The organism is Pandoraea sp. E26, from assembly GCF_000681415.1.
Taxonomy (GTDB): Bacteria; Pseudomonadota; Gammaproteobacteria; order Burkholderiales; family Burkholderiaceae; genus Pandoraea; species Pandoraea pnomenusa.
Genome location: NZ_AYXJ01000015.1, coordinates 1 through 56,621 on the forward strand (window position 1 = coordinate 1; position 56,621 = coordinate 56,621).

The window sequence follows — 56,621 nt, forward strand, 5'->3', positions numbered from 1 at the left end:
GGGAGGTGCGACACCTGCCACCGCCACGCCCTGTCCGTGCAGACGTGCGCCTACCCCGCGCAGCGGCGGCGATACAGCGAGTCGGACGGGCGATCGAGCAGTCATGGATCGATGAAGAGGGTTGGCGCCTGTCACTCGACAGGCGTGGACACACTGTACACGGCGCCGACCGGAGCGGCAAGCCATGAATGGTCGGTGACGGCGAGGTCGTGGGACATGCCGGCGTTGGTCACGGAAGTCGAGTTTCCCGTCGCGCAGATCGCGCCGCGACTTGCCTCGGGGCCATCGCCAGGGCGTCAGGCCCGATCAGGCGGTCGGCCAGGCGCCGGTGCGCTCGAGCGTGGGCGAGGTCTCGCCGTCGCGCCACGCCGCCGGCAGTGCGCGTTGCACCCGACGAACTTCACGCACGTGAAGACGCACAAGCCGCTGCGCCCCTTCGAAGCCGCTCTGCATTTCGTCTTGCCAAAGAATTTCCGCGTCGCCCGCCACGTGAAGGAAATCGCCCGAGGCGAAGTCGACGAACAGCAGTCCGGCGCGCGGGTTGGCATACAGGTTGCCGAGCGTGTTGTAGTAAGCGTTGCCGCGGAAATCCGGCCACGTGAGCGTGTTGGCGCCGTCAACCCGCACGAAGCCCGGCTTGCCGCCCCGATGCGAGACGTCGGTGCCGGCGCTGCGTTCGGTCGCGCCATCACCCGCGTAATGCGTGGCGATGAAGAAGGTGTCGGCGCTCGCGATCTGCCACCGGGCGTCGTCGTCGAGCGACGGCCGCGGCAATTCCGCCAACGGCGGCGCCTCATGCCGTTGCGACGTGATCTCGCGCTTGCGAATGTACTGAGGACAGTTGCCGAAGCTCTGTGCGACGCGGATCGCAAAGCCGCCGTCGTCCACGTCGAAGACGCGCCCGTTGACGCGATTGCGCCGTCGCGTCGACGGTTCGATCCCGAGCAGTCCGACCGACGCGGCCGGCGTCACCGCGCGGTGCAGCGGGTCGGTCGTGGGCGGGAGCGCGTTCACGCGCAGCACCGTGGGGTCCGGCGACATGACGAAGCCGGGCGCGCCGCTCAGAAGCGTTGCCCACGGCTGTCCGTGAGCGTCGAGCGCGCCCATCGCCAGAAAGGGCAGTTGCGGGAAGAACTGACGATGCTGCTCCGGCATCGCTGCGCGAATCACGCGCACACCGACCTCGGCCATGGCGTCGCGCGAGCCGGCCAGAGTCTGCACGGCCAGCTCGCCAGCGTGGAACGGTTGCACTGGCGACGCTGCCGGTGTCGCCGGCATCGGGGAAAGCTCGGGCGCGTTCATGTCGTCCTCCCGGGACTCAGGCGGCGTTCAGGCCGCATGCCGAGGCGGCCATCGGCACGAAGCGCGGAAGGGCGGCCACGCGGGCAAGCCAGGCGCGTACGGCCGGATAGGGGGCGAGGTTCACGTTGCCTTCCGGGGCGTGCGCGATGTAGGCGTAACACGCAACGTCCGCGATCGTCGCGGTGTCGCCGGCGAGAAACGAGGTCCCCTGCGGGGCGGCGAGATGCGCTTCCATGCGCGAGAGCAGCAACGCCGCGCGTTCGATCATTGCGCGCGTATCGACATCGCGCTTGAAGACCTCTGCGACCCTGGCCGCGGCAGGACCGAACGCGATATCGCCTGCCGCGACCGACAGCCAGCGCTGCACGCGGGCAGCGGCCACGGGGTCACGCGGCAACCAGACGCCCTGCGTGTCGTAGCGACTCGCAAGGTAGACGAGGATCGCGTTCGAGTCGGCGAACAGTAAGCCGTCGTCGTCGATCGCGGGCACCTGGCCGAATGGACTGATGGCGAGAAACGCCGGCTGCTTGTGCTCCGCGGAAGCGAAATCGATCTCCACGGTCTCGAAGGGCAGCTCGAGCAAACTCAGCATCAACTCCACTCGGTGACAGTGACCGGAGAGCGCGTGCCGGTACAGACGAATCGGCCGGGCGGGCCGTACGGTGCGGGATGTCGTCGCTTCAACGGAATGGGGCATGGCGGATCTCCGATAGTCAGGGGCCGGCGCCGTCTCGCAACGCGAACCGACGACCGATGTAGCGATTCTCTATCTGACCGAATTTCGGATAAATGCCGCGAAGTTGATTTGACTACTCCGATATTCGGAGTAATGATGCGCGGCATGGATAAACTTCGTGCCATGCAGACGTTCGTCGCCATCGTCGATCAGGGCAGCCTGAGCGCCGCGGCGCGCGCGCTCGACGCTTCGCTTCCTGCGGTGGTTCGCACATTGGCGGCGCTCGAGGCGTCGCTGGACGTTCGCCTGCTCAACCGCACCACACGGCGCCTGGCGCTCACCGAAGAAGGGCGCAGCTACCTGGAGACGTGCCGTCAGATCCTGAGCGAGTTGCACGAGGCCGAGGCACGCCTTGCGGCACGGCACGAGGCGCCCAGCGGCACGCTCGTGGTGACCGCGCCCGTGCTATTCGGACAACTGCACGTGGCGCCCGCGCTGCAGCGCTTCCTGCGCGCGCATCCGGCCGTCAAATGCCGTCTGCTGCTCAACGATCGCGTAGTCAACCTGTGGGAAGCGGGTATCGACGTTGGCATTCGCATTTCTCCGCTGGACGACTCGACCCTCGTTGCCCAGGGGATCGGTGCGATTCGTCGTGTCGTCGTGGCGAGTCCGGCGTGCATTGCGGAGCAGGGCGAGGTCACGCATCCGCGCGATCTTGTGAGCAAGAACTGTATCCGCTCGCACGGCGGCGGCTACGGGCAGTGGCGATTCTGGGAGAACGGACGGGAGTATGCGGTGGCCGTCGACGGCAATCTGGAAGTCAATCACGGCCTCACTGCGGTGGAGGCTTGCCTGAGCGGCGTGGGCTACGGATGCTTCCTGTCGTATCAGGTCGCGGCGCCACTGGCCGACGGGCGACTGGTGCGAGTGCTCCAGGCATTCGAAGGGCCGGCTCGGCCGGTCAACATCGTGTACCCGCACGCGCGGTTGTTACCGTCGCGCACGCGGGCGTTCGTCGACTGGATGAAGCGGGAGTTGCGAGACGTGCCGATGATGTGAGCGGCGCGCCGCTCGTCCGGGCTGGCAAGGAAGGGTGCATCAGAGAAAAGAACGCGGAAAGCGACAGGGCCGCTTCCCGCTTAAAAAGCCCGCCGACGCCAACCGGCGGGCCGCTTCGTTCCTCGTGAAATCAGTCGCGGTCGTAGTCGCGGCGCCAGCCACGATGCCAGCCGCGATCGTGACGCTCTTCCCAGCGGCGCTCGCGCCAGTCGTCCCAGCGATCGCGACCGTAGTACACGACCGGGCTGGGCGCTTCATACACGCGAGGCTGCACGTAGACCGGTTGCGGCGGTTCGACATAGACCGGCGTGGCAACGACCGGTGCCGGCACGCCGAGATAGAGGCCGACATCCACGCGGGCCGAGGCGGCCGTCGAGGCGACGGCGGCTGCGGCGCCGAGGGCAGCAATGATGAGAATGCGTTTCATGGTGTCCTCCACCAAAGAGCGCGCTGTCGAGGCAGCGTGCGTGGGCAATGAAGCCGGTAAGTCGGATCGGTTCGCGAAGGGGAGGCGTTGCCGTGGCGAAATCCTGCACACACATCGTCGAACCGTTGATGCCAGTGTATCGACGCGATCGCGTGGGAGGTGCTACGAGTTTGTCTGGGATGTGTCGTTTTGTAACGCGGCTGGACGCGCCGCACGGCGTGTCTGCCCGCGCAACTCGCCATCGATCGGCTCGATCGGCGCGGTCGACACGATGGAAAAGCGGGGCTCGGAAAAAACAAAAGGCGTCACGCGAAAACGCGGGACGCCTTGTGCTTTTGTTCGTTGGTAGGCTCGATTGGACTCGAACCAACGACCCCCACCATGTCAAGGTGGTGCTCTAACCAGCTGAGCTACGAGCCTAGAAAGACCGCGAGTATAGGGTGAATTTCCGAGGCTGGCAAGCGTTTCGCGCGATATTTCTCGAAAAATCTCCCGGGCACGCTCATTCGCCGCGCTTTGCCGTGCCGCGCTTCGGCTTGATTCTCACCCAAAGGCCCTTGTTGCCGCCGGTGCCCGCCCGCTGCTCGACATCGAACAGACCGATGGTCGCGACCAGATCGCTAAGCTTGCCGAAGCCGTAGTTGCGCGAGTCGAATTCCGGGGCCTGTTTGGCGATGTGACTGCCGATGGCGCCGAGGCTTGCCCATCCGTCCTCGTCGGACACCGCGATCACGGCGTTGCGCAGCAGCCGCACGAGCCGCGTGTCGCGCTTGAGCTCCGACGCGCTGCGGCGCTTGCGCGGCGCGGGAGCTTCATCGCCGTCCGGTTCGTCATCCTGGCGCAGCAGCTCCGTGTAGATGAACTTGTCGCAGGCGGTGACGAACGGCTGGGGCGTCTTGCGCTCGCCGAAGCCGTAGACGATCAGTCCCTGTTCGCGAATTCGCGAGGCGAGCCGCGTGAAGTCGCTATCGCTGGAGACGAGGCAGAAGCCGTCGAAGCGCCCCGTATAGAGCAGGTCCATCGCGTCGATGATCATGGCGCTGTCGGTGGCGTTCTTGCCGACGGTATAGCGGAACTGCTGAATCGGCTGGATCGAGAACTCGAGCAGGCACTTCTTCCAGCCGTCGAGATTCGGTTTGGTCCAGTCGCCATAGATGCGCTTCACGCTCGCCACGCCGTACTTGGCAACTTCGGTGAGTAGTCCTTCGACGATGGCGGGGGCCGCGTTGTCGGCGTCGATGAGCACGACGAGCGTGGGGCCCTGGGCGGCCACGGGCGTTGTCACTGGCATGGCGGGGTTCCTTGAATGCGAAAACCTCTCGCGCGGTGTCGCGCGAGAGGTCTCATTATCACCCGGAACGATGGCCGTCATGTCACCGGCGCGGTGTCCCGCGCGGTCAGCGCCCGCGCGCGTCCCCCAGCGGCGCGAACCACAGCACGGCAATGCCCACGAGCAGACTGGCCGCGGCGAACAGCAGGCCGGAGGTGAACGAATGCGTCCAGTCCTTGAGCGCGCCCACGACGATCGGGCTGAGCGCCGAACCGAGATTGCCGACGGCGTTGATGACGGCGAGCCCAAGCGCACGCGTGTGCGGCGCGAGGTTGCGATCGGGCACGGTCCAGAAGATCGCCATGGCCGTGTAGGCGCCTGTCGAGGCCATCGCCACACCCGCGAGTCGCACCGACGGTTCCGGCGCGAAACACGTCACCACCCAGCCGGCGGCGGAGAACAGCATCGGCAGCACGAGGTGCCAGCGCCGTTCCTGGAGGCGGTCCGAGCGGCGGCCCCACCAGATCATGCCGGCGATGGTGCATACGGAGGGAATCGCCGCGAGCAGGCCGATGGTCACGTTGCTGCTGGTCGTGCCGAAGCTCTTCACGATCTGCGGAATCCACAGCGAGGCGAGCGAGAGCGTGTTGACCAGACAGAAATACCCGAGCGCGAATTTCGCCACGCTCGGCGTGAGGATGGCGCGCCACATGCCGGTGTTCTGCCCGCGTGCGTCGTGCCCCCGCGTGGCCACGACGGCGGCGCGATCGCGCGCCAGCATCGCGTCGAGCGCGCGCTTCTCCGTGTGGCTCAGCCAGCGTGCGTCGGCGGGTTTGTCGTCGAGATACCACCAGGTCACCACGCCGAGCAACACCGTCGGCAGTCCTTCGAGCACGAACAGCCACTGCCAGCCGGCAAGGCCGCCCACGCCGTCGAGGCGCAACAGGTAGCCCGACGCCGCCGCGCCGAGCGCCGACGTCACCGGCATGGCGATCATGAACCACGCGTTCGCACGCGCACGGGCGGCCGAAGGGAACCAGTCGCCCATGTACAGCAACATGCCCGGTAGAAAGCCCGCCTCGGTGATGCCGACGATGGCGCGAATGAGATAGAGACTCGTGGCGTCATGCGCGAACATGGTCGCGCTCGACGCCAGTCCCCACGCAATCAGGATCGCCCCGATCCAGCGGCGCGCGCCGAACTTCACGAGCATCAGGTTGCTCGGCACGCCGCAAAGTACGTACGTCAGATAGAACACGGTCGATGCCATGCCGAACATCGTGCTGGTGAGCCCGAGGTCCTGACTCATCGTGAGGGCGGCGAAGCCGACGTTGATGCGATCGAGAAACGAGAACAGGAAAAGCACGAAGAGGAAGCCGAGCAGGCGACGCGAGATCTTGCGAACCACCTGGCGCTCGAGATCCATGTCGTGCACGGCATGCGAGGCGGTTGTGGCGCCATCCTGGGCGCCGGGCAGCGATGCCGAAGGGGCAGATACGGCGATGCCGCCGCCGGACTGGGCGGCAGGGGTGATACGACTCATGATGGGTGTCTTCTCCAACGCTCCCCGCCTTGGTTGTGAGATGGCGGTGTTATGAAAACGGGCCCGCCGTCGAGGGCGGGCGCCGAAGGGAACGATGCGGGTATGGGCGGGGGCGAGTCGCTCAGTGCTGTGTGCTGCGCGCGGCCTGCTCGATGAGATGCAGCACGCGAGGCGCGTCCTGGATCTCGTTGGCCAGCAGCAGGGCGACCTTGGCGAGCAAGCGCTCGCGCCCGTCGTCGGGCGCGTCGTCGATGGCCAGGGCAAGCGCGTCGTAGATCGCTTCGAGACCCGCGATGTCGGTGTGTGGGGTGGTCATGATCAAGCTTCCTTGAGTATCGTGGCGGCTCACGCGCGTGCCGTCGCCTGAGCGAGGGCGGTGGCGAGGCGCGCGGCGTCCAGGCGCAGCCAGCGGGCACAAATGTGGTGATCGGGACGCACGAGGTACGCCGTGCCGTCGGCCGCGCCATATTTGGCGGCGGCGTGCCCGTTCGCATCGCGCAACGTGAGGTCGGCGCCGGCCACGGCGTGGAGCGAGCCGGAAAGTGCGATGACCGTGATCGGTACGCCGCGTTCGCGCCAGGTGGCGACTTCATGGCGCAGCACGTCGTCGAGCGGCGCGTCGCCGAACGTCAGCAGATGGAAGGCGGCGCCAAGGTGGTCATACAGGTAGTCGTTTTCGCCGAGCCGCAGATTCGGCGCCGGGGCACCCACGCCTGGGCCGCCAGGCATCGTGGCGTTGTCGTCGTCGGGACTGTTGAGCGGCGAGTCGCGGTAGTCATGCGCGCGCGACGTGCGCCAGTGAAACAGGGGGCGGACGAATTCGTGCGCCAGCGAGAGATCGAGCACGGCGTCGCGCAGCAGACGAAAGCCATGCGACGGCGGCGTCATGAAGCGCGTGCTCTTGCCCGCTTCCGAGATGATCTCGCGCGCGGCGCCCACGCGATCGTGCGTGTACGACGCCAGGAGTTCGGCCGGGGCGGCGCCTCGCGCCACGGCGGCGAGCTTCCACGACAGATCGATGGCGTCCTGAAACCCGGTGTTGGCGCCGCGTACGCCGAAGATCGGCAGCAGGTGCGCCGCATCGCCCGCAAACAGCACGCGGCCATGCACGTAGTCGGGCAGCGTGAGCGCGCGAGCCGAATACACCGAGCACCAGTCGAGCTCCCAGGGCGTGCCGCCCAGTCCCATCATGTCGAGTTGTGCGTTGATGCGCTCGCGGATGGTCTCGGGCTCGAGCGCGTGCTCCGACGTCTCGGACGCCGGCAACTGGTAGTCCACGCGCCAGATGCCGTCGGGCTCGCGATGCATGAGCACCGTATTGCCCGGGTTCCAGTCCGGCGCGAAGTAGGCCAGGCGCTCGGTCGGCAGATCGAGGTCGATGCGAATGTCGGCAATGACGAAACGGCCTTCGTAGCTCGCCCCTTCGAAGCGCAGGCCCAGTGCCGTGCGCACGGTCGAGCGCGCACCGTCGGCAGCCACCAGCCAGCCGGTGCGCTGCGTATATTCGCCCTCGGGCGTGTCGATCCGCAGCGCGACGCCGTTCGCGTCCTGCGTGAGTCCGACGAGCTTGTTGCCCCAGCGCATCTCGACGAGCGGTTCGCGCTCGATGGCGTCGACCAGGTAGCTCTCGAGCACGTTCTGTTGGAGGTTGATGAGCGGCGCGAAACGGTCGTCCTCGTCGACTGGCGATTCCATGCGGAACACGCGCTGGCCGCGATAGTACGAATTGCCGCTGGTCCACGGCAGTCCCTTGGCCACCACGGCGTCGGCCACGCCCACCGCCTGCAGAATCTCCTGCGAGCGGCGCGTGAAGACGATGGCGCGGCTGCCTTCCGAGACTTGCTGCTCGGCCTGCAACACGACGCAGCGCACGCCGTGACGTGCAAGCGCGAGTGCCGTGACCATGCCGATCGGGCCGCCGCCGACGATCGTGACGGGGACAGTACCGTTCCCGTCGGTGTCGGCCGCTGCGGCGTTGCCCGTCGCGAGGGACGCCGGAGCATAGTGGGGATAGACGCGATACGTGTGATAAAGCGACGCGCGCGGGGTGGTCTCTGGTCGATGCATGGTCCGGCACCTGAAAAGCCGCTCGGCGCGCGGGGCGTGGCGTCTCGTGTCAGCGGGGAGACAGCAGCCGCACCTTGCGCAAATGACGCGGATCGTCATCGAGCATTTAGTTGCTAACACAACCATTCTAGTGTGCTAAGGTTGCGTTCGCAACCAAATATCGACCCCTTTCGACTAGGGGAAAACACTGAAATGCGGCCAGTCCACAAAACGCTCGACCAGTTCCTGACGTACAAGATGCACCGTCTGATGAAGCAGCACGACAAGCGCATTGCACAGTCGTACGCGGAGGCCGCGCAGCTCAGCCTGGCCGAGTCGCGGGTGCTCGCGGCAGTGGGCACGGCGGGCGCGTTGTCGAATTCCGAGCTGGCGCGCCGCGCGAATCTGGACAAGAGCCAGGCCAGTCGCGGTGCGGACGGATTGGTTTCGCGCGGACTGGTCCGGCGCTCGCCTGACGAGCACGACGGTCGCGCGGTCAAGGTCACGCTCACGCCGGACGGCGAGCGCGTCTGGCGCGTGGTGATCGATGCGGCGCGCACGCACTACGAGCGCTTGTTCGAAGCGCTCACGGACGAGGAGATGCTCGCCTACGAAACGCTGCTCGACAAATTGCTTGTGCGCTCCGACGAACTCGACGATCAGGCGTAAGCCGCCACAGCGACGATGCACAAAGGGCGCCCTCGGGCGCCCTTCTTCATTGCCGGCGACGTGTGCCGGCGCGCGCTGCGCATGCGCTTCGCCCGACGATCAGGCGAACGACAACGTCTTCGTCAGGTCGCCCGGCGGCATGGCGCCGCGAGCGGCGAACGCCGCATTGCGATGCGCGATGCCTTCGAGCGTGGGCAGATCGTGCAGGCGCGTGACGAAGCGCAGGATCGACGTGGTGTCGTAGAACGTGTGATCGACGTTGCCGCGCCTGGCGAACGGCGAGACCACGATGGCGGGGATGCGCGAGCCCGGGCCCCAGCGGTCGCCCTTCGGCGGCGCAACGTGGTCCCACCAGCCGCCGTTCTCGTCGTACGTGATCACGACCATCATGTTCTGCCATTGCGGCGACTTCATCAGGTGCGCGAGCACATTGCCCACGTGCTGATCGCCCGACGCCACATCCGAGTAGCCGGCATGCTGGTTCAGGTTGCCCTGCGGCTTGTAGAACGTCACGGCCGGCAGCTTGCCCGCGACCACATCGGCAAGGAATCTGTTCGAGATCGGGCTGTCGCCTTCGCCGCCGTCACGCAGGTGTTCCGTACGGGCGGCCGTGCCCGGCGCGAACTGTGCGAAGTAGTTGAACGGCTGGTGGTGATACTGGAAGTTCGGCCTGTCCGCTCCCCCCTTGTGATCGAGCGCCGACTGCCAGGCGCCGGCGTACCAGGCCCATGACACCCCCTTCGACGAGAGCAGATCGCCGATGGTGGCGAAGTTCTGCGGCGGCAGCGTGGCAGGATTCGACGGATCGGCAAAGCGCTTGTCGCCCGAGGCGGCGGGCTTGACCGGAGACGGCTGATACGCGGGCATCATCGTGTTCACGGCAAACCCGTCGGGCGTGATCGCACCGTCGCGCACGAACTTCGGCTTGCCGTCGGCGGCCGAGGCGGGCGACTCCGCGGACACGGCCAGACGCACGCCCTGGGGGCCGTCGGCGAGCACGGCGATCTTGTCCCTGGCCGGACTGCTCGCGGCATTCGGATAGACGGGCGGACGTGCCGAGACCAGGAACTGGTGATTGAGGAACGACCCGCCGAAGGCGGCCATGAAGAAGTTGTCGCACATCGTGTACTGCTGCGCGATCTTGTACAGGTCAAGCGTCTTTGCCGTCTCGCCGTAGTAACCCATGACCAGGCCGCCCGAGTCGGCCCATGCAGCGAACTGATTGTTCGCGCCGCCGTTGATCTGCATCTGGTTCTGCCAGAACAGGTGCCACAGATCGCGCGTGATGACCGACTCCGGCAGCAGCTTGCCCTCGGCGTCCTTGAGCATGTACGGCGCGTTCGGCTGGCGGGGAATGTCCTTCTCGCCGATGTGATACTTCTTGCCGCCGAGCATTTGCGGGCGCGGCACCAGACCGTCGAAGACCGGCGGCAGCAGTGACATCGGCGTCTTGCCGTCGCGATCGAGCTGCGTGTACGCCGACGCGGGCACTTTCGACAGCGGCTTCTCCACGCCGGGGAAGTCACCGAAGAGATTGTTGAAGCTGCGATTCTCCAGGTAGATCACGACCACCGTCTTGATGTTTGCCTTGAGCTGCGCGTCAAACGTGCCGCCCGGTGCGACGGCCGTCGGGGCGCCTGCACCGGCGTCGGTGGCGCAGCCGGCCAGCGCGGTGGTGGCGCCCGCCGCACCGGCCGCGCCGATGGCGGCCAGACCCTGGAGCAGGCGGCGGCGCGACGGGTCCGACGGGTTGTCGTCGTTCGGACCGGCGGCGGAATCGTGGGGCGTGGTGTCTTGCGTCATGGTGTCCTTGGGTGTCCTGGTTTGGCGTGTCGCGCAATGCGGCGCGTGCGCGCGGGCGCGACCGGTCGGCAAGGACGGACGTACGAGAGACCTTGTGCCGTCGGCCGGCCCGGGCGGGTGAGGCAGACGACGTTTTTACGCGGGGACTGTGACAAATGGGTGACATCGCCGGGATGTCACCGCACGCGTGCCGGCCGCGACCGGGGTGCGACGCCGGGTGTCAGGCCGGAGGTGCTGCAGGGGCGGGCGGTGCCAGCGGTGCCAGCGGTTTGGAACGCGAGGGAAGGCGCCCGGGATAGCCGGTGTCCTCGAACAGACCGGTGCGGAACTGTTCGACCAGATCGTCGAGCAGCGCGCGCAGGGCGCTGGGCATTTGCTTGCGCGAGATGTATACGCCGTAGATCGTCATCTCGCGCGGCACGTAGTCGGGCAGCAGGGCGCGCAGGGTGCCGTCGCGCAGATACGGCAGCGCCGAATAAACGGGCTGGAGGGAAATGCCCGCGCCGGCGAGCGTGGCGGCGAAGACCGCGCTGACCTCGTTGGCCGACAGATTGCCTCCCACGGGCACGCCCAGCGGCGCACCGTTGTGCGTGAACTGCCAGAGGCTCTTGCCGAAATACGTGTAGGTCAGGCAGTTGTGAAGCGCGAGGTCTTCCGCTCGTTCGGGCGTGCCGTGACGCTGAAGGTAGGCGGGCGCGGCGCAGACCACGGAATGGCAGGTCGCCAGCCGTCTTGCGATGAGACCGGGCGACGGCTCGCTCGTGACCCGAATGGCCAGGTCGATGCGTTCGTCCACCAGGTCGATGGTCCGATCGGCCACCACGAGATCGATCGCCACGCCGGGGTGTCGCACGATGAACCGAGTGACAGCGGCCGCCAGGAACGCCTGCGCGAGCGAGGTGCTGCAAGCCACACGCAGCAGACCGCGCGGCGTGCTGTCGGCCTGCGAGGCGCAGGCGAGATCGTCCGCGATCCCGAGCATTTCCCGGCAGCGCGGCAGCGCGTCGTTGCCGGCGTCGGTCAGGCTCACTGCGCGGGTCGTTCGGTGCAGCAGCCGGGTACCCAGCCATGCCTCCAACTCCGCCAGATAGCGCGAAACCATCGCTCTCGACATGTCCAGCCGCTGTGCCGCCGCGGTGAGAGAGCCGCGTTCGGCCACCTCCGTGAAGACGCGCATCGCCGTAAGACGGTCCATGATTTGCTCGATCGATGCAACAAAGAGATCGTCATTATGGGCTTTTTTTGCGCGACTGGCGCGACTACGATGGCATGCATCACAAGCGCCCTACGACGGCTACGACGGCCATGACGGCGCGACACGACACAGGACAATCGAGATGACCTACGCGACCTTGCATTACATCGCCGATCCGCTTTGCGGCTGGTGCTACGCGGCGGCGCCCCTCGTGCGCGCGGCGCGTGACGTGGCCGGCCTTGACGTGGCGCTGCATGGCGGTGGCATGATGGCCGGCCCGAACGCGCAGCCGGTCACGCCGCAACTGCGCAGCTACGTCATGCCGCACGACCACCGTATCGCGGAGCTGACCGGTCAGCCGTTCGGCGACGCCTACTTCGACGGATTGCTGCGCGACGGCACCGCGGTCTTCGACTCCGCACCGCCGACGGCCGCCGCGCTGGCTGCCGAGGCGCTGGCCGGGCGCGGACTGGACATGTTCGCCGCCATGCAGCGCGCGCACTACGTCGACGGCAAGCGCATCGCCGAGCGCGACGTGCTCGTCGACATCGCCGCCGATCTCGGGCTGGACCGCGCTGCGTTCGCGAAGGCGCTCGACGCCGTCGATGCAAACGCGCTCATGGCGCATTTTCGCGAAAGCCGTGCGTGGCTCGCGCGCGTGGGCGGCAGCGGTTTTCCGACCTTTGCGCTGGAAATCGACGGCCGCCTGGAGCGTCTCGAACCGGGGCGCTATCTCGGCCAGCCCGACGCATGGCGCGACGCGTTGCGCGAGCGTCTGATGGCCGCGCAGGCCACGTCCGCCGCCGCGGGCGACGCCGCCGCGTTGCCGCAGTGCGGGCCCGACGGCTGCACGATCTGAACGTGCGTCGCCTCTCTCCGAATTCCCCCTCAACTGCAGGAGTCGTCTGATGAAAGTCGCATTGATTGGTATTACCGGTCGCGTGGGCACGCGCGTTGCCGAGGAACTGCGCCAACGTGGCCACACGGTCACCGGCATCGCCCGAAATCCCGAGCGCGTCGAAGCGCAGTCGGGTCTGAGCGTGGTCAAGGGCGATGCGTCCGATCCGGCGTCGCTCGCGCCGTTGCTCGCCGGTCACGATGCCGTGATCAGCGCGGGCCGCTTCGTCTCGATGGATGCCGCGAAACTCGTCGATGCCGTCAAGCGCGCCCACGTGCCGCGTCTGCTGGTGGTAGGCGGCGCAGGAAGCCTCGAAATCGCGCCGGGCAAGGCACTCATCGATACGCCGGACTTCCCGCAGGCCTACAAGCCGGAAGCCGCCGCCGGACGGGACTTCCTCCAGGTGCTGCGCGCCGAGCCGAAGGATTCGGCGCTGAACTGGACGTTCCTGTCGCCGTCGGCATTGTTCGAGCCGGGTGAGCGCACCGGCAAGTTCCGTCTTGGCGACGACACCCTGCTCGTCGACGGCAACGGCAAGAGCTGGATCTCGATGGAGGACTACGCCATCGCGCTGGTCGATGAACTCGAGAAGAACGCCCATCCGCGCGCGCGTTTCACGGTCGGCTACTGACCGACCGGGCCCTCGCACGACGGCGGCGCGCGCGTCGCCGGGCGATCAGCGCGCCTGCCGGAAGGTAAGGTTGTAGCGCACGGCCTGCGCGTCGAAGCTGCCTTCGACGCCTGCAATGCCGTGATAGACCAGCCGCGACGGGCCGCCCCACACCACGACGTCGCCAGGTTCGAGGCGCACGCGCCGGGTTCGGTCGCTGCGATGCAGGCCGCCCCACAGGAAGGTCGCCGGCAAGCCGAGCGAGACGGATACGATGGGCGCGTCCAGGTCGCGCTCGTCGCGATCCTGATGCAGTGTGAGCCGGGCGTCGGGCGAGTAGCGATTGATGAGGCAGGCGTCCGGCGCGAAGCCGCGATAGCCGGCCGCTTCGGCCGCCTCGCGCGCGAGTGCGGTGAACGACGCCGGCATCGACGGCCACCGTTGCTTCGAGAGCGGATCGTGTGAGCCGTACCGATAGCCGGCGCGATCGCTGATCCAGCCGACGTCGCCGCAATTGGTCATGGCGACCGACATGCGTTTTCCGCCGGGCGTGAGCCAATGCCTCAGCGGCGCCAGTGCGACGACCGCGTCGATATCCCCCTGCAACACCGAAAGGCGCGAGCGCGCGAAGCCGCGCAGCAGGAAGGCGCCGGGGCCGAGGACGTCCGCCGGTGCCTGCCCGGTGTCGGTGTCGTCGTGGGCTGTGGCGAAGAGGTCGAGTGTCATGTGGCGTCGTGCAGGATCACGCCCAGCGTGTGCCGATGGCCGCTGCGCACCCGGCTCACGCCGTGCCGCATGTTCACCCGATACACGCCGCGCGTGCCGTTCACCGGGCGATGACGTACCGGGAAGACGACCGCGTCGCCACGCATGAGCGGCACGACTTCGGCACGCGATTGCATGCGCGGGCGCTGTTCCGTGAGCACGAACTCGCCGCCGGTGAAATCCTCGCCCGGCTGCGAGAGCAGGATGGCCACCTGCAACGGGAAGACATGATCTCCATAAAGATCCTGATGCAGGCAATTGTAGTCGCCGGCTTCGTATTGCAGCAGCAGTGGCGTGGGTCGGCGCTGACCGGCCGCATGACATTGCGCGAGGTAGGCGCGATGCGTCGGCGCAAAGCGTGTGTCGATGCCCATCGCGGCATGCCAGCGATGCGCGATGTCGCGCAAGGGCGCGTAGAACGCCTCGCGCAATTCGGCAACGAGCGGCGGCAACGGATAGGCGAAGTATTGGTACTCCCCCTGGCCGAAGCCGTGACGCGCCATCACGACGCGGCTGCGAAAGCGTGGCGAAGTGGGCGTCACGCTCATGCGCCCGTGCGTCGGGCCGTACATGTCGCGCAGCGTGGCACACGCCTGCGCGTCGAGCAATTGCGCGATGCGCGCGGCACCGTGGGCGTTGAGTTCGTCTTCCAGCGCGGCCCAGTCGAGTGATTTGACGCGATCGCTCACCGCTTTCCCCCGTTGATAACCGGTACGCACGAAGCATGCGCGTCGGGTGCGATTTCCCCGTCGCCCGTCTCACCTTCGGCACGTTCGTTCGCGAGCAACGCGCGCTTGCGCTCGACACCCCAGCGATAGCCCGAGAGCGCGCCGTCGTTGCGCACGATGCGATGGCAGGGGATCGCCACCGCGAGCCGGTTGGAAGCGCATGCCTGTGCCACTGCCCGCACGGCGCGCGGGGCGCCGATGCGCTCGGCGATCTGCGCGTAGCTGGCGGTCTCGCCCGCCGGTACTTCGCGCAACGCCTGCCAGACGCGCTGCTGGAACGCCGTGCCGCGCACGTCGAGCGGCAGTGACAGGCCGAGGCGCGGCGACTCCACGAATCCCACGACCTGCGCGATCCAGCGTTCGAATTCGGCATCCGCGCCGACCAGTTCCGCCTTGGGGAAACGATCCTGGAGATCGTGCAAGAGCGTGTCGGGGTCGTCGCCGAGCGAAATGGCGCACAGGCCGCGCGAGGTGGCGGCAACGAGCAATGCCCCCAGTGAGCACTGGGCCACCGCGAAGCGGATCGACTCGGCCTGCCCGCCTGCGCGGAACGTGGCGGGTTTCATGCCGAGCAGGGCGTCGGCGCTTGCATAGAAGCGGCCGTTGGAGTTGAACCCCGCGTCATAGAAAGCGGATGTGACGCTGCCCGAGGCGGGCAGCGCGTCGCGTACGCGTTCGGCGCGCCGGCCGTTCGCGTACGCGCGAGGCGTCACACCCGTCACCGCCCGAAACAGCCGGTGAAAATAATGCGGGCTAAGGCCGGCTTCGGCCGCGAGCACGTCCAGACGGGGCGGGACTTCGGCCGTCTCGATGCGTCGACACGCGGCGGTGATCAGGGCTGCGTGTCGCGCATCGAGGCCGCCCTGATCCGGTTTGCATCGCTTGCACGGTCGAAAGCCCGCACGTTCGGCAGCGGCAATGTCTGCATGAAAGGCGACATTCTCGCGCCGAGCGAGGCGGGCGCCGCACGACGGGCGGCAAAACACGCCGGTCGTGCGCACAGAGTAGAAGAATTCACCGTCCGCCTGCTTGTCGCGTGCGACAACGGCGGCCCATTTGGCGTCGTCGGTCGCATAGCGCGCGCCGGACGTGCGGTTCGCGCTATCGGTGGCGGTGTCGCTTGAACGCGGCGCGCGTTGGGTGGTCATGGACTGGGTACGCATCACGATAGTCTCCCATGGACTGAGGCTGTGTCTTCAGTGTAGGGAGCGGGTCTCGTGGCGGCGCTCCGTTTCTTGCTATCGAATTCCACCCGCTATCGAATTTGCCGCTTTCGACGGGGCGGCGCGTCGCGTCACACGCCGGGCGGCATGGTCGTGCCGAGCTTGGCGGCCAGGCTCATCACCATCACCAGCACGAGCGCCTCGATGCCAACCACCCGCGCGAATGCCGTGGTGTCGAGCGGCGTCTCGCCGGTGTCGAGGACGAGGCGAGGCAGGAAGTGCCAGCGGTTCCACGCACCCAGCAAGGCGGCGCAGCCCACGAGCACCAGTTTCGTCACCAGCCACGCGAGATACGGCGCGTTCTGATCGGCGAACCACAGCGACGGCGTTTCGCCGAGCGTGCGCCACGCATTGAAGGCCCCTGTCACGAGTGCGACGAACATCGCCAACGTCGCCACCGACGACAGGCGTTCGCCATACGCCGCGCGGGCACCGACAGGCCAGTGGCGCCAGCCGGGGATGGCACATCCCGCCACGAGCAGCACGCCGGTCCACGCAGCGGCTGCCGCGACGTGCAAGGTGTGAATGCCGACAGCGAGCGACGGCATCGATGCATCCGCCGCATGTCCGGTTCCGGCGCGCGCGAGCGCGAGCACCACGGCGCCGACGGCGTAGATCGCACGCGCATGACGTTCCTGGCGATGCTCGCGACGATGGTGTCGGTCGCGCGGATCATCGGCGATGGGCAATACCTGCCGCAATCGGCGCCGTGCGTCGTACCAGGCCCAGGCGCCCCCGCACAGCAGGGCGGCGCCCAGACCGGCCACCCACTGCATTCGGCCGTAATGTGTTTGCGTCAACACCAGCGACACGTCGCCGAGCATGGCCGACGCGCTTTCCCATTCGCCACCGGTCATGGCCTCTGTGCTGGCCACGACATACGCGACCCAGGCCAGCAACGCGAGCCCGGCCGCGAAGGCGGGCAGCACGCGCAAGGTAAGTCCGCGCTTCACGGCGTGAGGGCTGCGCAACAACAGTACGCCGGCCGCCAGCGCGAGGGCCAGATCGAGCAATCCGGCGGTGGCGGGCTGCCACGTGCCGGCGGCCATTTCCGCCGTCATCACTTGACGGCGAAGCGGAAATTGCCTTGCGTGCGATGGCCGTCGCTCGCCACGGCGACCCAGTTCGCCTGGTAGTCGCCGGCGGCGAGCGCGGGTAGCGCGAGGGTGAGCGTCTTGCGCGCGGCGTCGAGTGTCGGCTTGGCCGTTGTGACGGGTTGGCCCTTGGCGTCGACGACGCTGAGTTTCGACAGGGCGCCCTCGAGTGCCGAGTCGAACGTCACGCGCACCGACGTCGGGGCTTCGACGCTCGCCTGTGCGGCGGGCGCGCTCGAGACCACGTGGGCATGGGCCCATGCGCCTTGCGAGAGGCCGGCGAACGCAATGGCGGTCGCCAGGGCGATACCTTGCGCGGCGCGGCGCAGTCCATGGGCGTGGCAAGAGGCGTTGGCGCGGATCTTTGAATTACGCATAGGGGGGCAATCAGAATGAAAAAGGGGCTCCTGAAGCTTGGGCCAACGCTGCATCGACGAAGATCGGCACTGAAAAAGGCCGACGTCGGCAGACGGCCCGCGCCAGCGAGTGAATGGCCGGGGCATGACGCGTCGCAAGGCGTCTCGCGATGCGTATGCGGACACGCGAATCCATGACGGATAACGCAGTCTGCGCTGCTTGCGCAGTATCGCAGACCTTGAAGACTGGCGCAGCCGGCAAGGCAGGACAGGCATGATATTTTTGCAACTCAGTTGCAAATGTGTGGCCGCCCCCGTATCATCGCATCTTATTGCAACCAAGTTGCATTAGTGGGGTGCGGACGGTCGACCGTCCACGCGCCGCCCGCCGCCCGCCGATTACAGGACATCGTTGCCATGACTCCCCCCCTCGCGAAATCCGGCGACGTCGATCGTCGCCTGCCCGTCACCGTCCTTTCCGGGTTTCTGGGCGCGGGCAAGACCACGCTGCTCAACCATGTGCTGCGCAACCGCGATGGGTTGCGTGTGGCCGTAGTCGTCAATGACATGAGCGAGGTGAACATCGACGCGTCGTTCGTGGCGCGCGACGCCGCCAACGCGGGGGCGGCACTATCGCGCACACAGGAGCGTCTGGTCGAAATGAGCAACGGCTGCATTTGCTGCACGCTGCGCGAAGACCTGCTGATCGCCGTGCGCGAACTCGCTCAGGAGGGACGTTTCGACTATCTGCTGATCGAGTCGACCGGCATTGCCGAGCCGATGCCGGTGGCGGCGACGTTCGAGTTTCGCGATGACGAGGGACAGTCGCTCGCCGACATCGCGCGCCTGGACACCATGGTGACGGTCGTCGACGCGTTGCACGTGCTGGAGGATTTCCACGGCTTCGACACACTCGCACAACGCGGCGAAGTCGCCGGCGACGAAGACGAGCGCCGTCTCGCGGAGTTGCTCACCGAGCAGATCGAATTCGCCGACGTGGTGATCGTGAGCAAGGTCGACTGCGTGGATGCGGCACGGCTCGATGCCGTCAAGGCGCTGATCGCGGGACTCAACCCTTCGGCGCGCATCGTGCTCGGCGAGCGCGGCCGGGTACCGCTGGCCGACGTGCTCGGCACCGGGCGCTTCGACCCGGCGCGCGCCGGCCAGATGGCCGGCTGGGCACAGGCACTGGCGGGCGGGCACGCGTCGGAGGCCGACACTTACGGCGTGACGAGTTTCGTCGTGCGCCGGCGCGAGCCGCTGCATCCGGGGCGCTTTGCCGCGTTCATGTCGATGCCTTTCGATGGCCTGATGCGTGCAAAGGGCTATGTCTGGTCCGCGAGCCGACCCGCGTGGGCGCTGGCCTACTCGCGGGCAGGCAATACGGCCACGCTCGAGCCGGTGGGGCAATGGTGGGCGGCAGTCGATCCGGACCAGTGGCCGCCGCTGGACGATCCGCAGCGCGCGGCGATCGAGGCGGGCTGGGAAGCCCCGTGGGGCGATCGCATCAACGAAGTCGTGTTCATCGGTCGCGACATGGACCGCCGCGCTATCGAGGCTGCGTTCGATGCCTGCCGTCTGAGCGCGGTCGAGCTTTCGCAGGGCGAGCGCGCCTGGCGCGATCACGCTCACGCGTTGCCGCTGGCGATGGAAAGCGAAGACGCATGAGTGCGGAGCGCCAGGACGTGCGGGCGCGGTTCGGGCTGCCACGCAATTGGCAACGCGCCTGAGCGGGCGCCGTCGCCCACGTTGGCGGCGGTGTCGCGCGGAGGCGTTGGGGAAAACGCGGCCGGCACCTTGAGGTACCGGCCGCGCGGGCGCCGAGGGAAGGCGGCGCCCATGACCGGCATACGCAGGGAGGCAAGCGTATGCCGGGTCAACCTGCCTGACGTCAGAAGTCGGGCGTTTCCACCGGGCGCAGATCGAACACGAGGACCTCGGCGTCGCTGCCCTTCGAGAGGGTGAGCGCCGTTTCGTCGCGCACCCGCACCCCGTCGCCTTCCCCCAGCGCCACACCGTTGAGTGTCACGCTGCCGCGCGCCACGTGCACGTAGGCATAACGGTTCGGCGCCAGCGTGAGCGTGGCCGACTCGTCACCGTCGAACAGCCCGGCGTACACACGTGCGTCCTGATGGATGCGCAGCGAGGCGTCCTGGCCGTCCGGCGAAATGATCAGCCGCAGGCGACCGCGCTTTTCTTCCGGCGTGAACCGTTGCTGCTGATATTCCGGAGCGATGCCCGCCTGGTTCGGCACGATCCAGATTTGCAGGAAGTGCACCGGCGAGGTGTGCGAATGGTTGAACTCGCTGTGCGCCACGCCCCGCCCCGCGCTCATCAACTGCACGTCGCCCGGCTCGATCACCGACCCCGTGCCCATGGTGTCCTTGTGCTCGAGCGCGCCTTCGAGCACGTACGAGAAGATCTCCATGTCGCGGTGCGGGTGCTTGCCGAAGCCCTGCGCCGGTGCCACGCGGTCGTCGTTGATCACCAGCAGATCGGAAAAGCCGACTTGCTTCGGATCGTAATAGTTGGCAAACGAGAAGGTATGGCGCGAGTTGAGCCAGCCGTGATTTGCAACGCCCCGGTCCGCAGCCTTTCTGATGTCCAGCATGATGTGCTCCTGTCTTGTCTGTTTCGTTGGGAGGCTGTGTGTGCCTCGATGAATGTCATTTTAGAGTCCTGAGCGATAACCACAATCCGTCTGAATTGTGAATTATTGTCATCTGAAACGAGACAATTGGGCGGTTCAGTGCGATCCAGGCCGGTGGAGGGATCGGACGATTCCGGTGGCTCGCGGACAATCGTCCGAAAGCGGGAGCTGTCGTGCGCATGCCGGGGCGCGATGTGCGAGACTACGGGCCTTCCTTTGCAAGGCCCGCGGGCCGGTCGCCAGTTCCGACCGGATTCGGGAGCCGCGCCGCCAACGACCTACCCCCACCGGAGATTCGTCATGAGCCGCACCTACGCATTTCGCATCGTCAATGTGTTCGCCGAAACCACGTTCGGCGGCAACCCGCTGTGCGTGTTCGAAGACGCGCGCGGTCTGAGCGACGATGAAATGCGCGCGCTGGCGCGTCAGTTCAATCTGTCCGAGACGACCTTCATCCTGCCCTCCGAGACGGCCGACGCCCATGTGCGGATCTTCACGCCCGGCTACGAAATGCGGTTTGCCGGACATCCCACGCTGGGTACGGCGCATGTGCTGCGCGCCATGCGTGGTCTGGGTGATCAGATCACGCTGCAATTCGCCGCGGGCCGGGTTCCGGTTGAAGCGTCGGGCGATCACTGGACGTTGACGGCGCCGTCGTCTGGCGAGCCGAAGATCTCCAAGGCCAGCGAGGCGGACGCCGACATCGCCGCGCTCGTGCGGCTCGGCCGGGACGATCTCGCGCAATCGCCGCAGTGGGTCGATACCGGCGCCGATCAGTTGCTCATTCCGCTGCGCAATGCCGAGACTGTCGCGCGAGCGCAACCGGACAGCGCACGGCTCGAGCGCTGGCCGCTCTCGAGTCTCGGGCGCAAGACGGGCTACGTTTTTTCCATCGATGGCGAGAGGGGCGGCGAGCTGGACGTGACGGCGCGCTACTTCTTCACCACCCAGGGTGGCGGCGTGAGCGAAGACCCGGGCACGGGCTCGGCTTGCGCCAATCTCGGCGGCTGGCTGATCGGGCAGGGATACCCGCTGCCGGTGCGTGCCCGCGTGTCGCAGGGCGACGCCGTGGAGCGCGCGTGCCGTCTGACGCTCGAAGTCACGGCGGATCGGCAGATCCGGGTCGGCGGCAACGTCATCGAACTCGCGCGCGGCGAGGTGCGCCTGTAAGGCGCCGGGAGACGACAGCCGTATGTACGCATTGGCAGCGCCGGTCGAGACCGAGCTGGAAATCAGGAAGAGCCGGTTCATCGGCATCGTCATGCCGGCGGCGTCGCGCGAGGCGGCCATGCGCGAACTCGACGCACTGCGCGTGCGCTACCCGAACGCCACGCATTACTGCTGGGTGTTGCTGTGCGACGGAGCGTCGGGCTTCGACGACGATGGCGAACCGGGGGGCACCGCCGCCAAGCCCATGTACAACGTGCTCATGCACAAGGGCCTGACGAATGTCTTTGCGGTGGTGGTGCGTTATTACGGCGGCATCAAGCTTGGCGCGGGCGGACTGACCCGCGCGTACGGTCAGGCGGTGAGCGAAGCCCTCAAGCTGGCCACGCTCACCGCAGTCGAGCCGATGGCGAAGATGCGTTACCGCTGTGCGTTCGCCCACGAAGCGATGCTGCGCCGGCTGGCGGAGCGTCATGCCGCGCAAGTGCTCGATGTTGCCTACGACGACGCGGTGACGTTGCAACTGTGCCTGCGAGCGCGCGACGTCGCTGCGTTCGAGGCCGACGCGACAGAGGCATTGAGCGGCGGCCTCGAACGTTGCGGCGCGGCCTGAGGCGACCGGCCGGGCGAGCCCGGTCGGTCCGGCCAGTCCTGCCTACCGCACATTGACCACGCCGCGCATGCCGGCCTCGAAGTGCCCCGGTTCGAGACACGCGAATTCCACGGTGCCGGGCTGCGTGAAGTGCCACACGAGGGTCTTGCGCTGACCGGGATCGACCGTCACCGCGTTGGCCTCGGCGTGCTTCATGTCCGGCATCTGCTGCATCATCTTCGCGTGCTCGGCCAGCGCCGATGCCGTGCCCAGGGTCATCTCGTGACGCACCTTGCCGTTGTTCGTCACGACAAAACGCACCGTGTCGCCACGGCGCACGGTGATCGTGGCGGGCGAGAAGCGCATGGTGTCGCGCATGTCGACGTCCACGGTGCGGGTGGCCTGCGCGTCGTCGCCGGCCTCGCCGATGGCCGTCGCCGCCGCGTTGCCCTGGCCGTGCTGCATGTGCATGGCATGCATGTCGTCGGCGAGGGCCGGCACGGCGAGTGCCAGGACGAGTGTGCCGAGCGCGAGTTGCGCGGGCGCGGTGCGATGAAGAAACGAACGCATCATGATTTGCCTCCGGTTTTGCCTGCCTTGCCCGGTGCAACGGTGTGACCGGAGTGGGCGGGTTGACGATGAGAAGAGGGTAACGCGGAACTGCTGCCTTGCCACGGGCTCGCCACCGAGCCGCGCGGTGCGCGATACCAGCCGGGATCGCGATAACTGTCGCGTGGCAGGTCATGCCGGACTTTCAACGTGGTGAACATGCCGCCCATCTCGATGGGACCGTACGGGCCCGTGCCGGTCATCATCGGTAACGTATTTTCCGGCAATGGCATTTCCATGCCGTTCATGGAGCCGCCGGTCTCGCCCATTGCCATGTAGTCGGGAATGATGCGCGAAATTTTTTCGGCGATCTCGCGCTGGTTCACGCCGAGCATGGTCGGCACCTCGTGGCCCATCGGGTTCATCGTGTGATGCGACTTGTGACAGTGAAACGCCCAGTCGCCGGGTTCCGTTGCGTCGAACTCGATGGCGCGCATCTGTCCGACCGCGACGTCGGTGGTGACTTGGGGCCATTGGGCGCCCGGAGGAATCCAGCCGCCATCGGTGCCCGTCACGTTGAATTCGTGGCCGTGAAGGTGGATCGGGTGGTTGGTCATCGTGAGATTGCCGATGCGGATGCGCACCCGATCGCCCTGGCGTGCGACCAGCGGATCGATGCCGGGAAACGCGCGGCTGTTCCACGTCCACAGATTGAAGTCCGTCATCTCGTTGACACGGGGCGTGCGCGTGCCGGGGTCGATGGCGTAGGCGTTGATGAGGAACACGTAATCGCGATCGACCGGCATGAACGACGGATCTTTCGGATGCGTGACCCAGAAGCCCATGAGGCCCATGGCCATCTGCATCATTTCGTCGGCGTGCGGGTGATACATGAAGGTGCCGGGCCGCTTCGCCTCGAATTCGTACACGTAGGTCTGCCCCGGCGCGATGGCGCGCTGGTTGAGGCCCGCCACGCCGTCCATGCCATTGGGCAGTCGCTGCCCATGCCAGTGCACGCTGGTCGGCTCGGGCAGACGATTTGTCACGTAAAGGCGAACGCGGTCGCCTTCGACGACCTCGATGGTCGGACCGGGACTCTGGCCGTTGTAGCCCCACAGATTCGCCTGCATGCCGGGGGCGATCTCCCGCACCACGGGCTCGGCGACCAGGTGGAACTCCTTGACGCCATTGCGCATACGCCACGGCAAGGTCCAGCCGTTGAGCGTCACGACGGGCCGGTATGGCCGCCCGGTGGGCGGGGCGAGGGGTTTGGCGGTACTTGCATCGCTGCGGGTTGCCGCGTCGGGCAGCGCGGCGAGGCTGGCCCGCTCGACGGCGGCGGCGCCCATGACGGCGAGACCGGCGTCACGCAGGAATCGTCGGCGCGAAGTCATGCGCCACCTCCGTGTGTGTGAGATGAGGACGGTTCGGCCCCGCCCACGCTCTCGCGCAGTGCGGCGTCCGCCAGCCAGAAATCGGCCGTGGCGTCGATGTAGGCGAGCACCGTATCGCGCTGTTCGCGTGCATCGGACAGCAGATCGAAGACGCTGGCGAGCATGCCGTTGTAACGCAGCAGCCATTCGTCGGAGACGCGCTGGCGCATCGGCAGGATCGTGGTGCGGTAGTGCTCCGCGATGTCCCAGGCGGCGATTGTCTGCGCACGGCGAGTGCGCACTTCGGCGCGCGCGGCCACTGCCGTGTCGGCCAGCCGGTCCAGGCTCTGGCGGTAGCGCGCCTCGGCGCCGGCCACTCGCGCGCTACCCCAGTCGAATAGCGGGACCTCCAGCGAAATTTCGTAGCCGCGTTCGTTGGGCGAGCCCGTGGCGCTATTGTCGCGATAGGCCGTGTCGAGCACATTCACGAATCGGGTCACGCGCGTGAGCCCCAGATCGCTCGACATGCTCTCGAGGCCTGCGCGAGCGGCGCGAATGTCGGCGCGCTCGCGCATGGCTTGCGCCTCTGCGTCGGGCCAGGACGGGCGCTTGCGCGGAAGCGCCGGCAGGCGCTCGGGGAGCTGGAAAGTCAATTGCTGCCCCCACAGCCCCATCTGCCGCGCCAACTGCTCGCGCGCGGTTTGGGACTGTTCGCGCGCGCGCGCCAGACGTGCCGCCGTGTCGGCATGCACGAGGTTCTCCTGCGTGCGACGCATCGCACTGAAGTTGCCGGCACGCGCCATGCCATCGGCCAGTTCGCTGGCGGCCTGTGTGGCGACACTGGTCTGCTCGAGAATCCTCACGCGCTCCTGGGCGGCGACGGCTTCGATCCACGCTCGCCGCGTGGCGGTCGCCTGCTCGACGACGGCCTGCGTGACCTGCGCCTGCACTTGCGCGAAGCGTCGGGCTTCGACGCGCGAGGCGAGCGGCATCGTCAGCACGCGAACGAAGTCGAGGCCCCACGTGCGTTCGATGCTGACGTCGCCGCCGCCCTGCACACGCTGAAACGAGAAGCGAGGATTCGGCAGGCGCCCGGCCTGCACGAGCGACGCTTCCGCGATGCCGAGCTCCGCATACGTGGCCTGCAAGCCGCGATGGTTGATCAGCGTAAGTCGCACCGCCGAGTCGACGTCGAGCGGGCGCGAGAGCAAGACCTCGCGTTCCTTGGCGAGCGCCTGCGTCGTGGCGCCGTCGCGAGCCCAGACCGCGCGCGTGCCCAGGCGCTGTTGCGTCGCGTCGGCGACCGGGCCGAAGCCACCGTCCTCGCTGAACGTCGCACACCCCGACAGGATGAGCATGGCAATGGCGGCGGTGGCGATCGCGGTTCCGCGTTGCACCCCGGATGAGGACGCACGCCGACGTTCTGGTGCCACAGCCCCGGCGCGCAAGACGAAAGTTGGCGAGGTCATCATTTCGGCGCTCCCGGCATGCGATGCGCTGCGTGAGGATCGGAGGCGCTGCCCGGCGCGGGCACGGCCGGCATGGGGTGTCCCATCGCCGCGTGATCCGGCGCGGTGGCGGCCGATGGCGGCGCCGACATTGTCATGCCGTGCATCTCATGCTCGCCGCCGGGGGCGGGCATGGCCGACGTGGAAACGTTGCCCGTTCGCATCGGCATGGTGTGAGCGGCATGTCCTGCGGGGGGCGTGGACGGCATGTCGCCCATGTCGTGGCCGCCACCGCCCATCCCGCTCATGCCATTCATGCCGGCAACACCGGCATTGATCTGGCGCCAGTCGCCGGTTGCCACCGACAGCGCGGGGCGCGAGTAGTCTTGCAGAACCCCTTGAGGTGGCGGGCCGGCGGGCGCGTCCGGGGCCGACGGATCGGCAAGGCCGGCGCTTGCCGGCGCCGGTTCGGCGCTCGCGGCGTGTGACGACCACAGCCCGGAGAGCGAAAGCATCAGCGGCACGACCCATGCGTGCCGTCGCAAAGAAGAAGACGTCATGAAAAGACTCGTCAGTCGGGCGACGCCGGACGTGCCGGCGGCGCGTAATTCGGGCGGACGGACCGGCGGCGCGGGCGATGGGCGAGTGAGGGCCGGTCGCGCGATGCGGCGTCAGGTCAGTCCGACGAGAAACGGAGACGGCACGCCGCCAGACGGGGAACGCGCGACAGCGATTCCCGCGAACGATGGACGACCGTCAGGCGACGAGAGATTTGGGGGGACGTTCGGGCACACCGACAACGGCACTGCTCGCCGAGGTGCGCAGGAAGGGAATGGGGGTGGACGGCTGAGCGTCCGGCGTACGCAGGACCATGCTCGCCGGCAATGCTGTACAGACGACGCAAGCCGCGCACGCCGAGCAACTCGCATGCAATGTGTGGCCGGCCGGCGAAGCCTTGTGGATGGACGGCTCCGATGTGGTCGAGTCCAGTTGCGCCACGTCATGCATGCCTTGCGCCATGCCATGCGCCATCTCATGTGACGCGTGCATCGTGTGTCGCCCTGTGTCCTCGGCCGCCGCCGGCATCATGCCGTGATGCCGGGCTGTCGAGTTGCCGTCTCCCGGCATGGCGGACGACGCCATCGTCGATCCGACGAGTGCGCTCGCGCCCGGCGATCCCGGCGCGCAATGCGTGCGCAGTGCGGCCATCGCCTGAAAGGGCATGGTGACGCACAACAGCCACAGCACGAGGAGTCTTCGCCAGCGAATCATGCCGCGCAGTCTAGCATCGCGGAGGTGACGCCCGCAAATGAACGTCGGCGGCGCAGCGGTGCGCCGCACAGCGTCGGCGTCGTCGCACGCGGTTCAATGCTCGAAAAGATGAAACGCCTCGAAGTGCGTTCGACGTCGCGAGAGGACAACGAGATTGACGATGCACACGATCGCGACCAGCGCGAAAAGCGAGGCCGAGACTTCGACGGTGTGGTCGCCGAGCAGCGAAACCGCGATCGCCGCGACCATCAACGCGAGCAACACCCGGTGAAGCCAGGACGCGAGCCGAAGGTGGCGCTCCGATTGCGTGACGAGCACGACCAGCGACACGTAGAACGGCGCCGCGAGCATGGCCAGCACGCATAGCGCGAGCAACACACCGAGTACGCTGGCAAGCAGCGCGTGGCCGTCGGCGGCGCTCGATTGCACACCAACGACAGTGGCGGCGGCAAGGTAAAGCAGCATCAGGCCGTCCAGAACGATCGCGAGTCGGTTCATGACATCTCTCCGGCAAGTTGGGGCGGAGGTGACATTGCCCCGCGGCGGCGGGGTCCGGTACAGCGGGGACAATCCAGGCAAGGGCGGGCGAGGGCCACGCTCGAGGCCGGCGTCGCGGTGCGACGGCGTCAGCGTGGCGGCTTCGGGGTGGTCGGTGCCCCGGGAATCTCACCACGCGCCTGGGTGGGCGAGTGCGCCGCCGGACCCGCGAGTCCAAGCCAGGCGGCAGCGACGTCGATGCCCACGGTGTCCGGCACGGCCTGCACGCGGTAGATCGACACGTTGCCGCCGTCGTCCGCGCAGAACAGGTCGCGCTCAAGGTCGGTCAGAACGTCGAGATGCTGCTGCAAACGGTAGAAGCCCGATGGTGTCAGGTCCTGCACGAGCGCGGCGAGTGTTTCCGGATAGAGGTAAAGGCGGCTGGGCCAGTGGCCGTGCCGAAATCGAAAGGTGCCGAGCGCGCCAAGCACATGCGCGAGCGTGCCGCCGTGACCGCGAACCGATTCGATCAACTGCGGCCACGCCGTGGGTGATCCTTGCTCAGGATTGGCGGGGCGCAGGCCTCGAGGCGGTGTTGGGTATCCCATGGATCACCCCGAGCAACGCGCGAACAGGCAGGCGCGCGGTGTGCCGCGCGCTGCGGGAGACTGAAAAGTTTCCACAAACCCTCCGCTGACTTCCGAAGGTGAGTGCCCGAGCGATATTGGTCTTGTGATTCGATAGTTGCAGAGCGCCGACGCGGGCGAAATCCGCACTTTCGCCTAGTCCATCGGCATGAGGTCGCCACGAGGCGCCTTGGCTGACGCGAGACGGGGGAAAGACGGGGGGAGAGACGCTTGGCGACGCCCCAATGAAAACCGGCGGCCTAGCCGCCGGTTGAGGCCCCATCAGGGCATCGCCAGCCGCGTGTACCGGCGCGGCATGGTAAGGGCCAAGAAGACTTGGCACCGAGGGGCATTGCCGTGCTGCGTCGAACCACCATCGGTTCCCGGCCGCGCCCATGCAGTCTGACTGCGCTTTGAGTATAGGTCGACCGCCGTCGAATGGAATCGGCTTTTCGGATGAGAGACCGCCGCGTGCGAACTATCGCGAAACCGTTGACTCGAATTGGCGCACGATTCCCCCTGTGTCGATGGTTTCGTCCGCGCCCAGTTTGCGTTCTAATGGCAGCATTCATGGCGATGGATGGCGATCCCGGAAGGAAAAGTGCTCCGGCCCGGGCATCGCGCCGCCGTATACCCGTCAAACATTCCAACGATGGCAAAACATTCTCTACAACAATGGGCCCTGCTTGCCTGCCTGTGCGCCGCGCAGTCGGCCTTCGCCGCCGACCAGTGCGAGGGCATCCTGCTGCTGGCCAAGAGCGCGCAGGGCGGTTTCGAAGATATCACCGGCCCGCTCGCGGCCAAGAACGAGCGCGGCGAAAGCTATCAGGCCACCTACTCGGTGCCGGGCGGGGACTGCAAGGTGTTCCGGGCCACGGGCCTCGCGCCGACCTATGAATGCGTGTGGGACTACCAGAAGATCTCCGCGATGGACCTGCGTCAACAGGCGCAAAGCTTTGCGACGCAGGTCTCGCGTTGCACTCGCGGCGTGACCACGCTACGGACAACGACCACGAATGCGGCAGGTCTGCCCGCCGAATGGCAGAGCGCGAGCCGGAAGTACGCGCGTCCGGTGAATTTCACCATCACGGCGCAGGACCTGGTCACCCAGCGCGGCGAGCGTCTGCGCGAGATCTCGCTGTCGGTCGAGAAGCAGGTCGAGAAGTAAGTGGCCTCGCCGGACGGAACGCCGCGTGATCTGGCGAGGCGTGCGGACCTGTGCGGCGCCGGTCCGGCGCGGTGGTTACAAACGGTTGCAGACCGCGCCACGCATTAACATCTTTTCAGTCGACGCTCGTTCGACCGACCCGGTACAGTCATTCATGGGGTGTATGGCGCATCTGCCACCCGCAGATGCTGACAGCGCCCCGTGCGAACCGGCCCCACCTTCGGGCCGGGGCTGTGGCTGAACCGAAATGAGTACCCGACTTCGTTATTGCTTCCTGTTGATACTCGTATGCGCCTACCCCGCTTGGGCGGGAGGTGGGCGCGGACGCGACATGCTCGACGTGAACAAGGCGTCGCTGCGTGAGGACATCAGCCGGTTCAGTGCCGACCGCGGTCGGGGGCAGGCGGCCTATCCGAATTGGGCCGCCCCGGCCGAGCCGCGCGAGCGGCAGTACACCCCGCAAGGGGAGCCGCGCGGACCTCGCGGTGGCGGCGGCGGTCGCCGCGGTCGCTGATTTCATCTCGCTGTTCCCCCGCGCCCCGCATGCGATTCGCCGTTCCCGGCGCATGATCGAGGCGCGGGGCGTATCCCCCTCTCCAGCCTCGCCCATGCACCGGATGTTGCACATGTGCAACATTGGATGCGCCGCGTCATCCCCATCCGCGTCTTCAATTCGGGCATGTTCATGGCCCGCCATTCTCGCTAATTTCCGCGAATGTGAGCGTTTGCTAACCTGCTGACGCAAGCACCATATCGATTTCGTTATACCGGGATTAATTGTGGCGCGGGTGTTCGGCCGATTTTTGTCTCCCCACCATTTCCCAGCCATCGCATACGGCAGATTTTTCGGTGCGGTTCCGGCCTTTCTGCGCATGGCGGGGCTGTGCGAGAATCACGGCCGTTTATCAGGGAGGCGCTTCTCGACGGGCGCCAGCAGGTCCCGCGTCGGGCGGGCAAACCGGCACACAAAAGACATAAACCAAGGAGAAGTCAATGAAGCGGAGCATGGCCAAGGGCATCGGTGGGGCACTCGTATTGGGCGCGTGTGTGAGCGCACCGGCATTCGCACAATCGAACGTCACGCTGTACGGTCAGGTCGACGCCTGGATGGGGGCGGTCAAGAATCCGGGCGGCGATCGTGCCTGGACGCAGGGCGGGGGCGGCATGTCGACCTCGTACTGGGGCATGAAGGGCAGTGAGGACCTGGGCGGCGGCCTCAAGGCGGTATTCGTGCTGGAAGACTTCTTCCGTCCGCAGAACGGCCAGTACGGCCGCTTCCAGGGCGATACGATGTTCTCGCGCAACGCCTACGTTGGCCTGTCGTCGGACACCGCCGGTACGGTCACGATGGGGCGCCTGACCACCTCGTATTTCGTGTCGACGATTCTGTTCAACCCGTTCGTCGATTCGTACACCTTCAGCCCGATGGTGTTCCACACGTTCATCGGCCAGGCTGGTCAGGGTATCGTTGGCGATTCCGGCTGGAGCAACGCCGTGATGTACACCACGCCGAACTTCAAGGGCCTGTCGGGCAGCGTGTCGTATGCGTTCGGCAACAAGGCCGGCGAAACCGGACAGAACAAGTGGAGCGCCTCGGCGCTGTACTTCAACGGTCCGTTCGCGGCGACGGTGGCCTACCAGCAGGTGAAGTTCGATTCGCAGCCGGACGACATGGCCGGCATGGCGGGCTTCCGAAGCCAGCAGGCCGTGCAACTCGGCGCGACCTATGACCTGCAGGTCGTGAAGTTCTTCGGTCAGTACCAGTACATCCGAAACAACATCACCGGCGGCGGCGTGTCGGAGAACGGCGGTCAGCTTGGCGTGTCGGTACCGCTGGGCAACGGCAAGGTGCTCGCCTCGTATGCGTACACGAAGAGCTCGGGCGCGAGCAACGTGAACCGCAAGACGTGGGCGCTCGGCTACGACTACAACCTGTCCAAGCGTACCGACATCTACGCTGCGTACATGAACGACAAGGTAAGCTCGCTCTCGGGCGGCGACACCTTCGGTGGTGGCGTGCGCATGAAGTTCTGAGGCCACGCGGCGCGCCTGTCCGACAGGCGCGCCGTCGAACCGATCCGGAGGGGGCAAACGCCGCGCGCGTCTGCCCCCTTTGTTTTGGGGCGTCAATTCCGCGCGTCGCATCGTGGACGATCCGTGCCCGTCGTTTCGCACAGCGGTTCCATGTGTCACCGATCCGGCGTCTGCGCGCTATGATTTGTGCACCGCGCAAAGACGGTATTTTCGCCACCTTCCCGCACAACCGGAGCAGAGACGACATGACGATTCAACACGTAGGCATCATCGGTGCAGGCACCATGGGCAACGGCATCGCACAGGCCTGTGCGGTGGCCGGGCTGCCGGTGACGATGGTCGACATCAGCGACGCCGCGGTCCAGAAGGGCATGACGACGATTGCCGGCAGCCTCGAGCGCCTGATCAAGAAGGACAAGATCACCGCCGCCGACAAGGACGCCGCGCTCGCCCGCATTACCCCGTCGACCGACTACGCGTCGCTGGCCGATGCCGACATCCTGATCGAGGCCGCTACCGAAAATTTCGACTTGAAGGTCAAGATTCTCAAGCAGCTCGACGGCATCGCGAAGGAAGGCGCGATCCTCGCCTCGAACACGTCGTCGATCTCGATCACCCAGCTTGCCGCCGTGCTCGCACGGCCCGAGTCGTTCATCGGGATGCACTTCTTCAACCCGGTGCCGCTCATGGCGCTGGTGGAAATCATTCGCGGCCTGCAGACGAGCGACGACACGCACGCCCGCGTCGATGCGCTCGCGCGTGCCCTCGGCAAGTCGCCGATCACGGTGAAGAACGCGCCGGGCTTCGTGGTGAACCGGATTCTCGTGCCGATGATCAACGAGGCTTTCTTCGTGCTGGCCGAGAACCTGGCCTCGCCCGAGGAAATCGACGAGGGCATGAAGCTCGGCTGCAACCACCCGATCGGCCCGCTGGCACTGGCCGACATGATCGGGCTCGACGTCTGTCTGTCGGTGATGAACGTCTACTACGAGCAGTTCGCCGATTCGAAGTATCGTCCCTGCCCCCTGCTCAAGGAGATGGTGGCGGCGGGCTATCTGGGCCGCAAGACCGGGCGCGGTGTCTACACGTACTGACTGTCCTCGCGGTTCCGGTTGAAACGTACCGCCGACGTGCGGGTCCGGCGCGCATATTGCCGCGCCGGACCCGCGTGTTCGCGATCTCCGCGCGCAGCGTTAGCCTGCGGATGAAGCTTCGGCGACAGGCGATAGCGGCCGCGCGGCGTCGGGTGATCGTCGCACATGAGAGGCATGCGGCGTGTGGCGTGCGCTCGACGGTGCAAACGCATTGAATGCTGCGGACGCACCCGATGCGCCCCATGCACCCGACGCACCGGATCCGCCGGTGCTGCCGGATGCGCCTGACCAGCGTCTTTCACCTTTCTCCGGTTTCGCGCTGTTCGAACTGCGCGCGCTTGCCGCACTGCCGAGGCTGGTGCTGCTGCTCGTCTGCCCGATCACCGCGTGACGCCGCGCCGCGAGCGGCCGGGTGACCGACACGGTGTACGGGTATCCGGTGCGGTGTCCGATCTCGGCGAATGCGCTGTCGAGAATATCGACTGCGTCCTGCGGCGTGTCGGCACGCGCAAACGAAATCGCTTTGTACCGGCTCCAGGGGTCAAGCAGTACGGTGGTGTCGCGCGCCAGATAGGCGCCCCAGGCGAACTGCGACGACGTGACGCCATCTTCACGCAGCGGCGCTTTGGGCTGCGGCGTCGACCGGTCGAGGATGTCGATGAACTCCCGTGACTCCGAGTAGAGCACCATGACGTGCGGCGCCCGACCTTTTGGCTGCACGGTGATCATGCGCAGATTGTCCTGATCGACGCCGTCCTGAAGCAGGAAATAAAACAGGACTTCCGCGTTCTCCTGGCAGAACGCCTCCGCGAACGGCCGTGAGTAGTAATACATCGCGGTGGCTTCCGCGGCCTGGCGCTGTTGCTTTCTTAACGACGCACCGCGGTTGATGTCCTTCATCGCAACGCTCAGCGCGGCCCGGTGGTCGACGATCGAGTTGTCGCGCAAGTCGCGAAGATCTTCGCGATTCGAGCGCAACAGGCGCAACCGACCGACGTCGGCGAACGCATTCTGGATCGCCTCCTGCGCGGACTCGTCGGGCAGGTGCCGCGTGGCGGCGAAGATGTCTTCGTAGCTGCTTGTGATGCTGTCGGGCGTCATCGGACGGCTCGGGCCGCATCCGCCGCCACATAGCCGCAGGGGGGCGTGTGCCTGCCACCGCCCGGTGGCAGGGTCGAACGTCACCGGCACCTGCGCCTGGTTTCGGCGAGGCGCGTCGACGAGCCAGTGATCGTCGCTGAATCCGCGTGTGATGCGGTAATCCCCGGCCTCGCCCCGAAGGTAGTGGTGGCCACCCGCGACGAAGAGTCGAGCCGTTTCGTCCTTGGGCCGCCAACGTTCGGGCAAGGTTTGTGCATAGCCTGAGAGGTGTCGCCGCTCATCCTGAATGAATCGGGGGCTCGCGGGCTCATCATGCAATGCGATGTCGAGGCCGGAGACTTCCGCAAAGCTGTCTGGCGCGGTGTCGTAGCCGGCGCGATCGCGCTCGGGCGCGGCGCGCGATTCGGTGAGGCGGCCCGGTGCGGCATCGCTTGCGATGGCAGCGTCGAACGCCGGAGATCCGGGGGCGTCGCGATCCGGCAATACAGGCGCATCGCGCCACTCAGGTACGTCATGCATGGCCTGCCCACGTGGCGAGGCGAATTGCAGCACGCCGCTCAGACGGCTCGTGTCGAGCGCGCGGCCCTTGATCCGGTCGGCGGCGATGTCGGCGATCTCGGCGGGCATTCGCAATGCCTGAACGTCGGGAACGATGCCCGTGGCGGTATCGAGCGTGCCCGTCAGCGCGCGCAGCATGCGGCGAAAATCCGGGGCAACCGGCTGCCCGCTGGCGATTTCGTACACGTCGGCGAGCGATTCGCCGGTGTTCAGGAACGGCGAGCGCGCCGCGGCGACTGCCTTGAGTATGTCGAGCATCGCGTAGCCGGATTTGATGGCAGTGCGCGTCACCGGCCGCACGATGACCTGATCAGGCAATGGCATCGCCGTGAGGTTCGATGTCGGCGCTGACGTGCCTAGCCGCATCGTCGCAGTGCCATGCCCGTAGTCCTCGTTGTTGTCGTGCCGGACACGACGATCACTCGGTGGCAATGCGGACGTCGCCGGTGTCGCGAGGTTGGCAGCCAGCAGCACCGAGAATGCGACAGGCCAGAACGCATCGCGCGCGGCGGGCCGGCTTCGATGCGTGTCGTTGATGTCCCGTGCGGCGTGCGCTGCACGCGCGTGCCGGAAGGTACCGCGAAATTCGAAGGCGGTGGGTGTCCGATGGTGGGCGAACCGCGCGTCGTAGCGGGGCGCTGGGGCGATGGCACGAGCGTGTGTGGTCGAATGCATTTGGCGATCCGTCTCCGATGAAATCGATGGGGGAGTCAGGGAGTCAGTGAGTCAGGGCATGGCGGGAGCGTCAAGGGAGAATGGCGCCCTCCCTGCCGCTGTCTCGCGCCGCCGGGGCTGACGAGCCTCCGGAGAGGCTGCTCCCACTTCCCGAGCTGCCTGAGCCGTCCGGATGGCCGGATCTCCTGTCGCTTTCCAGGCTGTCCCAACTGCCCTGCGTCTCCCGGTTGTCGCCACCCGACAAGCTGACGACGCTTGCCCGGGGCGTCCCTAGCGGGCGTGTGATCGAAACGGTGTAATCGCTGCCCGGGCGATGACCGATGTCGACGAATGCCGCATCGAGTGTCTCGACGAGGCTGATCGCGTGATTGGCGTGGAAGAACGAGGTCGCGCGTGCGTGACTCCAGGGATCCAGCAACAAGGTGGTGTCGCGCGATTCGTAGATTTCCCGCGCAAAGACGCCGTCCCGAATGCCGTCAGGACGAGCGCCGACGGGAGGCTGCGGCGTCGCCGCATCGAGCAGTGGAATCAACGTTTCGGATTCCGTATAAAGCACGAGAACATGCGGCGGGCGATTCTTGGGTTGAATCGTGATCATGCGAATTCGATCGATGGGGACATCGTTGACGAGCAGGTAGTGAAAGAGGATTTCGGCGTTCTCCTGGCAGAAGGCTTCCGCGTCGGGATGCCAGTAGTAATGCATCGCGGTAATCAGGGAGGCTGCCTGCTGCTGCCTGACCAGCGATGCGCCGGGCTTGATGTGCTTCATTGCCGCGCGCAAGGCCGCACGGTGATCGACGATCGAGTTGTCTCGCATCATGTGCAGGTCGGGCCGGTTGCTGCGGGTGAGATGCAACAGGCTCAGGTCGGCAAAGGCGCGCTGAATGCCCTCGCGTATGATTTCGTCCGGGAGATGGGCGAGGGCGGATGCGACGCGATCATGGTCGAGCGCGATGCTGTCGGGCGTGGCTTCGCGGCTCGGCGCGCAGCCACCGCCGCACAGTCGCAGTGGTGCTTCGGCGCGCCACTGTCCGGTGTCGGCGTCGTAGTGCACGGGGACGGGGGCGCGGCGGTCCGCGCCTCTGGGGGCTTCGACAAGCCAATGGTCGGCGCTGCGTCCTCGTGTAGCGTGGTAGTAGCCTGCTTCGCCTGCGAGGTAGTAGCGTCCGGCCGCGAGTATCAGACGCTGGCGCGGGGTGCCCGGTGCAACACCGGGGGGAAGCGCTTGCGCGTAGCCGCTCAGATGCTCGTGTTCGCCCGCGATGCGAAAGGGCGTGTCCGCATCGACGCCGGGTGTGTTCCCGACGTGCGGCCGCGCGTCTCGTGTTGCGCCGACTGCGTCACGCCGCTCCGCCGGCGCGGCCCGCACCACATCCGATCGCGAATCCGGGAGCGCGTCCGGGCGTGCCGCAACACGGTGGGGGGCGGGCAGGGCGCCGCGCCCTGTCTGTCGGGACGCGCCCGCGCTCATCGCACGGGGATCGGCAACCTGGACGATCCCTGTAATGCCATCGGTGTCGACGTGGTTGTGTTCGACGGCGTCGGCACTGACATCCGCGACCTGTGCGCCGACGCGCATACGTTGTACCGCCGGAACGAGCCCGGTCGCAAGATCCATGAATGCGCCCACCTGCATGATCGTCTGTCGTGTACGTGGCGCCACATCGTTGCCGCTCAGCACCGCATAAGCGTCGCCGAGCGTTTTCCCGAGATTTCGAAACGGCGCGTCTGCGGAAGCCAGCGCGCGCAGCACATCGGATACGGGATAGTCGGTCTTGATGACAGGGGCGTGGATCGGCGCGACGTCGATGTCGATGTGTCCGAAGGCATTGGCCCTTGCCGGAAGGACGTCGTCGCTCGCGCGTTCGCCGAGCGCCGGACGGTCAATGCCGGCGGGCACAGCGGGGGTGGCGCGGGCGGAAGCGGCGGCGAGATTGGCGACCAGCGCTACGGCGAATATCGTGGATGCGGCGCAAACCGCGGTTGGCCTTTGCGTACGAGCAAGAGGGGGTATGGCTGCGGCGGCATCACGTGACGGAGCGTCGAATGTCAGGTTGCGGCGTCCGACGCGTGCGGCGCGAAACCGGCGAGGGAATTGGTGGGTGAGGTGAGGATTGCGGGTGCCTCGAGTATCGAGCCGTGGCGGTGCATAGCTCGGTGCGCAACGGATTGCGCGTCGATGCGAGGAAAGCGCCATGGGATTGCCTCCAGAGAACGGGGCGGGACATCAGCAGGCGTGGTTGACACGCAGGCGTCCCGTAGCCCGGAAGGAGGGAGATTGCCATTGACGCCCGTGGCGGCGCTTGCGCTTTGGCAGTGGACGTTGTCGCTTTTGCCGGAGCCGTTCACCCGGGCGCGGAGCACACCCGCAGCGCGCGTCGGCCGCGGGCGGCCCTTCGACGGCTCGTCCGGGAGATCCTCGCGAATCGTCAGAGAGACAGGCGCTTGCGCGTGTCGTTGTACTCCTGCTTCAGACGCGCGACGATCTCGGCCGCGGGCCGAACGTCGTCCATCAGCCCGACGCCCTGACCGGCACCCCAGATGTCCTTCCATGCCTTCGCCTTCGAGAAGTTCATCGTGCTCTTGTCGGCCGTGGGCAGGTTCTCCGGATCGAGGCCGGCGTTCACAATGCTCTGCCGGATGTAGTTGCCCGAGACACCCGTGAAAAGGTTCGAATAGATGATGTCGTTCGCGCTGGCGTCGACGATGGCCTGTTTGTAGGCGTCGCTCGCATTGGCTTCGGACGAGGCGATGAAGCGCGTGCCAATGTAGGCGAGGTCGGCACCCATGGCCTGCGCGGCGAGGATCGAACCGCCGTTGGCGATCGAGCCCGACAGCACGATCGGTCCGTCGAAGATCTTGCGTACTTCTCCGACGAGCGCGAATGGCGAGAGCGTGCCCGCATGCCCGCCCGCGCCGGCGGCGACGAGGATCAGCCCGTCCACGCCCGCCTCGAGCGCCTTGTTCGCATGACGCAGATTGATCACGTCATGCAGCACGATGCCGCCGTAGCTGTGGACCGCATCGAGCACTTCCTTGGGCGGCGCGCGCAGACTGGTGATGAAGATCGGCACGCGATGCTCAACGCACACGCGCACATCATGTTCGAGCCGCTGGTTCGACTGATGCACGATCTGGTTGACGGCCAGCGGTCCGACCACGGCATCCGGGTTCGCGGCCTTGAACGACGCCAACTCCTCGCCAATGCGCGAGAGCCAGTCCTCGAGAATCTGCGGCTCGCGCGCATTGAGCGCGGGGAACGAGCCGACGATGCCGGCCTTGCACTGCGCCAGCACGAGCTCCGGGTAGCTGACGATGAACATCGGCGACGCCACGACGGGCAACGCCAGGTTTTGCAGAATCTCGGGAAGGGCCATGAAGTCTCCTTGAGCAGAACGCCCGTACCGGCGGCCGTGGCGCTGTTGCGCCGTGTCCGAACGTCGGTCACGTGTCGAATTCGCGAATTTGCGATCTCGCGATTTCGCGAACGATCGTTCGATTATAGGGGGAATTGCCGGCTGCCCGGTTGACGCGCAATTGAGGAAAGCTTCGGTTCCGCATCGGGTTCGCGAGGTGCCACTGGCCGCATCAGGGAAAGTCCCCTTGAGCCCGAACCCGCGGGCCGAGTAGGATGAAATTGCGTGTCGGGCGTCCTTGGCAGCAGGAGGTCGCAAGGCGAACGCGGCGTTAGCGACCGCAGCGTTCGTCCGGCACGTCACGTCCTCAAACGCCGCTTGTCGACTCAGGCAAGCGGCGTTGTTTTTTGCATGACGCGCCAGGTCCCGTCAGACGGCGAACAGCGTGTCGGTCTCGGCGTCGAAGCGCACGGCCCCGGCCTTCGCAAGGTCGGCCACGAGCGTATCGAGCAGCGCCGGCCAGCCCGATGGCGGCGCGAGCATTGCCGCCGCGTTGCGCCAGGCGCTTGCCGTATCCATTGTTGCCTTGAGCGTGGCGCCCGCCATGCTGCCGTCGGCCATCAGCCGGAACACGATCAGCACCTTGAGCGCGTTGCGTGCGTTGCGCGCCGGGTCGGCCTGAAGATACGCAAGGCGTGCGCGCGACGCGGCCAGTGCGCCGTCGATATCGGCAAACGGCTTGCCGTGTCCGGGAATCACAATGGAAACGTCGAGTTGCTCGATGAGATCGAGTACCGCCGCCTGTTCGGCAAAGCCCGACGCTCCGTCGAGTTCCGGAAAGATCACGCCGAAGCCGCGCTCCCAGAGAGCATCGCCCGAAATCAGAATGCCGTGCGCGGCGTTATAGAGCATCAGCGCGTGGGGGTCGTGCCCCGGCGCGCCGAGTACCAGCCATTCGTGGTCGCCTAGCGTGATGGCGTCACCCGGCGAGAGCGTCTCGTCGAAGGTGAAGCGCGTGCATTGCTGGCCGGTGGCTTCGAACGACAGTCGGCGCTCGTCCCAATGGCGGACCGGATCGGCTTCGGCGGCAGGTACCCAGGTGCGGCATCCGTAGTGCGCCTGGAGCGCGGCATTCCCGCCGCAATGGTCCGAATGCAGATGCGTGTTGACGAGCCGCGCGAGCGGCTGTCCCTCGGGCAGCGCGTGGGCCACGAGCGCCACCGTTTGCGCCGCGTGCGATACGTAGCCGCTGTCGACGAGCGTCGGTTCGTCGCCAAGGAACAGGACATTGTTCGATGAGAGCCAGCCGCGCTCGAACACGCGCATCCCGGCGGGCAGGGCAAGCGAGGTCATGGGCGTATCTCGTGAGTTGACAAGGCGGTGCGACCGGGGAGCGTGCGTGCGCTGTACCGGCGATTCACGTCGGCCTGGCGGACACGAGGATCTTGGCCGTGGCCGCGATCACGGTCTCGCCGCGCTGATTGACGGCCTCGCCCTCGAGCGACACGATGTCGCCCGCCAGTTTCTCCTTCCACAGGCTGTCGGTGACGGTCCAGCGCACCGTGACGTCGTCGCCCGCGTGCACGGCACGGCGCAGCTTCATGTCGAATTCCAGTCCGAGCGGCTGAGCCGTCCTGGAGTAGTGCGTGGCGAGCAACGCGGCGAGGTACGACATCTGCTGCGTGCCCGACGAGATCAACCCGCCGAAACGCGGATCGGCCGCGGCGTAATCGGCATCGTGGTGCAGCGGATTGAGGTCGCACGCCAGCGTGGAAAACTCGCGGATCGAATCGGGCGAGAAATGATGGGTGGCGGAGAAGGTCTCGCCAACGGCAACGATTTTTCCCATATGCGGTAATGAAAAAGTGGTGCGTCGGAGCGCGTCAGGTGCTGCCCGCGCCGGGGTCGTCCGCGATCACGCGACGATGTTGCACCGGCGGCTCCTCGTGCTCGGCGCGTCGCGAGGGCAGCAGCGACCAGACGTGGCGTTTGTCATCGTCGGCCATGGTGGACCACGCGGCGATTTCCGCGAGCGTGCGCCAGCAACCCGAGCACCAGCCCGTCGCCGGGTTCATCCGGCAGATGTTGGTGCAGGGCGATGGAACGGGCGAGGCGAGTGGGAGCATGACGTGACAGGCAGAAGGTGACTACACGGAAAGGCCGAGCCGCGCGGCTTTTTCGCGCAGCTTGCCCTGGAAGCGTGCCTCGTCGACGATCACGCGCTCGTGGGTGCCGGCGCTGACCTTGTCGAGCCCGTCCCACGCTTCGACTTCGAAGCGCAGCGTGCGCCCGGCGACATCGACGAGCGTGCCCCGGATGCGCAACGTATCGCCCGCGGGCGTGGCCGCCAGGTGCGTGAACGAGACCAGCGTGCCGAGCGACTGTTCGCGCGGCCAGTCGAGGTACGGTCGAATCGCCTGCAGGCAGGCGCATTCGAGAATGCCCGCGAGATACCCCGTGGCGAGCACTGCGGGCATGTCGCGGCAGAGTTCGACGTCGTCGTACAGTTCGGGCACGACGGCCTTGCGCGGCACGCGATACGTCCATTCGAACGTCAGGCCCGGAACCAGTTCGGGACTCGGCATGGCGTGTCTCCTCGTTAAGGTTTGGGGTGCCGGCGCATGCGTGACCGAAGGCAACGACACGCATGCGCGCCACCCGGTGCCGTATTCACTTTCGCTGGCGCGAACGGTTCAACTGCGCAGCGCCACGTCCACGACCGGCGCGCCCGTCATCGCCACGAGCTGCTGCGGCGTGAGGTTGAACACGGCGTGCGGGTGACCGGCGGCGGCCCAGAGGCTGGCGAGCTTGAGCAGGTCTTCGTCGATCAGCGTGACCGGTGCGACCACGTGCCCGATCGGGCTCACCCCGCCGATCGAATAGCCGGTTTTCTCCTTGACGAAGCGCGCGTCGGCGCGGGCGAGCTCGCCCACCTGTGCCGCGACTTTCTTCTCGTCCACGCGATTGATGCCGCTGGCGATGACCAGCACCGGCGTGTCGTCGGCGGCACGGCGAAAGATGATCGACTTGGCGATCTGCGCCACTTCGCAGCCCAGGCCGGCGGCGGCTTCGGCCGACGTCTTGCCGGTCTCGGGCAGCAGCACGATGGGTTGATCGTGGCCCATGCCGGCGAGCAGTCGCGCCACGTGACGCGCGCCTTCGGGCAGGGTCTGTTCCTGGGCGGGTTCGGGAATGCGGGGGGTGTCGCTCATGGTCGTGTTCATGTCGTTACGCCACTCTCGCGGCGATGGGCGCCTGGTGCGATGCTTCAGGCGGCGGCGGTGTCCTGCATCTTCGCCAGAAGTGCGCGACCCACACGCGAAGCGTTCGGCCGTCCGATCGCCTGCGAGATGAAGTCGCCGGTGCGCACCACGGCGTCGAGGTCGATCCCCGTGGCGATGCCCAGGCCATGCAGCAGGTACAGCACGTCCTCGGTCGCCACGTTGCCCGTCGCTCCCTTGGCATACGGACAGCCGCCCAGTCCGGCCACGGACGAGTGGAAGATCGAGATGCCGGAGAGCAGCGCGGCGTAGATGTTGGCCGTCGCCTGACCGTAGGTGTCGTGGAAGTGCCCGGAGAGGCGCTCGATCGGGAAGACTCGGGCGCAGGCCTCCATGACTTCGCGAGTGCGTGACGGCGTGCCCACGCCGATGGTGTCGGCAATGTCGATCTCGTCGCAGCCGAGCGCGGCGAGGCGTTTGACCACGTCGACCACGCTCGCGACCGGGACCTCGCCCTGATAGGGGCAGCCAAGCGCGCACGAGATGCTGCCGCGCAGACGCAGTCCGGCGTCTTTCGCCGCGCGTGCAACCGGTTCGAAGCGCGCGATGCTCTCCTCGATGGAGCAGTTGATGTTGCGTTGCGAGAACGCTTCGCTCGCCGCCGCAAAGATCACCACTTCATCGGCCTTTGCCGCCACGGCGCCTTCGAACCCCCGCATGTTCGGCGTGAGCACGGAATAGATCGTGCCCGGACGCCGCGCGATGCCCGCCATGACCTCGGCGCCGTCGGCCATCTGCGGCACCCATTTCGGCGAGACGAATGAGGTGGCCTCGATATTGGCGAAGCCGGCGGCCGAGAGTCGATCGATGAGGGCGATCTTGACGTCGGTCGGTACGGGCTGCTTTTCGTTCTGCAGACCGTCGCGGGGGCCGACTTCGACCACTTTCACACGCTGCGGCAAAGGGGATGCGGACATGAGTTGTCTCCTCGGAGGATGTCGGGTGACGATGCTGGCGGGCAGTGGCTCAGTAGCCACGCGTCAGATCGACGATGCCGGTGATGGCCTCGCCGCGCTCGAGCGCAGCGATCTTGCCGGCGATTTGTGCGACGGTCTCGTCGCGCAACGTCATCGCTGAAATATGCGGTGTGATCGTCACGCGCGGCGTGCGCCAGAACGGATGGTCGGCGGGCAACGGTTCGGTGCGGAACACGTCGAGCGTGGCCGCGGCAATCTGTCCGCTCGCCAGCGCGGCCAGCAGGTCGGCTTCGACCAGATGTGCGCCGCGCGCCACGTTGATCAGGAAGGCGCCCGGCGCGAGTTTCGCGAACAGGGCGGCATTGAGCACGTCGACGGTCTGCGGTGTGAGCGGCAGCAGGTTGACGAGGATGCGCGCGCCGCTCACGCAGGCGTCGAAACCCGCGTCGCCATGGTGCAGCGCGACGCCGCCGTCATCGCTTCGCGGACTGCGGCTCCACGCGCGCACCGGGAAGCCGAATTGCTTGAGCGCTCGCGCGACGTGGGCGCCAAGCGTGCCATAGCCGAGCACCGCGACCGGAAAATCGGCGAGGCGGTTGGGCTTCTGAAATTTCCATTGCCCCTGCGCCTGCTGGGCGTCGAATTCATCGAGACGGCGGAAGTAGCGCAGCGCGGCGGCACCGACGTATTGCGCCATCTGGTCGGCCATGCCCGCGTCCTCCAGGCGCACGAGCGGCACACCCGGCGGCAGGCGGTGCGCGCCTTCGCCACGCGTGCCGAGCACGCCATCCACGCCCGCGCCCATGTTGAAGATCGCCTTCAGGCGCTCGCGAGGCTGCAGTACCTCGGCATTCGGCTTCCAGAGCACCACGTAATCGGCCGGCGCCGTGTCGCCAGACTGCCAGGCGCGAATCGTCGCCCGGGGAAGGTGCTCGGCGAGGCCGGTCTCGTAGGCGGCGGTCTTGCCGTCCGGGGAGAAAACAAGAATATCCATGAGTTGCGGGCAGACGCTGATAGGGACGAGGCGTCGCGAAGCCGGAAGACGCACAACGCAAAACCCGCCGCGTACGAACGAATACGGTCGTATGCGGACGGGCGCGGCGGGCGGACCGGCGAAGTCGCGTTTACTCGATTTACGTTAACGTCAAGTGTAACGCAGCTTGTGGGCCGGCGGGCATTGGCGCAGGGCGGCGCGCCACGGTTGGGGGCGACGGATCCGGCGCACACCGAAGTGCACGGGCCGGGTACCGGAACGATCGGACGCCGCGCCTTGTACGACTTCCATACCCGCGCCGGGGAAGCGGGATTGCGGCAAGCGCCGTGTCGGCACCCGCCAGCGGGCCGCAGGCGGGCTCAGTCGTTCGCCGCCGAACGCAAGGTGCTGAGATTGACCGCGAAGTTGTGGTTGTCGTCCGCGATCCAGACTTCGCCGTCCTGGATCGTGCATTGAAGGCGCATCGTGCGCGAGGCGAGTGCCGTGAGCGCTTGTGCCGAGGCGTCGTCGAGCATCCGCACCGTGAGGTTCGACAGGCGGTGGATTTCCTTTTCGGTGGCCTGCCACCAGATCGCGGCGGGTTTGCCGCCATAGGTGATCACGTCGACATGTTCGGCGCGGCCGGCGGCCTTGACGAGGCGGCGTGCGTCCGGCTGACCGACGTCGATCCAGCGCACGATATCGTTGCCGAAATCGTGCTCCCAGAGGTCGGGTTCGTCGGCCGTGGAGATTCCCTTGCCGAACGAGAGGCGCTCGCCGGCATAGAGCATGAAGGCGAGCACGCGTACCATCATGCGCTCATCGGTCTCGGACGGATGACGGGCGATCGTCAGGCTGTGGGAAGCGTAGTAGTGTCGGTCGAGGTCGGTGATTTGCACCTCGGCCTTATAGATGGTGGCTTTGAGTGCCATACCGGGAAAACCGCAGGAATGAAGAGAGTCGCAAGCATACACCAGGCGGGTGCGGCGCTCCGGCGGGAGTGCCGGCCCCGGGAACCGTGATCGGGACGTGTCGTCCGCTCTGGCGCGTTGCAGCAAGGCGCAGGCAAGCTCGGTATACTGGCGACCCGTCTCACTGATGTGTCCCCCATGCCGGTTCCCGCACCGCAAACGATCGACGTCAACGGCTATCCGATGGCGTACGTTGAATCGCCCGCTCCTGCCGACGCCGTCGGCGCACCCCTCGTGCTGGTGCACGGATCGCTGTGCGATTGTCGCTACTTCAAACCGAACATGGCGCCGCTCGGACAGCGGCGACGCGTCATCTCGGTGAGCCTGCGCCATTACTGGCCCGAGGCCTGGGACGGCCATGAGGGCATCTTTTCCGGCGAGCAACACGCGGAGGATCTTGCGGCGTTCATTACGGCGCTGGGCGTTGGTCCGGTCCACGTGCTCGGCCATTCGCGCGGCGGCTACGTCGCGCTGCGAACTGCGCTCCTGGCGCCGGATACCGTGCGCTCGCTGATTCTGGCCGATCCGGGTGTTGAGATCAGCGGCGGCCCGGTGCAGGTATCCCTCGACAGTGAACGTGGCAACTTCCGCGAGCGGGCGCTGGCGGCGATCGAGAACGGCGATGTCGACGCAGGGCTGGCAATCTTCATCGACGCCGTGAGCGGCCCCGACACCTGGCGCCGCATGGTGCCCTGGTTCAAGCAGATGGTGCGCGACAACGCGCGCACGCTGATCGGTCAGGTCGCCGAGCCACGCACGCCGCTGCCCATCGACGCGCTGGGCGCGCTGCATGTGCCGGTATTGCTCATGGCCGGCGCGCACAGTCCCGCGCCGTATCCCGAGGTGCTCAACGCGCTTGCGGCCGCCATGCCGGAGGCGCGCCGCATGGTGATTCAGGACGCCTCACACGGCATGAACCTCGCCAACCCCATTTCCTTTCACCGCGCCGTCGACGCCTTCCTCGGCAACGACTGACGCCCGCTGCGCGCCGCCTGTGCGCCGACGCGGATGCGTGATATCGCCGACATCGCCGACGTCGCGCCCGACGGCCGCTCTCGCGTCATTCATCGCGCAACATGCCGTGGCCCAGTCGCAGGCTCAGCGTGCGCACCAGATCGGCCATCCACGCCTGGTCGCGATCCGACAGCTTCTGCATGGCCCGATTCAGCGACGGATACGGATCGCATGGGACGGACAAGCCGGCGGCGCCCGCATCGGCCGCCACGCCGTTCGACGTGTCGAAGGCCAGCAACTCATGCGGAGGCAGTCCCAGGGTGTCGGCCAGAATGCAGATGTTGCGCAGCGAGATATTCCGCTTGCCACGCTCGACGCCGCTCAGATAGGAGCGCGCCAGACCGCTTTCGAGTGCGAGCTTGTCCTGCGCCCAGTTGTATTTCTTGCGCAAGCCGGCGAGGTGCCTGCCGAATCGGAATAAGTTGGTGTCCATAAAAAAGTTTTCCTTGTTAGGGACGAGAAGATTGAAACAAAAATCCGGCATTGGGGGAGGTGCCTCGGGTATCCCGCGTTTGCGAGGCACGAACTACCGGGGCGGTCACATGGATAATTCGTGGACTTTCGGAGAAGACTCAACGAAAGGGGACTCGCCAACGGTATCGGCGACGCCAGCTCGCGTATCTACATCCCGTGGTTAAGGAGACGATGCCGAGCCGGACGTTGCCGCATGCCGGTCAACCGGAGCCGCGCAGTGTGACACCGGACGCGCCGGATGACGTAGAGCCGGGATTCTGAAAGGTTGCGCGCTGGGATGTCACTTGATGTCGACTGAGCGAGCGGGAAGTGATGTCGGAACGCGAAGATTTGCGGTAGACGGCAACCTGCCGGGTTTCCTGTGCCGTCTGGGCGTATCCGTCACCGGGGCGATGCGCGGCGGTATCGCGGCGCGCCGCCCCCGACGGGCTTCAACGGTCAGATTTGATAGGTCGGTTGGTTACTCTTACTAGACGGACCACCGCGCAAACCCGTGCGAGAAATGTCGCGGACTTTGCGCGATGTCCTAAGAATCAATTCCGTGAAGTTCGCTCACTCGTCGTCGCTGATGGGAAAATGCCGCGAGTCTTCATGGGCGCCAGGGGCCTTCGGCGCGGTGCCGGATGCTGCAAATTGCGGTGTGACGGGCGAGCGAGCATCGAATCCCGGATCGACGGCCGCGCAGCGCACGTCGTGGCCGGGTATCGGGCGGCGTGTCTCGGGAGATGGATATTCCGGCCGCTCGGGGTTGTCTACCGCCATATCTGTCTCAGCGACATCGGGCACATCGGGCACATCGGCTACATCGGGCACTTCAACCGCTTCAGTCTCTCCGACCTCTCCAGTCATCTCGGCCGCCCTGATGCCACAGGCGTCTTCGGCACTCGTTCGAATGCCGGCTCGATGGTCGTTTTGGAGGCTCGCGCCGGCCGGCCCAACCGAAGGCTGTGCGATGGCGGAGTGCGCCCCAATGTCAGGGGCCGGGCTTGCATGGCTGAGCCGGGAGCTCAGGCTTCGAATGATTTCGGCGAGCCAGATTTGGTCTCGGTTCTCGAGTTTGCACAGCGAACGGCTGATTTGCGGCAGCGGCGTGCGCTCGGATGTCGCGGCAGCGTCTTGCGTCGTGGCGCTGGCCTGCGCGAAACGCAGCATTTCCGAGGTGGGCACACCGAGCGTGTCTGCCAGCACGCATATGTTGACGAGCGCGACGTTGCGTCGGCCTCGCTCGATACCGCTGACGTACGAGCGTGCCAGACCGCTCTCGAGCGCCAGTTTCTCCTGCGACCAACCGCGCGCCTTGCGCAAGCGGGCCAAATGGTCTCCGAACAGCGCGAGAGGATTCGTTTGCATGGCGGGACTCCGTTGACGAGTCACACAGCGTAATCAATCCCCCCGTGCGTTGCGACGTTATATCGCTCTCCTTCCCATGCGTTACAGGCGGGCCTCTATAAAGAGTGGGCGACGCCAAATGCGCAGAAGTTATCGGACACTTCCCAATTCATCCTGCATCGCCGGCAGCGGTTCGCGGGCTTTGCGAATTGGCAGATGCCAGTTTTCGCCGATCGCGACGCCCGTCAGAATGAGTGCGCCACCGAGGAGGTGGTAGGCCGCCAGATGTTCGCCGAGGCCGAATGCCGCGATCAGCGCGGTGAGAATCGGGACCAGGTTGATGACGGCGGTGGCGCGTCGCGGACCAATGCGGGCCACGCCGATCATCCAGATGAAGGGAGCGGCAATCGAGACGGGAATCGTGGCAAAAGCCAGTTGTGGGAGGTTGTCCATCGACACCCCGGCCTTCTCCGAAACGAGGTAGAAGGGTAGAAGCGCCACGATGGCGAAGAGAATCTGCGCGTACAGCGAGGGCAACGGTGCCAGCGGGAGCTGCCACCTGCGCAGGAGCACGCAGTAGATCGCATAGGCGAACATGGCCCCGAACATCATGACGTCCCCGATGCCGATACCCTGATCGGCGAGATGCATGAGGGAGCCGTGTCCCACGACGAGCAGCACACCAACGATCGAAAGCAGGCCGCCCGCGAGCGCGCCGGCGGTGAGGGCGTCGCCAAGCACCATCACGGCGAGCGCCAGCGTGGTGAGCGGCAGCAGCGCGAGGATGATTCCCATGTTGGTGGCACTGGTGTAATGCGCCGCGGAATAGGCGAGTCCCTGGTAGATGGCCATGCCGAGCACGCCGAGCGTGGCGTACTGCGCCATATGCCGTGCAAACTGGCCGCGCGCGCGCCAGAGTCCCGGCAAGGCGAGTGGCGTGAGGAGGAGTCCGGCTGCGAGCCAGCGCAGAAAGGCAATCTCGGCGGGGAAGATGTGGCCGACGGACAGCTTGTTGACGATGACGTTGGCCGACCAGATCAGTACGGCGGTCAACGGCAGGATGAAATTGAACATGGATCGGATTGGTGTACCGGTCGATCGGACGACCGGCGATTCAGAGGGGCGACGTGTTCGGGGCGTTCGACACGCCGGCGAGCCGCGGACAAGTTCCGGAGCCGCCCTCACGTGTCGTTTCCGGCTGGCGCGTGAACCCGCGGCCGATTCGAAGGGCGTGGGGAATCACTCGGTGAACCGGACCGCGACGCGAACCTGGGCATCGTCTTACCGTCGTCAGCCGTTGCCATGGCGTTCCTGGCGGGCGCGCTTCCATGGGCCTGAAGGGGATTCGACAAGCGAGTCGGTTCGTTCAGTCCTTCTCGTCTTGCATCGAATTGTCCGTCCGATCGGGAGATGTCGTATAGCGAATTTCGGACAAACGATAAGGAATTTCGGACTCGACGTCGATGCCGGCGGCGCTTAGCGAGCGCACAGACGATTGAGTGCGCCGCGCAAAGCGGCAGGTAGTGCGGCAGCGAAGCCGAAGGGACGAGCCAGGGCGGCGAGGCCCTCACCGTTGAGCACACGGGCACCTTCGAGGTGCGTGGCGAGCACACAGAAATCTTCCCGGTTCATGCCCACGCGCTGGCAGGCGTTGTCGAGCTGTTTCAGGTCGTTCGGGTGCAAGGTGAGAGTGACGGTGATGCGCTCTGGGTCGGTATTCATGTCTGGAAGTCTTCTCTTTGTTCAACGCATCGGGTCTGTCGCGCGGGTGACGCGCACGCCAAGCACCCACGCGATAACGCAGGCGAGCGTGATCCGATAGCGCGATACGTGAGCGGCATCGGAGTTTTGGGGTAACGCGTGGGCAATACGAGGCTGTGGGCGCGCGATCCGCCGCCTGACAAGCGGGCGGCGGTACGGCTCTGACGCGTGAGAGCGATGCCTCGTAACAGCAGGGAGGGATGACTCTCCATCCGGCCATCTGACCAGCGCCGGAATACAGCATGAGTACTGCGAACAGCAACTACGAACAGCAACTACGAACAGCAACTACGAACAGCAACTACGAACAGCAACTACGAACAGCAACGATGAACAACTGCCAACTGCAGGGGATGTTTGGATTCACTTCGACAACCGACGTTATCCGACTTCAATAACGTGACTTCTATGTTGCGGTGATGCAAGACCTTTGAAACTCAGGGCTGCCGGTGATGCGCGTACAGCGATGCAGACCTGGAACGACGGAAACTGCGACTTGCTGAACTGCGATTGCGGATGAAGCGGAGCTGCGACTTCTACTGCGAGACGACCTCGACCTACGCGGCGTCCTTGAACTGGACGCGGGGGCACGGCGTGCGGCGGTGACTGCGGCGATAGCGCAAGACCCGGTCAACGTGGCTTGCCGCCGCCGTGCGCGTTGCCCGACGATGCAGGTACCGTACCCTTGCCGCCGAAATACCGATGGCGACGATAGCGACACACAACCAACTAACGAGAATCACGGACCTTCTCCCCTGAATGGCGGCTGCGCAACCTCCCGTCGGCGCGCATCGAATTCGGAGGGAAATCAAAAGGCGTGAATGCCGCTGGTTGCGTCTGCAACGAACTTCAATGGAAACGAATTCTAATAAGAATCCCTAATGGGGTAAACCCTTAAATTGAAGATTGGTGTCTTTTTTTAGACGAAACGTCCTCAAGATTCCAAACGTTCGTTTGAAACATAGATCTTCCAAAGCACGAAAAAATCGACCCGAACCCGCATGGATTCACGCATTCGGGCCGACTTCGTCGATGACTCGGTGGGATCAGAACGTGTGCTTCAGTCCCATGCCCAGGAGCAACTGAGTGCGCGCACCCGCGTCGATCCCATACGAACCGACCGACGCATTCGCCTCCACCGTTCGTCCCTGACGGAGCGTCGTGCCGACCGCCTGTTGATAGCCGCCGATGACGTACGTCGATGTACGCTTGGACAGGGCGTACGTCACCCCTGCGTTGAACTGGTTGTAGTGGGCGCCCACGCCATCCGCGCGCATGCGCGTGTAGCTATAGCCGATGCCGGTGTTGAGCGCGGGCGTCAACGCATACGTGGCGAAGGCGTTGACGGTATCGAACTTCGCCACGCCACGGAACGTGGAAAGCGCGTCGCTCGAATACTGGGCGTTGGACAGCGAGACGCCGAAGATTGCCGGACCGACGGCATACTTCGCCCCGGCGCGCGCGATGCGTACCTTGCTGGCCGTGCGGAAACCATCGTTGATCGGCGAGTTGAACAACGAGCCGGCGCTGCCCGCCCACTCACGAGGCCCGGTCGCCGGCGCATCCGGCGCATCGCCGGCCAACCGTTCACGCTGATAGCCGCCATCCGCGAAGAAGTAACCTGCCGCGAGGGCAACCGGCCCATTGCTGTAGGCACCCGCGAGGCCGAACGAGCGCCCCGCGCCTGTCTTCCCCGCGACACCTCCCGTCGCATACATGCCTTCGAACTGCAGGCCGCCGAAATTCGGCGTGGCATATCGGATCGAATTGTTGATGCGCGCACCGTTGTCGTAGTTGTCGACGTCCCCCGGCGTGGCGAAGAAGCCGCCGAAGTAGCCATCGGCGGTCAGGCCCTGCACGAGATTGACCACGGGGTCGTATTGCCGGCCGATCGTGACTTCGCCCCATTCGTTGCCGCGCAAGCCGATGATCGCCTTGCGGCCGAATGCCAGGCCACCGTTGCCGAGTGCGCCGTTGACCCCGTTGAACCCGCTCTCGATCTGCCACAGTGCGGTGAGGCCGCGACCCAGCGACTCCGTGCCGCGCAGACCCCAGCGACTGCCGCCGATGATGTTGCTGGTGATCCCGGAGAGCGGTTGCGCGCCATTGTCGGTCGCCGTGTGATTGGCGTGCACGAATCCGGAATCGATCGTGCCATAGAGCGTGACGTTGCTTTGCGCGTTGGCGCCGGCCGGCAGGCCGAGCGCCGTGAGTGCCGCGGCGAGCGCAAGGGCGCGCAGGCCGGTGTTCGAGTGTGGACGTTGGTTCATGATGTCGAGCGCTTTGCCGCGCATGGTTGAAATCGACACCGAGAATATTTCCGATCACCTATTCGGATTCCTTATGAAAATTCCGAAAGCGGTGAAATCCACATGACAGCGACCGTCCTCCGAGGTCGCTGTCGAATTTTCTAGGAACCGTCCTCGCTCATTTCGGCAGAACGCCGCAATTCGCGGCGCCGCTGACAAAGGAGGGCGTCCAACGTCAATCCGTCGCTTTCACGTGGCCCGCGCGCCGCGCGGCCACACGCGACAGGGCCGCCCAGTCGAGATGCCCTTCGCCATGCGCCAGGCTGTCCAGATGGTTGTCGCGCAACACGCTGCCGAATGGCATCGGCACGTTTGCCGCCTCGCCAGCGAGCAGCGCCAGACGCACGTCCTTGGCGCCGAGCGAAAGCTTGAAGCCGGCCGGTTCGAAGACCTGTCGGGCGATGGCGCCACCGTAGCCGGTGTATGCGGGAGTCGCGAAGACCGTGCTCGTGATCATGTCGAGGAAATCGGCGCCGGACACCCCATGACCCTCGGCGAGCGCGGCCGCTTCGCTCATGGCTTCGATGGCGCTCGCGATCATGAAATTCGCACCGAGCTTCACGACGTTGGCCTGCTCAGGCACGTCGCCGAACCGCCAGGTGCGTTGTCCGAGCACATCGAATATCGGCTGCACACCCTCGAGCGCGGCGGCGTCGCCCGCCGCCAGGATGTTGAGCTTGCCGGCCTCGGCGACGTTCACGCGGCCGAGCACGGGCGCGGCGACGTAGCGCAAGCCGAGCGACTCGCACGTCGAACGCATTTCGCGCGCGAAATCGAGCGATACGGTAGCCATGTTCACCACGATGGCATTGCGTGTCAGGACATTCAGCGCACCGCCGTCGAGCAGCACGGTGCGCGTGGTGTCGTCGTCGGCCAGCATGGCGATGAGCACGTCGACGCCGTGCGCGGCCTGCGCGGCACTCGACGCCGGCGTGGCGCCCTCGGCGCTCAGGGCGTCGACGGGGCCGTGCGAGCGGTTCCACACACGCACGGAGAAGCCCGCCCTGACCAGATTGCGAGCCATGGGGGCGCCCATGGTGCCAAGCCCCAGAAATCCGATGTTCATCAATGCTCCCGATGTCAAAAGTGTCGTTGCCGCGCCGGAGAAGGACGTTGCGCAAGAGGAGCGCCCGTCCTGAGTTGGCTGCGTGAGCGACAGCATGACACCGAACGCGCGTTGCCGCAGAGAAGACAATGGGAGGTGAATTTCGTGATAGGCGGCGGGCGTCGATTCTGTGCAGGTATCGACCCGCCATCGTGCGGTGTCGCCCCCGGCGCAGCCGACGCCTTCGCGTGTCCCTGGCATGCCGGCGGGGCGGCGGTAAGATGCGGGCTATGGCGTGTCGCGAGGCGCGGCGCGCGACGCACGCGTGTCGTCCGCGCTTGCCGGGGGCCTGCCGCCGGCAGGCCTCGATTGTGCGAACTGTGCCGATCGTGCCAATTGCCGCCGCGAGCGCCGCGAATGTGCCGAGCTCGCGGAATTTTTCCAATCTACATCGCTCCGACCCCGTCATGACCGTTCGCAACAACTGGCCGAGCTTCAAGACGTTGCCATATCCGGTTTACTTCCGCTACGACGAGTTCGCGGCGCAAACGGCGTGGGTGCCGCATCGCCACGATTGGGGCCAATTGAATTACGTTGCCAACGGCGTGATGCAGTTGGAGATCGAGGGCGCGCGCTTTCTGTCGCCGCCGCAATACGCGGTTTGGATTCCGCCGAAGGCGGCACACGCCAGCTTCAACGCGCACGCGGTGGTTTATCGCTCCGTCTATATCGACGCTTCACTTGCTGCGGCGCTTCCGGCCACGGCGGCGACGTTGCGGATGAGCGGCCTGCTGCGCGCGATTCTGTCGGACTTCGCGGAGCGCGGGGTGGCGTGCCCGCAGACCGAAGCGGATCGGCGGCTCGCACATGTGCTGGTCGATCAATTGGCGCTGGCGCCGGCCGAGCCGCGCTTCCTGCCACAGGCGCGCTCACCGTCGCTGATTCGCGTGCTCGACGCGCTGCAGGGCGAACCGGGCGACAATCGCACGCTCGCGCAATGGGCGCGAACGATGTCCATGACGGAGCGTACGCTGGCGCGTCATTGCCTGACGGAGCTTGGGATGACACTGGGTCAGTGGCGGCAGCGCATGCGGTTCATGCGCGCCATCCAGGGGCTTGAGGCAGGCCGAACCGTGAAGTCGATCGCATTCGATCTCGGCTATGCCACGCCTTCGGCGTTCATCGAAATGTTCGCTCGCGAATCGGGGCTCACGCCCGAGCAATTCCGGCGCCGGACGATTCGTGGGGAGAACGCGGGCGAGGCCGTCTGAACCCATCCACGTGCCACCCACGCTCCACCCACGCCGCATCCCTGTCGTGGCTGCCGCGAGCGCACCGCCCGCACGCCACGACGTGACCTTCACCGCTTGAACGCGAGCAATTGCGCGCCTTCGGGCACCTGATCGCCCACCGCGTACAGCACTTCCTCGATCTCGCCGTCGGCGGGGGCACTGATGGTGTGCTCCATCTTCATCGCTTCCATCACGAGCAGCGGCGCACCCTTCTCGACCTTCGCGCCGACCTGCGCGAGCACGGCGATGACCTTGCCCGGCATCGGCGCGGTCAGGCGGCCTTCGCCGCCTTCGTGCCCGCCGGCCTGGGCCAGCGGGTCGTGCCAGCGCAACGTCCACGACTGACCGTCGGCGAACACGTGTGCCGTTTCCTGTTCGAAATCGACGTGGCCCTGCACGCGCCGCTCGCCCAGCGTCACGCGATACACGCCGCCGTCGTGGGCATAGCGGTACGGGTAGGTCTGGCCGTCGACCGTGAGCGTGCTCGCCTGCGCGCCGCTCGTGAGCACGACATCGCGACGCGTCTCGCCATGATCGAAGGACATGGTGCGCTGGTAGTCGCCATTCAAGCGCCAGCCGGTGGCGAGTTGCCACGGCGAATGGTGGTCGATGCTGTCCTGATATTTGCGACGTCCGGTCACCGTCTCGCGCGAGAGCTGCGCGGCCACGGCCAGCGCCAACGCCGTTGCCGGCGCCGCGGCGGCTGCCGGGAACAGCGTATCGCGGTGCCGCTCGATCAGACCGGTGTCCAGGTCGGCGCCGGCAAACGGCTCGCTGGCGACCAGACGCCCGAGGAACGCGATGTTCGTCTGCACGCCGACCACGCGGTACTGCCCGAGGGCGCGGCGCATGCGGGCGAGCGCTTCGTCGCGGTCCTGGCCCCACACGATGAGCTTGGCGATCATCGGATCGTAGAACGGCGAGATCGTATCGCCTTCGCGCACGCCCGAATCGATGCGCACGGCGGCCGGGGTGGCGCCGCTGCCGATCTCGAACTGCACCGACGCGGGCGGACGCAGCGTCGAGAGCGTGCCGGTCGACGGCAGGAAGTTGTTGTCGGGATTCTCCGCATAGATCCGCGCCTCGAGCGCATGACCGTGAATGCGCAGTTCATCCTGCTTGCGCGGCAGCACTTCTCCGGCCGCCACGCGCAGTTGCCACTCCACGAGATCGAGGCCGGTGATCATCTCCGTGACCGGGTGTTCGACCTGCAGGCGGGTGTTCATCTCCATGAAGTAGAACGAGCCGTCCTGATTGGCGATGAATTCGACCGTGCCCGCACCGACATAGCCCACGGCGCGCGCGGCATTGCACGCCGCTTCGCCCATCGCGCGGCGGCGCCCTTCGGTCATGCCTGGCGCGGGCGCCTCCTCCAGCACCTTCTGGTGACGGCGCTGCACCGAGCAGTCGCGCTCGAAGAGATACACGCAGTTGCCATGGGTGTCGGCGAACACCTGAATTTCGATGTGACGCGGACGCGTCAGGTACTTCTCCACCAGCACGCGTTCGTCTCCGAAGCTGCTCGACGCCTCACGCTGGCAGGACGCGAGTGCGGCGCGAAACGCGTCGCTGTGCTCGACCACGCGCATGCCCTTGCCGCCGCCGCCGGCGCTGGCCTTGAGCAATACCGGGTAGCCGATCTCGTCGGCGCGCGCGTGCAGGAACGCCGTGTCCTGGTTGTCGCCGTGATAGCCCGGAACGAGTGGCACCGCCGCGCCTTCCATGAGCGTCTTCGCGGCGCTCTTGCTGCCCATGGCCCGGATGGCGCCCACCGGCGGGCCGATGAAGACGATGCCTGCCGCCTGGCACGCGGCCGCGAAGGCCTCGTTCTCGGACAGGAAGCCGTACCCCGGATGGATCGCCTGCGCGCCCGTGGCCTTGGCGGCGTCGATGATGGCTTCGATACGCAGATAGCTGTCGCGTGCGGCGGCCCCGCCGACGTGCACGGCTTCGTCGCATACGGCCACATGCTTGGCGTGCGCATCGGCATCGGAATAGACGGCCACGGTGCGAATGCCCAGCCTCGCGGCGGTGGCTGCCACGCGGCAGGCGATTTCGCCACGATTGGCGATGAGGATCTTGTCGAACATATTGCCTCCGGAAAATGATCGATTGGGGCGGTGCCCACGCCATTGCCCCGCTTGTGACGAAGCAACGATGCATGCGCACCCGTCTTTATTGCTGTGCAGCTTCGCCGCCACGGCGGATCGTCTTCGCGATCTCACCGCCGTTGCGGCGCATGACTTTTCAATACCTCCTCACCGCCCGCCGGCACTCCCGGGCAGCCCGCGCTCAATGGGTGGCGCAGGCCGACGTCGCGCCGCAGTCGTCCGCCCCGCCAGCCGGGCTCAGCTTGTCCTCGGTCGACGTACGCATGCCCAGGCGCGCAAGCAGCGCGCGGTCGTGCTCGGCTTGCGGGTTTTGCGTGACGAGCAGCTTCTCGCCGTAGAACATCGAGTTCGCGCCGGCGAGAAAACACAACGATTGCAGCGCGTCGTCCATCATCTCGCGTCCGGCCGACAGGCGCACCATCGCGCGCGGCATGGTGATGCGCGCCACGGCGATCATGCGTACGAAGTCGAACGGATCGACGCTCTCGTTGTGTTCGAGCGGCGTGCCTTCGATCTTCATCAGGTTATTGATGGGCACCGACTCGGGATACGGCGACATGTTGGCGAGCTGCGCGATCAGACCGGCGCGCTCGCGCTGCGTCTCGCCCAGGCCGACGATGCCGCCGCAGCAGACCTTCAGGCCGGCGTCGCGCACCCGGGCGAGCGTATCGAGGCGATCCTGGTACGTGCGCGTGGTGATGATCTGGCCGTAGAACTCCGGCGAGGTGTCGAGGTTGTGGTTGTAGTAGTCGAGGCCGGCATCGCGCAACTGCTCGGCCTGACCGTCGCGCAGCATGCCGAGCGTCACGCAGGTCTCGAGACCGAGCGCCTTCACTTCACGCACGATCTCGCCCACGGCGTCGACCTGATGCGGCTTCGGGCTGCGCCAGGCGGCGCCCATGCAGAAGCGGGTGGCGCCGGCCTCCTTCGCGCGCTTCGCGGCGGCCACGACTTCGTCGACCGGCATGAGCTTCTCAGCCTGCACGCCCGTGTCATACCTGGCCGACTGCGGGCAGTACGAGCAGTCTTCCGGGCAGCCGCCGGTCTTGATCGAGAGCAGCGTGGAGAGCTGCACGGCGTTGGCGTCGAAGTGTTCGCGGTGCACCTGCTGCGCACGGAAGATCAGATCGTTGAACGGCAGTGCGAACAGCGCCTCGATCGCGTCGACGGTCCAGGGCGTGTCATTGCGGCGCAGGGCTTCATCGTGTCCGTGTGCGGCGGTGTGAGCGTGAACTTGCATGGTGAGATTCCTTGAATGCTTTGAAGTCGGGGGAGGCCGTCGTATGTCGTAGCGTCACGATCGGGACGCATCGGACGATTGCGCGGCAAGCGGCGCTTGC

The 56,621-nt window shown here is 66.3% G+C and carries 53 protein-coding genes, 1 tRNA gene and 2 pseudogenes (1 of these 56 running past the window's edge); 13 read left to right on the forward strand and 43 right to left on the reverse strand.

What is annotated here, in order from left to right; all coding sequences use genetic code 11:
- Positions 1-306: 306 nt before the first annotated feature.
- On the reverse strand, positions 307-1,302 hold the full coding sequence (locus tag W930_RS0110830) for a pyridoxamine 5'-phosphate oxidase family protein (protein ID WP_023872863.1): 996 nt from the start codon (positions 1,300-1,302) through the stop codon (positions 307-309).
- A 16-nt stretch (positions 1,303-1,318) separates the two neighbouring features.
- Complete coding sequence (locus tag W930_RS0110835; protein WP_023597959.1) at positions 1,319-1,999, reverse strand: glutathione S-transferase family protein; 681 nt, start codon at positions 1,997-1,999, stop codon at positions 1,319-1,321.
- A 144-nt stretch (positions 2,000-2,143) separates the two neighbouring features.
- On the opposite strand from W930_RS0110835, the gene W930_RS0110840 reads away from it, so the two are divergent.
- On the forward strand, positions 2,144-3,037 hold the full coding sequence (locus W930_RS0110840) for a LysR family transcriptional regulator (protein ID WP_023872864.1): 894 nt from the start codon (positions 2,144-2,146) through the stop codon (positions 3,035-3,037).
- A gap of 130 nt (positions 3,038-3,167) precedes the next feature.
- Here W930_RS0110840 and W930_RS0110845 read toward each other — a convergent pair whose 3' ends face one another.
- The 6 genes and pseudogenes from W930_RS0110845 to W930_RS0110870 all read right to left on the reverse strand — a co-directional run bounded on the left by W930_RS0110845 (position 3,168) and on the right by W930_RS0110870 (position 8,344).
- Complete coding sequence (locus tag W930_RS0110845; protein WP_023597957.1) at positions 3,168-3,464, reverse strand: hypothetical protein; 297 nt, start codon at positions 3,462-3,464, stop codon at positions 3,168-3,170.
- 343 nt (positions 3,465-3,807) lie between these two features.
- Positions 3,808-3,884: transfer RNA gene (locus tag W930_RS0110850), tRNA-Val, on the reverse strand.
- 85 nt (positions 3,885-3,969) lie between these two features.
- Positions 3,970-4,755 (reverse strand): annotated as a pseudogene (locus W930_RS0110855) (NYN domain-containing protein); the annotation flags it as partial.
- 106 nt (positions 4,756-4,861) lie between these two features.
- Complete coding sequence (locus tag W930_RS0110860) at positions 4,862-6,277, reverse strand: MFS transporter (protein ID WP_024788426.1); 1,416 nt, start codon at positions 6,275-6,277, stop codon at positions 4,862-4,864.
- A 121-nt stretch (positions 6,278-6,398) separates the two neighbouring features.
- Positions 6,399-6,593 carry a hypothetical protein gene (locus W930_RS29140; protein ID WP_023597954.1) on the reverse strand — a complete coding sequence of 65 codons (195 nt, stop codon included), beginning with the start codon at positions 6,591-6,593 and terminating at the stop codon, positions 6,399-6,401.
- Between the two features lie 29 nt (positions 6,594-6,622).
- Positions 6,623-8,344, reverse strand: coding sequence for an FAD-dependent monooxygenase (locus tag W930_RS0110870; RefSeq protein WP_023872868.1), 1,722 nt, complete (start codon positions 8,342-8,344; stop codon positions 6,623-6,625).
- Positions 8,345-8,536: 192 nt separating this feature from the next.
- Here W930_RS0110870 and W930_RS0110875 point away from each other — a divergent pair, with 192 nt between their 5' ends.
- Positions 8,537-8,992 carry a MarR family winged helix-turn-helix transcriptional regulator gene (locus W930_RS0110875; RefSeq protein ID WP_023872869.1) on the forward strand — a complete coding sequence of 152 codons (456 nt, stop codon included), beginning with the start codon at positions 8,537-8,539 and terminating at the stop codon, positions 8,990-8,992.
- 99 nt (positions 8,993-9,091) lie between these two features.
- Here W930_RS0110875 and W930_RS0110880 read toward each other — a convergent pair whose 3' ends face one another.
- Both W930_RS0110880 and W930_RS27000 read right to left on the reverse strand, forming a co-directional pair.
- Positions 9,092-10,795, reverse strand: a complete 1,704-nt coding sequence (locus W930_RS0110880; protein WP_023597952.1) for an acid phosphatase — start codon at positions 10,793-10,795, stop codon at positions 9,092-9,094.
- A 220-nt stretch (positions 10,796-11,015) separates the two neighbouring features.
- Positions 11,016-11,990: a LysR family transcriptional regulator gene (locus tag W930_RS27000; protein WP_023597951.1), complete on the reverse strand. Its 975-nt coding sequence runs from the start codon at positions 11,988-11,990 to the stop codon at positions 11,016-11,018.
- Positions 11,991-12,132: 142 nt separating this feature from the next.
- Between W930_RS27000 and W930_RS0110890 the strand changes: the two genes are divergently transcribed.
- Positions 12,133-12,849, forward strand: a complete 717-nt coding sequence (locus tag W930_RS0110890; protein WP_023872871.1) for a DsbA family protein — start codon at positions 12,133-12,135, stop codon at positions 12,847-12,849.
- A gap of 49 nt (positions 12,850-12,898) precedes the next feature.
- Positions 12,899-13,519 (forward strand): NAD(P)-dependent oxidoreductase, encoded by a 621-nt coding sequence (locus tag W930_RS0110895; protein WP_023872872.1) that lies wholly within the window; start codon positions 12,899-12,901, stop codon positions 13,517-13,519.
- Between the two features lie 45 nt (positions 13,520-13,564).
- Here W930_RS0110895 and alkB read toward each other — a convergent pair whose 3' ends face one another.
- The 5 genes from alkB to W930_RS0110920 all read right to left on the reverse strand — a co-directional run bounded on the left by alkB (position 13,565) and on the right by W930_RS0110920 (position 17,685).
- Positions 13,565-14,224, reverse strand: a complete 660-nt coding sequence (gene alkB / locus W930_RS0110900; RefSeq protein ID WP_023872873.1) for a DNA oxidative demethylase AlkB — start codon at positions 14,222-14,224, stop codon at positions 13,565-13,567.
- Positions 14,221-14,952, reverse strand: a complete 732-nt coding sequence (locus tag W930_RS0110905; RefSeq protein WP_023872874.1) for a 2OG-Fe(II) oxygenase — start codon at positions 14,950-14,952, stop codon at positions 14,221-14,223. The genes alkB and W930_RS0110905 overlap by 4 nt, the downstream gene beginning before the upstream one ends.
- Positions 14,949-16,154, reverse strand: coding sequence for a bifunctional DNA-binding transcriptional regulator/O6-methylguanine-DNA methyltransferase Ada (gene ada, locus W930_RS27005; RefSeq protein ID WP_023597946.1), 1,206 nt, complete (start codon positions 16,152-16,154; stop codon positions 14,949-14,951). The genes W930_RS0110905 and ada overlap by 4 nt, the downstream gene beginning before the upstream one ends.
- A 131-nt stretch (positions 16,155-16,285) precedes the next feature.
- Positions 16,286-17,263, reverse strand: coding sequence for a copper resistance D family protein (locus tag W930_RS0110915; protein WP_158443217.1), 978 nt, complete (start codon positions 17,261-17,263; stop codon positions 16,286-16,288).
- A gap of 11 nt (positions 17,264-17,274) precedes the next feature.
- Entirely contained in the window at positions 17,275-17,685 is a 411-nt protein-coding gene (locus W930_RS0110920; protein WP_023597944.1) for a copper resistance protein CopC, read from the reverse strand.
- Between the two features lie 396 nt (positions 17,686-18,081).
- Between W930_RS0110920 and W930_RS0110925 the strand changes: the two genes are divergently transcribed.
- Positions 18,082-19,332, forward strand: a complete 1,251-nt coding sequence (locus W930_RS0110925; RefSeq protein ID WP_023597943.1) for a GTP-binding protein — start codon at positions 18,082-18,084, stop codon at positions 19,330-19,332.
- 223 nt (positions 19,333-19,555) lie between these two features.
- On the opposite strand, the gene W930_RS0110930 is transcribed toward W930_RS0110925, so the two are convergent.
- Positions 19,556-20,275 (reverse strand): pirin family protein, encoded by a 720-nt coding sequence (locus tag W930_RS0110930; RefSeq protein ID WP_023872876.1) that lies wholly within the window; start codon positions 20,273-20,275, stop codon positions 19,556-19,558.
- Between the two features lie 339 nt (positions 20,276-20,614).
- Here W930_RS0110930 and W930_RS0110935 point away from each other — a divergent pair, with 339 nt between their 5' ends.
- Positions 20,615-21,484, forward strand: a complete 870-nt coding sequence (locus W930_RS0110935; RefSeq protein ID WP_023597941.1) for a PhzF family phenazine biosynthesis protein — start codon at positions 20,615-20,617, stop codon at positions 21,482-21,484.
- A 22-nt stretch (positions 21,485-21,506) separates the two neighbouring features.
- Complete coding sequence (locus W930_RS0110940) at positions 21,507-22,094, forward strand: YigZ family protein (protein WP_023597940.1); 588 nt, start codon at positions 21,507-21,509, stop codon at positions 22,092-22,094.
- A gap of 42 nt (positions 22,095-22,136) precedes the next feature.
- Here W930_RS0110940 and W930_RS0110945 read toward each other — a convergent pair whose 3' ends face one another.
- The 7 genes from W930_RS0110945 to W930_RS0110975 form a co-directional block, all read right to left on the reverse strand.
- Complete coding sequence (locus W930_RS0110945; RefSeq protein WP_023597939.1) at positions 22,137-22,643, reverse strand: cupredoxin family protein; 507 nt, start codon at positions 22,641-22,643, stop codon at positions 22,137-22,139.
- Positions 22,643-24,016, reverse strand: coding sequence for a multicopper oxidase family protein (locus tag W930_RS27010; RefSeq protein ID WP_023597938.1), 1,374 nt, complete (start codon positions 24,014-24,016; stop codon positions 22,643-22,645). The genes W930_RS0110945 and W930_RS27010 overlap by 1 nt, the downstream gene beginning before the upstream one ends.
- Complete coding sequence (locus W930_RS27015; RefSeq protein ID WP_023597937.1) at positions 24,013-25,392, reverse strand: TolC family protein; 1,380 nt, start codon at positions 25,390-25,392, stop codon at positions 24,013-24,015. The genes W930_RS27010 and W930_RS27015 overlap by 4 nt, the downstream gene beginning before the upstream one ends.
- Positions 25,393-25,463: 71 nt before the next feature.
- Positions 25,464-26,003 carry a hypothetical protein gene (locus W930_RS0110960; RefSeq protein WP_036655854.1) on the reverse strand — a complete coding sequence of 180 codons (540 nt, stop codon included), beginning with the start codon at positions 26,001-26,003 and terminating at the stop codon, positions 25,464-25,466.
- Positions 26,004-26,199: 196 nt separating this feature from the next.
- Positions 26,200-26,691, reverse strand: coding sequence for a hypothetical protein (locus tag W930_RS0110965; protein ID WP_144347433.1), 492 nt, complete (start codon positions 26,689-26,691; stop codon positions 26,200-26,202).
- 117 nt (positions 26,692-26,808) lie between these two features.
- The gene (locus tag W930_RS0110970) at positions 26,809-27,213 is read right to left on the reverse strand and encodes a hypothetical protein (protein WP_023597933.1); all 405 of its coding nucleotides are present in this window, start codon (positions 27,211-27,213) and stop codon (positions 26,809-26,811) included.
- Positions 27,214-27,341: 128 nt separating this feature from the next.
- A complete protein-coding gene (locus tag W930_RS0110975; RefSeq protein WP_023872879.1) occupies positions 27,342-27,725 on the reverse strand; it encodes a hypothetical protein in 384 nt (127 codons plus the stop codon).
- Positions 27,726-28,470: 745 nt separating this feature from the next.
- Between W930_RS0110975 and W930_RS0110980 the strand changes: the two genes are divergently transcribed.
- The 4 genes from W930_RS0110980 to W930_RS0110995 all read left to right on the forward strand — a co-directional run bounded on the left by W930_RS0110980 (position 28,471) and on the right by W930_RS0110995 (position 32,114).
- The gene (locus tag W930_RS0110980; protein WP_023872880.1) at positions 28,471-28,986 is read left to right on the forward strand and encodes a hypothetical protein; all 516 of its coding nucleotides are present in this window, start codon (positions 28,471-28,473) and stop codon (positions 28,984-28,986) included.
- 247 nt (positions 28,987-29,233) lie between these two features.
- Entirely contained in the window at positions 29,234-29,500 is a 267-nt protein-coding gene (locus W930_RS0110985) for a hypothetical protein (RefSeq protein ID WP_141570645.1), read from the forward strand.
- 479 nt (positions 29,501-29,979) lie between these two features.
- The gene (locus tag W930_RS0110990; protein ID WP_023597929.1) at positions 29,980-31,020 is read left to right on the forward strand and encodes a porin; all 1,041 of its coding nucleotides are present in this window, start codon (positions 29,980-29,982) and stop codon (positions 31,018-31,020) included.
- Between the two features lie 245 nt (positions 31,021-31,265).
- Positions 31,266-32,114 (forward strand): 3-hydroxybutyryl-CoA dehydrogenase, encoded by an 849-nt coding sequence (locus W930_RS0110995; RefSeq protein WP_023597928.1) that lies wholly within the window; start codon positions 31,266-31,268, stop codon positions 32,112-32,114.
- A 99-nt stretch (positions 32,115-32,213) separates the two neighbouring features.
- Here W930_RS0110995 and W930_RS30440 read toward each other — a convergent pair whose 3' ends face one another.
- From W930_RS30440 to W930_RS0111055, 11 genes are all read right to left on the reverse strand, one after another.
- Complete coding sequence (locus W930_RS30440; protein ID WP_023872882.1) at positions 32,214-34,448, reverse strand: hypothetical protein; 2,235 nt, start codon at positions 34,446-34,448, stop codon at positions 32,214-32,216.
- A gap of 70 nt (positions 34,449-34,518) precedes the next feature.
- Positions 34,519-36,645, reverse strand: coding sequence for a hypothetical protein (locus W930_RS0111005; RefSeq protein WP_161782798.1), 2,127 nt, complete (start codon positions 36,643-36,645; stop codon positions 34,519-34,521).
- Positions 36,646-36,877: 232 nt separating this feature from the next.
- On the reverse strand, positions 36,878-37,825 hold the full coding sequence (locus W930_RS0111010) for a nitronate monooxygenase family protein (RefSeq protein ID WP_023597925.1): 948 nt from the start codon (positions 37,823-37,825) through the stop codon (positions 36,878-36,880).
- Between the two features lie 408 nt (positions 37,826-38,233).
- Positions 38,234-39,157, reverse strand: a complete 924-nt coding sequence (locus W930_RS0111015) for an MBL fold metallo-hydrolase (RefSeq protein ID WP_023597924.1) — start codon at positions 39,155-39,157, stop codon at positions 38,234-38,236.
- Positions 39,158-39,221: 64 nt separating this feature from the next.
- Positions 39,222-39,653 carry a MaoC family dehydratase gene (locus tag W930_RS0111020; protein ID WP_024788575.1) on the reverse strand — a complete coding sequence of 144 codons (432 nt, stop codon included), beginning with the start codon at positions 39,651-39,653 and terminating at the stop codon, positions 39,222-39,224.
- Positions 39,654-39,687: 34 nt separating this feature from the next.
- On the reverse strand, positions 39,688-39,930 hold the full coding sequence (locus W930_RS29580) for a DUF1289 domain-containing protein (protein WP_072619074.1): 243 nt from the start codon (positions 39,928-39,930) through the stop codon (positions 39,688-39,690).
- Between the two features lie 21 nt (positions 39,931-39,951).
- Positions 39,952-40,389 (reverse strand): thioesterase family protein, encoded by a 438-nt coding sequence (locus tag W930_RS0111035; protein WP_023597923.1) that lies wholly within the window; start codon positions 40,387-40,389, stop codon positions 39,952-39,954.
- A 108-nt stretch (positions 40,390-40,497) separates the two neighbouring features.
- The gene (locus tag W930_RS0111040) at positions 40,498-41,016 is read right to left on the reverse strand and encodes a YbaK/EbsC family protein (protein ID WP_023872888.1); all 519 of its coding nucleotides are present in this window, start codon (positions 41,014-41,016) and stop codon (positions 40,498-40,500) included.
- 56 nt (positions 41,017-41,072) lie between these two features.
- Complete coding sequence (locus tag W930_RS0111045; RefSeq protein WP_028730985.1) at positions 41,073-42,002, reverse strand: hydroxymethylglutaryl-CoA lyase; 930 nt, start codon at positions 42,000-42,002, stop codon at positions 41,073-41,075.
- A gap of 49 nt (positions 42,003-42,051) precedes the next feature.
- Positions 42,052-42,996, reverse strand: a complete 945-nt coding sequence (locus W930_RS0111050) for a glyoxylate/hydroxypyruvate reductase A (RefSeq protein ID WP_023872891.1) — start codon at positions 42,994-42,996, stop codon at positions 42,052-42,054.
- Between the two features lie 359 nt (positions 42,997-43,355).
- On the reverse strand, positions 43,356-43,907 hold the full coding sequence (locus W930_RS0111055; protein ID WP_023597919.1) for a YaeQ family protein: 552 nt from the start codon (positions 43,905-43,907) through the stop codon (positions 43,356-43,358).
- A 177-nt stretch (positions 43,908-44,084) separates the two neighbouring features.
- Here W930_RS0111055 and W930_RS0111060 point away from each other — a divergent pair, with 177 nt between their 5' ends.
- Positions 44,085-44,921 carry an alpha/beta fold hydrolase gene (locus W930_RS0111060; protein ID WP_023597918.1) on the forward strand — a complete coding sequence of 279 codons (837 nt, stop codon included), beginning with the start codon at positions 44,085-44,087 and terminating at the stop codon, positions 44,919-44,921.
- Positions 44,922-45,006: 85 nt separating this feature from the next.
- Here W930_RS0111060 and W930_RS29585 read toward each other — a convergent pair whose 3' ends face one another.
- The 6 genes from W930_RS29585 to W930_RS0111095 all read right to left on the reverse strand — a co-directional run bounded on the left by W930_RS29585 (position 45,007) and on the right by W930_RS0111095 (position 52,139).
- On the reverse strand, positions 45,007-45,393 hold the full coding sequence (locus W930_RS29585; RefSeq protein WP_023597917.1) for a helix-turn-helix domain-containing protein: 387 nt from the start codon (positions 45,391-45,393) through the stop codon (positions 45,007-45,009).
- Positions 45,394-45,986: 593 nt separating this feature from the next.
- Positions 45,987-46,748 carry a helix-turn-helix domain-containing protein gene (locus W930_RS31135; RefSeq protein ID WP_369798651.1) on the reverse strand — a complete coding sequence of 254 codons (762 nt, stop codon included), beginning with the start codon at positions 46,746-46,748 and terminating at the stop codon, positions 45,987-45,989.
- Positions 46,749-46,913: 165 nt separating this feature from the next.
- Complete coding sequence (locus W930_RS27030) at positions 46,914-47,837, reverse strand: DMT family transporter (protein ID WP_023872893.1); 924 nt, start codon at positions 47,835-47,837, stop codon at positions 46,914-46,916.
- Between the two features lie 402 nt (positions 47,838-48,239).
- The gene (locus W930_RS0111085; RefSeq protein WP_023597914.1) at positions 48,240-48,485 is read right to left on the reverse strand and encodes a hypothetical protein; all 246 of its coding nucleotides are present in this window, start codon (positions 48,483-48,485) and stop codon (positions 48,240-48,242) included.
- A gap of 1,085 nt (positions 48,486-49,570) precedes the next feature.
- A complete protein-coding gene (locus W930_RS0111090; RefSeq protein ID WP_024788576.1) occupies positions 49,571-50,794 on the reverse strand; it encodes a porin in 1,224 nt (407 codons plus the stop codon).
- Between the two features lie 214 nt (positions 50,795-51,008).
- On the reverse strand, positions 51,009-52,139 hold the full coding sequence (locus W930_RS0111095; protein ID WP_330220682.1) for an NAD(P)-dependent oxidoreductase: 1,131 nt from the start codon (positions 52,137-52,139) through the stop codon (positions 51,009-51,011).
- A 206-nt stretch (positions 52,140-52,345) separates the two neighbouring features.
- Between W930_RS0111095 and W930_RS0111100 the strand changes: the two genes are divergently transcribed.
- A complete protein-coding gene (locus tag W930_RS0111100) occupies positions 52,346-53,149 on the forward strand; it encodes a helix-turn-helix domain-containing protein (RefSeq protein ID WP_023872898.1) in 804 nt (267 codons plus the stop codon).
- An 89-nt stretch (positions 53,150-53,238) separates the two neighbouring features.
- On the opposite strand, the gene W930_RS0111105 is transcribed toward W930_RS0111100, so the two are convergent.
- From W930_RS0111105 to bioD, 3 genes and pseudogenes are all read right to left on the reverse strand, one after another.
- Positions 53,239-55,260: an acetyl/propionyl/methylcrotonyl-CoA carboxylase subunit alpha gene (locus W930_RS0111105; RefSeq protein ID WP_023872900.1), complete on the reverse strand. Its 2,022-nt coding sequence runs from the start codon at positions 55,258-55,260 to the stop codon at positions 53,239-53,241.
- 202 nt (positions 55,261-55,462) lie between these two features.
- A pseudogene (bioB, locus tag W930_RS27040) lies at positions 55,463-56,449 on the reverse strand (biotin synthase BioB); the annotation flags it as partial.
- 126 nt (positions 56,450-56,575) lie between these two features.
- A protein-coding gene (bioD, locus tag W930_RS27045; RefSeq protein WP_023597908.1) for a dethiobiotin synthase crosses the window boundary here: on the reverse strand, positions 56,576-56,621 show its final stretch. The gene runs 749 nt beyond the window's last position; the window shows 46 of its 795 coding nt (coding positions 750-795); the start codon falls outside the window, past its right edge — the gene reads right to left on this strand; the stop codon is at positions 56,576-56,578.

Coding starts and splice junctions, on each gene's coding strand:
- W930_RS0110830 (WP_023872863.1), bottom strand. CDS start 1,302: ATGAACGCGCCCGAGCTTTCCCCGATGCCGGCGACACCGGCAGCGTCG.
- W930_RS0110835 (WP_023597959.1), bottom strand. CDS start 1,999: ATGCCCCATTCCGTTGAAGCGACGACATCCCGCACCGTACGGCCCGCC.
- W930_RS0110840 (WP_023872864.1), top strand. CDS start 2,144: ATGGATAAACTTCGTGCCATGCAGACGTTCGTCGCCATCGTCGATCAG.
- W930_RS0110845 (WP_023597957.1), bottom strand. CDS start 3,464: ATGAAACGCATTCTCATCATTGCTGCCCTCGGCGCCGCAGCCGCCGTC.
- W930_RS0110860 (WP_024788426.1), bottom strand. CDS start 6,277: ATGAGTCGTATCACCCCTGCCGCCCAGTCCGGCGGCGGCATCGCCGTA.
- W930_RS29140 (WP_023597954.1), bottom strand. CDS start 6,593: ATGACCACCCCACACACCGACATCGCGGGTCTCGAAGCGATCTACGAC.
- W930_RS0110870 (WP_023872868.1), bottom strand. CDS start 8,344: ATGCATCGACCAGAGACCACCCCGCGCGCGTCGCTTTATCACACGTAT.
- W930_RS0110875 (WP_023872869.1), top strand. CDS start 8,537: ATGCGGCCAGTCCACAAAACGCTCGACCAGTTCCTGACGTACAAGATG.
- W930_RS0110880 (WP_023597952.1), bottom strand. CDS start 10,795: ATGACGCAAGACACCACGCCCCACGATTCCGCCGCCGGTCCGAACGAC.
- W930_RS27000 (WP_023597951.1), bottom strand. CDS start 11,990: ATGGACCGTCTTACGGCGATGCGCGTCTTCACGGAGGTGGCCGAACGC.
- W930_RS0110890 (WP_023872871.1), top strand. CDS start 12,133: ATGACCTACGCGACCTTGCATTACATCGCCGATCCGCTTTGCGGCTGG.
- W930_RS0110895 (WP_023872872.1), top strand. CDS start 12,899: ATGAAAGTCGCATTGATTGGTATTACCGGTCGCGTGGGCACGCGCGTT.
- alkB (WP_023872873.1), bottom strand. CDS start 14,224: ATGACACTCGACCTCTTCGCCACAGCCCACGACGACACCGACACCGGG.
- ada (WP_023597946.1), bottom strand. CDS start 16,154: ATGCGTACCCAGTCCATGACCACCCAACGCGCGCCGCGTTCAAGCGAC.
- W930_RS0110915 (WP_158443217.1), bottom strand. CDS start 17,263: ATGGCCGCCGGCACGTGGCAGCCCGCCACCGCCGGATTGCTCGATCTG.
- W930_RS0110920 (WP_023597944.1), bottom strand. CDS start 17,685: ATGCGTAATTCAAAGATCCGCGCCAACGCCTCTTGCCACGCCCATGGA.
- W930_RS0110925 (WP_023597943.1), top strand. CDS start 18,082: ATGACTCCCCCCCTCGCGAAATCCGGCGACGTCGATCGTCGCCTGCCC.
- W930_RS0110930 (WP_023872876.1), bottom strand. CDS start 20,275: ATGCTGGACATCAGAAAGGCTGCGGACCGGGGCGTTGCAAATCACGGC.
- W930_RS0110935 (WP_023597941.1), top strand. CDS start 20,615: ATGAGCCGCACCTACGCATTTCGCATCGTCAATGTGTTCGCCGAAACC.
- W930_RS0110940 (WP_023597940.1), top strand. CDS start 21,507: ATGTACGCATTGGCAGCGCCGGTCGAGACCGAGCTGGAAATCAGGAAG.
- W930_RS0110945 (WP_023597939.1), bottom strand. CDS start 22,643: ATGCGTTCGTTTCTTCATCGCACCGCGCCCGCGCAACTCGCGCTCGGC.
- W930_RS27010 (WP_023597938.1), bottom strand. CDS start 24,016: ATGACTTCGCGCCGACGATTCCTGCGTGACGCCGGTCTCGCCGTCATG.
- W930_RS0110960 (WP_036655854.1), bottom strand. CDS start 26,003: ATGACGTCTTCTTCTTTGCGACGGCACGCATGGGTCGTGCCGCTGATG.
- W930_RS0110970 (WP_023597933.1), bottom strand. CDS start 27,213: ATGAACCGACTCGCGATCGTTCTGGACGGCCTGATGCTGCTTTACCTT.
- W930_RS0110980 (WP_023872880.1), top strand. CDS start 28,471: ATGGCAAAACATTCTCTACAACAATGGGCCCTGCTTGCCTGCCTGTGC.
- W930_RS0110985 (WP_141570645.1), top strand. CDS start 29,234: ATGAGTACCCGACTTCGTTATTGCTTCCTGTTGATACTCGTATGCGCC.
- W930_RS0110990 (WP_023597929.1), top strand. CDS start 29,980: ATGAAGCGGAGCATGGCCAAGGGCATCGGTGGGGCACTCGTATTGGGC.
- W930_RS0110995 (WP_023597928.1), top strand. CDS start 31,266: ATGACGATTCAACACGTAGGCATCATCGGTGCAGGCACCATGGGCAAC.
- W930_RS30440 (WP_023872882.1), bottom strand. CDS start 34,448: ATGCATTCGACCACACACGCTCGTGCCATCGCCCCAGCGCCCCGCTAC.
- W930_RS0111005 (WP_161782798.1), bottom strand. CDS start 36,645: ATGGCGCTTTCCTCGCATCGACGCGCAATCCGTTGCGCACCGAGCTAT.
- W930_RS0111010 (WP_023597925.1), bottom strand. CDS start 37,825: ATGGCCCTTCCCGAGATTCTGCAAAACCTGGCGTTGCCCGTCGTGGCG.
- W930_RS0111015 (WP_023597924.1), bottom strand. CDS start 39,157: ATGACCTCGCTTGCCCTGCCCGCCGGGATGCGCGTGTTCGAGCGCGGC.
- W930_RS0111020 (WP_024788575.1), bottom strand. CDS start 39,653: ATGGGAAAAATCGTTGCCGTTGGCGAGACCTTCTCCGCCACCCATCAT.
- W930_RS29580 (WP_072619074.1), bottom strand. CDS start 39,930: ATGCTCCCACTCGCCTCGCCCGTTCCATCGCCCTGCACCAACATCTGC.
- W930_RS0111035 (WP_023597923.1), bottom strand. CDS start 40,389: ATGCCGAGTCCCGAACTGGTTCCGGGCCTGACGTTCGAATGGACGTAT.
- W930_RS0111040 (WP_023872888.1), bottom strand. CDS start 41,016: ATGAGCGACACCCCCCGCATTCCCGAACCCGCCCAGGAACAGACCCTG.
- W930_RS0111045 (WP_028730985.1), bottom strand. CDS start 42,002: ATGTCCGCATCCCCTTTGCCGCAGCGTGTGAAAGTGGTCGAAGTCGGC.
- W930_RS0111050 (WP_023872891.1), bottom strand. CDS start 42,996: ATGGATATTCTTGTTTTCTCCCCGGACGGCAAGACCGCCGCCTACGAG.
- W930_RS0111055 (WP_023597919.1), bottom strand. CDS start 43,907: ATGGCACTCAAAGCCACCATCTATAAGGCCGAGGTGCAAATCACCGAC.
- W930_RS0111060 (WP_023597918.1), top strand. CDS start 44,085: ATGCCGGTTCCCGCACCGCAAACGATCGACGTCAACGGCTATCCGATG.
- W930_RS29585 (WP_023597917.1), bottom strand. CDS start 45,393: ATGGACACCAACTTATTCCGATTCGGCAGGCACCTCGCCGGCTTGCGC.
- W930_RS27030 (WP_023872893.1), bottom strand. CDS start 47,837: ATGTTCAATTTCATCCTGCCGTTGACCGCCGTACTGATCTGGTCGGCC.
- W930_RS0111085 (WP_023597914.1), bottom strand. CDS start 48,485: ATGAATACCGACCCAGAGCGCATCACCGTCACTCTCACCTTGCACCCG.
- W930_RS0111090 (WP_024788576.1), bottom strand. CDS start 50,794: ATGAACCAACGTCCACACTCGAACACCGGCCTGCGCGCCCTTGCGCTC.
- W930_RS0111095 (WP_330220682.1), bottom strand. CDS start 52,139: ATGCCAGGGACACGCGAAGGCGTCGGCTGCGCCGGGGGCGACACCGCA.
- W930_RS0111100 (WP_023872898.1), top strand. CDS start 52,346: ATGACCGTTCGCAACAACTGGCCGAGCTTCAAGACGTTGCCATATCCG.
- W930_RS0111105 (WP_023872900.1), bottom strand. CDS start 55,260: ATGTTCGACAAGATCCTCATCGCCAATCGTGGCGAAATCGCCTGCCGC.